Genomic DNA, 57671 nt, shown 5'->3' with positions numbered 1-57671 from the left:
ACAGAGATCGACGCACTCATCACAGATGAATACCGAAGGCCCGGCAATCAGTTTGCGTACTTCGTGCTGGCTTTTGCCACAAAAAGAGCAATACAGCAATTTGCCGCTGTCATGATCGCCTCTTTTATCTTTGCTCATCGGAACCTCTATCCTGTACCACTTTCTCATGGCACGCTATTTTTGATCGTAAGGGACTATGTGGGTGTCCCTCCGGGAGTTTTCAAGCTGTATTATTGTAATTAACTTGCCCAGTGACAAGAAGACTACGTTTTACACGGCTATTTTACGCTTCCTTAGCTGAAAAACACCTGTCCAAACACGAAAACAGCCTGACAAAGCAGGCTGTTTTTAGATGAATGGTGCAAATTCAGGGAAAAATCATCACGAACGGACAGTCAACACCTCGTCAATCAGCCCGTAAGCTTGTGCCGCTTGCGCATCCATGAAGTTATCACGGTCGGTGTCTTGATCAATACGCTCAATCGGTTGCCCGGTGTGCATCGCCAATACCGCATTCAGTTCCGCCCGCATTTTGAGGATTTCCCGCGCATGGATTTCAATGTCAGAAGCCTGCCCACGGAAACCACCCAACGGTTGGTGGATCATGACGCGCGAATGCGACAGGGCAAAACGTTTGCCCTTAGCACCGCCTGCCAACAACACCGCGCCCATGCTCGCCGCCTGACCAATACACAAGGTACTGACCTGCGGCTTGATGAATTGCATGGTGTCATAAATCGCCATGCCCGCCGTAATCACCCCACCCGGAGAATTGATATACAAGTGAATATCTTTTTCAGGGTTTTCGGATTCGAGGAACAGCAACTGCGCCACGATCAGGTTAGCCATGTAATCTTCGACTTCACCCACGCAGAAAATGACCCGTTCCCGCAACAGACGGGAATAGATGTCAAAGGCGCGTTCGCCACGTGAAGATTGCTCGATGACCATCGGCACACCAACTGCACGTGGTTCAATCGGGTTTTTTCCAAACATTACAACCTACCTTTCCCTATGGGGTTTTAAGGCTTACGCCTGCTTGTTCGGGTTCATGACGCTATCAAAGTCGCGTGCTTCTTCAGCGACAGTCGCCAACCCTAACGTCCATTCAACGATCATTTCTTCCATCACTGCCGCTTCGATGGTTTGCATCGCTTGGCGGTTGCTGCGGTAGTAATCTTTCAGCGCTTGTGGCTCTTCGTAAGTGGAAGCCAGCGTTTCCAGCATCGCGTCAACACGCGCAGGGTCACGTTGCAGGCCGTGCTGACGGATAATTTCGCCAACCAGCAAACCCAGTTTCACGCGGCGTTCTGCTTGCGGGGCAAACAACTCGTCCGGCATATTATCGGCAGAAGTGCTGGTGTTTTGCGAAAACTCTTCACGAATGTAACGGATTTCGTCGCTGACCAGTGACTTAGGGATGTCAACTTCGTGCAGTGCTGCCAAGCCATCCATAACTTGTTGCTTGAGCTGCGACTTGAGCGCGTTATCCAGTTCGCGCTGCATGTTCTTTCTGACTTCCGCGTGGAAAGTTTCAACAGAACCGTCTTCTACGCCAAATTTCTTGATGAAATCAGCATCGACTTCAGGCAGTACGGATTCACGCACGCGCTTCATGCTCAGTTTGAACTGGGCAGTTTGGCCTTTGAGGTTTTCAGCATGGTAAGTTTCTGGGAAAGCCACGTCGATGGTTTTTTCTTCGCCTGCTTTCATGCCGACCAGACCTTCTTCAAAGTCTTTCAACATCCGGCCTGCGCCCAACTCCACCGAGTAATCTTGTGCCGCACCGCCGTCAAACGCTTCACCATTGATTGTGCCGTCGAAATCGACATTCACTGTGTCACCAACTTGGGCTGCACGGTCAACTTCTTGCCATTCTTGGTTTTGCTTGCGGATAACGCCAACCATTTTTTCGAGGTCAGCATCGGTCACTTCCGCTACCGGACGGGTAATCGTCAGGGTTTCAACGCCCGCGATGGTGATGTCAGGGTAAACTTGGAAGCTTGCGGTGAATTCAAGGTCTTTGCCTTCTTCCATCGCTTTCAGGTCGATTTCTGGCAAACCCGCAACGCGCAGTTGCTCTTGGTTAGCGGCTTGTTGGAAGGTTGTACCCAGCAGCTTTTCAACCACTTCATAGCGCACAGAGTCAGCGTAACGCTGTTTTACCACGGAGAAAGGCACTTTGCCGGGGCGGAAACCATCAATACGCACACGACCAGACATGGATTTCAGGCGTTTTTCGACTTCTTGGTCAATTTGCGCGGCAGGAATTGCCACCGTCATTTTACGGTCGATGTTACCGATTGTTTCGACAGAAACTTGCATGTGAAAACCTCGTTACGGGCCTGCTCTCCACGGATACAGGGCAAATCATCATTAAAATCAAGGGGTAAGGTGGTGCGAAAAGAGAGACTCGAACTCTCACGCCTTGCGGCGCTGGTACCTAAAACCAGTGCGTCTACCAATTCCGCCATTCTCGCACGTATCTTAAAATGTGGATTCCTGACAGCCAAGCAGCTAACCAAGAATCACGAAGGAGGCGATTATACACAGCCACTAGGCTCTTGTATAACATTTGAAATAAGGAAAAGTGGGGTGACTGATGGGACTCGAACCCACGACAACCGGAATCACAATCCGGTGCTCTACCAACTGAACTACAGCCACCACTGAAACTTGCTTCTGTCGGGCATCAATGGCGCGCCCGGCAGGGCTCGAACCTGCAACCTACGGCTTAGAAGGCCGTTGCTCTATCCGTTGAGCTACGGGCGCAAGTAGGAGATGAAAAGTGGAATGGTCGGAGTAGAGGGATTTGAACCCCCGACCACCTGTACCCAAAACAGGTGCGCTACCAGGCTGCGCTATACTCCGACAAGATCAGAAAGAATGTAACACGGTTTGCTTGCATTCCTCAATCAAGAGCGCGAACTATACGTAGCAACGAAACCAACGTCAAGCCCCTAAACCGACATTTTTTACTGCTCTGATGGCAATATTTTCTGGGCTTAAGGACAGCCATTAACTGATGTATTTCAAGTTTTCATGCCTTTGGTCAAGTCAACGGCAAATTCACGCCCCCTTTTCACCCTTTGCACAGCCACGCCCCCTGCTCTTCTTATATAATTCACCCCGCATCTTCATGCACATCCATGAGGGTGCGCTTTCTGCCCCGAACAGGCGGAATCCATCAAATGAATAAAACGATTACGGTTAACGATGGTGAATTACATGAAGAAATGGATATATTCCTACCATGAAGGTAACGGAAAAGATAAACAATTACTCGGCGGCAAGGGCGCTAACCTCTGCGAAATCACCCAAATCGGCCTCAACGTCCCCCCCGGCTTTGTCATCACCACAGATGCTTGCCTGAGTTACCTCAACGACCCCGAACGGCAACTGCCCGATGGCGTGATGGCACAAGTCCACGACCAGATGGGTATGTTGGAACACGCCACCAGCAAACGTTTTGGCGATGCGAATGACCCGCTGCTGGTATCGGTACGTTCCGGTTCCGCCATGTCGATGCCCGGCATGATGGATACCATCCTCAATCTCGGCCTCAACGCGCAAACCTTGGTCGGGCTGATTGCCCACACCGGCAACGAACGTTTCGGTTACGACTCTTACCGCCGCTTCATCCAGTTGTTCGGCAAAGTCGCGCTGGGCGTACCGGATGAGCTATTCGACGAACAATTTGAAGCGGTAAAGAAAAAAGCCGGGGTCGCGGTCGACATCGCCCTGCAAGCCAGCGATCTGCAAGAAATCAGCGAACGCTTCCTCGCCGTAGTACAGCACCACACCGGCAAGCCGTTCCCGGCTGACCCTTACGAGCAATTGGAAATCGCCATCAAGGCCGTGTTCAATAGCTGGATGGGCAAACGCGCAGTCGATTACCGCCGCGAATTCAACATTACCACCGAGATGGCGAACGGCACTGCCGTCAATATCGTCACGATGGTATTCGGCAATATGGGCACGGACTCCGCCACCGGCGTAGGCTTTACCCGCAACCCCGGCACAGGCGAAAACGTGCTGTACGGCGAATACTTGGTCAATGCCCAAGGCGAAGACGTGGTAGCCGGTATCCGCACCCCCAAACCGTTGCAGGACATGGCAGAAGAAATGCCTGTGCTTTTCCCGCAACTGATGGATTTGCGCAACCGTCTGGAAACCCATTACCACGAAGTGCAGGATTTCGAGTTCACCATTGAAAAAGGTGTGCTGTATTGCCTGCAAACCCGCAACGGCAAGATGAATGCCAGCGCGATGGTGCGCACCTCCGTGGAAATGGCGCGTGAAGGCTTGATCACCGAACAGGAAGCCCTGTTGCGCATCAACCCGCAACATCTGGAGCAGATGCTTTACCCACGGCTTGACCCGAAATTCAAAGGCACGGCGATTGCCACTGGCCTGCCCGCTTCCCCCGGTGCTGCCAGCGGGCAAGCAGTATTCGATGCTGACCGTGCTGAAACCTTGGGCAAACAGGGCATCAAAGTCATCCTGATCCGCGAAGAAACCAAACCGGAAGACATCCACGGTTTCTTTGCTGCGCAAGGCATCCTCACCAGCCGGGGCGGTAAAACCTCGCACGCGGCTGTGGTGGCGCGTGGCATGGGCAAACCGTGCGTCGCTGGGGCAGAAGGTATCCACGTTGATGTGCAACTGCGCAAGGCGTTTGCAGGCAATGCCATTATCAAGGAAGGCGATGTCCTCACCCTAGACGGCACAAGCGGCAATATCTACCTCGGCGCAGTACCGACCGTGGAAACTGGCTTTTCCACCGAACTCACCACCCTGCTGGAATGGGCTGACAAAGCCGCTCGCCTCAAGGTCATGGCGAATGCCGACACGCCGCACGACGCTGCCCGCGCCCTGCAATACGGTGCGCAAGGCATTGGCCTGTGCCGTACCGAACGCATGTTCAACGCCTCCGAACGCTTGCCAATTGTGATCGACATGATCGTGGCGGACACCACCGAACAGCGCCAAGCTGCGCTCGACCGCTTGCTGCCCATCCAACGGGCGGATTTCCGCGACGTGCTGAAAATCATGTCGCCGCGTCCAGTCACGGTGCGCTTGCTTGACCCACCGATTCACGAATTCCTGCCCAACGAACAGCAACTGCTGAACGAACTGGAGCAATTGCACCACCTGCGCCTGTCAATGCAGGGCATGGAAGTCTTGGTGGAAACTGTCAAGTTACTGGCGGGCAGCCACGGTGAAGCCTTACCCGCGACCGTCCATGAATTGGGTGACACCCGCATGGTGGATAGCGTCATCAGCCGCAAAGAGCAAATCCTCCAGAAAGTGCGGACGCTGCACGAAGTCAACCCGATGCTGGGGCATCGCGGGGTACGTCTGGGGATTACCTTCCCGGAAATTTACACCATGCAAATCCGCGCAGTGCTGGAAGCCGCCGCTGAATGCACCAAAGAAGGCGTGCCGGTGTTCCCCGAAATCATGGTTCCGCAAGTCTGTACTGTCGAGGAACTCAAGTACGTCAAACGCTTGGTGGAAACCGTCCATCAGCAAGTCGAGGCCGACTTCGGGGTCAAAGTCCACTACGAGTTCGGCAGCATGATGGAAGTGGTGCGGGCATGTATGCGGGCAGAAAGTCTGGCGGAAGAAGCGCAATTCTTCTCCTTCGGCACGAACGACCTGACCCAAGCCTCGTTCTCCTTCTCACGGGAAGATGCCGAGAACAAGTTCCTGCCGATGTACAACGATTGCGGCATCTTGCAAGACAACCCTTTTGAGGTGCTGGACGTGAAAGGTGTCGGCAAACTGATGGGCTTGGCAGTCGGTTGGGGACGTAGCGCCCGCCCCGGTATCAAAGTCGGCATCTGCGGAGAACACGGTGGGCATCCGGCTTCCATCCGTTTCTGCGATGAAATTGGGCTGGATTACGTGTCCTGTTCCGCGCCGCGTGTCCCGATTGCACGGCTGGCAGCGGCACATGCACGGTTGTTGCTGGATCAAGGCCAAAGCGTGATCGGCAAGTAAGCCTACAGCGGTGGGCGGGTGCAATGCCCGCTCACCTTTTATACAGCGCATCCCCGATTTTTGCTGGATTTTCCCCGCTTATCTCAAGCAAACCTGATTTCTTTCGCCCATAAACCAAGCCGATTTGCTATCTTTAACGACAGACAAACCAGCGGGGCTAAGCAAATGTCAGAACGCGAGCGCATCCAGCAAACCCTTGAAAGCCTAAAGCAGAACTGGCAACTCCTGAGTGCCAAACGCGAGGCTGTCGAGAAGCAATTTCTGTTGGAAACCGATGCTGCCAGAAGATTCCAGCAAAAAGCCACGCTGGATGAGACAGTGGCGGAACTCACAACACTGGAAACTAAAATTGCCGCGACCGAACAGGAACTGGCAACAGAAACCAACGCCGACCAGACCAAACAACTGCGTGATGAACTCGCCACCCTGCGCCGCAACAAGGTTTACCCACAAGAGCTGCTGCAAATTGCCCTGCAACTCCAAGCACTCATCCCTCATGACCCCAAAATCAATCAAGAAGTCAGCGAATTGCAGCAACGGGTGGAACAAGGCAACCTCGCACGCCAAGTCTTCGCCCGCCTGACTGCCCATTTCGCCGCCCTTGCCCCTATTATCACCCTGCTATCGCAAGTGCTTGACCCGCGCAACCAGCACGAACAAATGACCACCATTGCCACCATTGCGCAAAACTTTCTGGATGGGCACATGCAAGCACCAGACTTCATCCAGATATTCCAAAGCCTGCTTAGCTCCGCTGCCGTTAATGCCCGCAGCAACAATACCCACCAATACGCCAAAGTCGCGGAAAGCATCAGCAAAGGGCGCACGGTACTGTTCCTCGGTTCTGCCATCCCGCACCTGTACGCAGGCAGCAACGACGATGAACAAGTGCTGGTCAGCAAACTGGCGGAAGAAATCCAGTACCAGAGCTTTTCCGGTAGCCTTTCCTCCATCGCCGAGTATTATCAACTGACCCCCGGCTTTGGGCGCAGAAGCTTGCTGGAAAATCTGCAAAAATCCCTGCCGCAAGACATGCCCGCGCTGAGCCTGTACGCATCGCTGGCGCATATCCCCACGCATTTGGTGATCATTTCGGCGGCTTACGATACCTTGCTGGAAAATGCTTTCCGCGCGGCGGGCAAGCCGTTTGTGGAAATCGCCTCCATCATCATCCCCACTGACGATTACAAACTCGGCTATCTGGTGCTGAAATATTCCGACCGGGCGGGTGAGGAACGCTACACACAGGAACAGCTCTCCCAGCTTGAATTGCTCAAGCAGTATTCCATCCTCTACAAGATTCGCGGTACGTGCGGTGAGGGTTATACCGACAACAACACCGCGTGGCGTGACGCGCTCACCCTGTCGGAAAGCAACTATTTCACCTTTGCCGAAAATGCCGGGAAAATCATCCCCGACTACATCACCCGCCAGTTCCGTGACCGCGAATTCCTGTTCATCGGTTTTAGCCCAGCGCGTTGGGAAGACCGCCTGCTGGCGCGTGCCTTGCTGCTGAAACGGCACAATTACCCGGAACCGTGTTACACCATCGGCAAAACCGATGACCCGCTGCAAAAAGCCTTCTGGGAGAACCAGAACGTGCGCCAGTATGAAATGGATTTCGCCGAACTCGACAAGCATTTGCAGGAGGCCAACCCATGAGCGGCATCCCCGACACCACACCCGCCAATGCCCCCTACCCCGGTTTGCGTCCCTACCGCGAAGACGAGCAAAACAACTTTTTCGGGCGCGACGCTGACTGCAAAATCCTCATCGACAAGATTCTGGTTAACCGTTTGACCTTGCTGTTCGCCGCCACTGGGGTGGGCAAAAGCTCGCTGTTGCAAGCTGCGGTGTTGCCACAACTGAAATCACCGCTGGGGGAAAATCTGGATGTGGTGTATTACATCGACTGGGTATCCGAGCCGCTGAATGGGTTGAAACAGGCGGTGCAACAAGCCCTGCAAACCAGTGGTTCGTGGCGACCTGAAATCGTGTACGCCCCCAAGGATGATGAAAAGCTGGTGGATTTTCTTGGTTTCTGCACCCTGTTTACCCGCCAGCCTCTGATTGTGGTGCTGGATCAGTTTGAGGAATTTTTCCGTTACCAAGCGGGGCGGTCGGCCTTCCAGCCATTCCTTGAGCAACTGACCGGGGTATTCACCAACGCTAACCTACCCGTGCATTTGGTGTTCTCGATGCGGGAAGATTTCGCGCTGGAACTGGATGCGTTCAAGAAATACGTGCCGCTGTCGGTATTCAACAACCTCTACCGCCTCGACAAACTGGGGCGCGAAGCAGCACGGGAAGCGATTCTCAAACCTTTGCTGCCAACTGACTTCCAGTATGAGCCGGAATTGCTGGAACAACTGCTGAAAGACTTGCTCAAACGCGAACTGCGCCGCACCACCACCAGCCCGCTGGAAGACACCACCGAAGCAGTCGACCCGCCTTACCTGCAAATCGTCTGTTCGCAACTGTGGGATCGGGAAAGCAGCAACCCCGCCAAAACCTTGCGGATGCAAACTTACCGGGCAGCGGGTGGCGCGGCGGGCTTGCTGGAAAACTACATCCAGCACACCTTGCAGGGGTTCAGCGAACACGAAAAAGTGCTGACATCACGCTCATTCGACCACCTCATCAGCCGTCACGGGGCAAAGATGCCCTATACGCCGGAAGACCTTGCCTCCGCCATTGATGCCAAACTGGACGAACTCAAGGCGGTGCTGGAAAAACTCACTAAGACACGGATTTTGCGCAGCCAGAAACGTGAGGACAAAATCTGGTATGAGCTTTACCACGATATGTTTTCGGGCAGTATCGAGGGGTGGAATACCAAGCAGAAGGAGAAGATGCGCAATAAACGGCTGCTGATGATTGGCAGTTCGGCAGCCGCAGCTATTTTGGTGATGACACTGGGTACGATCTGGGGCATGAACCACTTTAATCACCACTTACGATTGGCAAAACTAGAAGGAAGTCGGGTAGAAGTTTATGGCGGCAAAGAAGGCTGGTCTGACCTGTTCAATCAGCAACAATATGCCTATGAAACCTCTTTGCCGAGTCAGGATATGGAGCCGGACAAGCGCTTTCAGGAACGGGGCATTCTGGACTACAAGGATTTGAATAACGAACTGACGGGCTACCGCCCGTTTGCTGAGCGTATTCATGGCTACATTGAACAGGGCAATTTCAGCAAAGCCTTAGAACTCAAAGAAAAGGCTTTTTCTGGTGGTAGCCCGGAAATTTCGCGTGATGTCATCCGGGGTTTGTTTGGCCTGAAAACACAAACAGGCTTTGCGCTGATAAAGCAACCCGCTGTAGCAGACAAGCAGGATACCCTGAACGATACGGCACTCACTTTGCTGCAAGCCAACACTTTATCTTATTCGATCGACAATCTATCCCCGTTTCAGTTTTTCTATAGTCAGCTCAAACAAAGATTGTCCCCCCAATCCGCAATAATAACTGACCCGCGCCTGACAGACAAACTCATCAACTATTTAGCAGACAAAAGTGAAAATGTGCATCTTTCCGCCGCTGAAGCCCTCGGGCGAATCGGCGATCTCCTCGCCGTCGATGCCCTCGCCAATGCCATCAAGGATGAAAATGAATCCGTGCGTTTTTCCGCCATTGATGCCATCGGGCGAATCGGCGATCCACGCGCCTTTGATGCCCTCGCCAACGCCATCAAGGATGAAAATGAAGACGTGCGTCTCAAAGCCGCTGAAGCCCTCGGACGAATCGGCGATCCCCGCACCGTCGATGCCCTCGCCAACGCCATCAAAGATGAAAATGAATATATGCGTCTTTCCGCCGCTGAAGCCCTCGGGCTAATCGGCGATCCCCGCGCCTTTGATGTCCTCATCAACGCCATCAAGGATGACAATGAATCCGTGCGTTCTTCCGCCGTTGATGCCCTCGGGCGAATCGGCGATCCCCGCGCCTTCAATGCCCTCGCCAACGCCATCAAGGATGAAAATGAAGGCGTGCGTTATTCCGCCGCTTCTGCCCTCGGGCTAATCGGCGATCCCCGTGCCGTCGATGCCCTCGCCAACGCCATCAAGGATGAAAATGAATCCGTGCGTTCTTTAGCCGCTGAAGCCCTCGGGCGAATCGGCGATCCCCGCGCCTTTGATGCCCTCGTCAACGCCATCAAGGATGACAATGAAAACGTGCGTTCTTCAGCCGCTTCTGCCCTCGGGCTAATCGGCGATCCCCGCGCCTTTGATGTCCTCATCAACGCCATCAAGGATGACAATGAATCCGTGCGTTCTTCCGCCGCTGAAGCCCTCAGGCTAATCGGCGATCCCCGCGCCGTCGATGCCCTCGTCAACGCCATCAAGGATGATAATGAACATGTGCGTCGAAACGCCGCTGAAGCCCTCGGGCTAATCGGCGATCCCCGCGCCTTCGATGCCCTCGCCAACGCCATCAAGGATGATAATGAATATGTGCGTCGAAACGCCGCTGAAGCCCTCGGGCGAATCGGCGATCCCCGCGCCGTCGATGCCCTCGTCAACGCCATCAAGGATGAAAATGAATCCGTGCGTCGAAACGCCGCTGAAGCCCTCGGGCGAATCGGCGATCCCCGCGCCGTCGATGCCCTCGTCAACGCCATCAAGGATGAAAATGAATATATGCGTCTTTCCGCCGCTGAAGCCCTCGGGCTAATCGGCAATCCCAACCAGATTCAAGTTGATGCTGTTACCCCAAAAGAAAGAAAGGGTACATTCAAATGGGCTGACTTCTTTAATTATGAAAAATTGGGTTCAATTGCAGGCTCAGTTAATGACCGCAAAGCACTGCTGCAAGCTCTTAACCTGCCTGTCTCTCCCGAACGCAACCAGCAATTGCTGGCGCTTGCCCAAAAAACAGATGCCCATCTTTCCATCCGGCAAAAAGCCATTGAAACACTTGCCGACAGCAAGGATGTCAAGCTTGTTGATCCACTCCAGCCGTTAAAATCACACGCACAACTCAACAAAACCATTACCGAACTGGAAGACAAGGTTTTACCAGCGCTGGAGATATTGCACGACACATCCCGCAAACTGCCTGCCAGAATTGCCGCCCTGCAACGCCTCCCAAAAGAAGACCCGACCACAGCCAAACAAGAAATCCTACGTATCATCCAACAACCGGAAGAAGATGCGTTCAGTAGCCTTGCCTACCGATTGTTGGGTAATTTGCAAATCACCGACAGTGAAGTAATTCCACTTCTGCAACAAAAGCTGGATGTACTGGATGAACAATACCGCGACTGGCGTAAACTGCGTGACAGCAAATCCGAAAACCCGACGGATGAAGACCTGAAACAAATCAGAGATGCAAAAGCCAAAATCAATCCGCTGGCTGCTTTTGATTCCGCCTATGCACTCTCTCGGCTTGATCCTGAGATTGGGAAAGAACTCCTTACCCACAACCTCGCTGACGTGCGTCAAGGCGCATACATGGGCTTTGCGATGAAAGCCAATATCCAGCAACTGCGGGAACTGGATCAGGCACGCGAAGTCCACCGCAACGACCCGGTTTTTCAGTATTCTGCTTTCCGCGCCATCGACATCGGCTTAAGCCGTTTGGAAATCCTTGGCAACAACCCCAGAGACGGTGAAAAGGATAAAGAGCTGAAAGAATTACGCGCATGGCAGAGTGACATTGAAGGCCGCAAAATGCCCGAAGGCGACCCCGATGATGAAGTTCTCGAACGCCTGCAATGGACGACGCTGATGATGGAACACTACAACAAGCTGGATAAGGAATTCCGCGAGAAGTACGGCAAGATGCGTGTGTGGCCTGAAGATGCGCTGCCGGTTAACCAACCTTATCCAAACGAAGAGGGCAAATCATGACCACCATCCTCCTCCTCGGCGCAAAGAGCAAACTCAAACCGCTGGAATCCGTCCCCGCTGAACTCAGCCGCATCAAGCAGCTTTTCGGTAACGCAACAAGCGCAAACTGCACGGTCGACTACGAACCCTACCTGACCCGCGCCATCCTCGGCGACCTGCTGCGCAAACACACCGATCAGGCCAACATCATCCACTTCGCAGGGCATAGCGGCGCAGAACAACTCCAGACCGATGACGAGCTAGTCTACGCCCGCCACATCGCAGGCATCCTGCAAACATGGGATCGCAAGCCCGACCTGCTGTTCCTCAACGGCTGCAACAGCGCCGGACAGGTGGAAAGTTTCCTCGCCGCTGGCATCCCCTGCGTCATCGCCACCCACAACTACATCGACGACCGCGAAGCCTCCCAGTTTGCCTACGAGTTTTACGCCAACCTGCTCGCCAAACCGGACAAAGTAACCCTTGCCAATGCCTTCACCCGTGCCGGAGCACTGGTAGTGATGGGGCAACCGCGCCAAGCCCGCAGTTTGGACATCAGCACCCTCGACAAATCCACCACCCAAGAATGGGACTGGGGTCTATTCAGTCGTGACCCGAATGTACCCAAGCACTGGACACTCACGCCCCCGCCCCCCAAACCATCCGATTTCATGCGTAAAGCCAAACTGGAACGCGCCCAAGCCCGCTGGCAACTGCTGTTTGACCGCCTCACCGCCATCGAAACCCAATACGCGCTCGAAACCCGCGCCGAAGAAAAACTGCGCATAGAACACATACTGGAGCAAAACCGTGCCGACCTAGCGAAGGTAGAGCAAGAGGTGGATAGTCTCAGCCAATAAGCTGCGATTACGCCGCTTCCTTGCGCCCATGCCGCTCATACAGGAAGCTCAGTACCGCTTTGCGGCAACGGATGTATTCCGCCGATTCCGCCATCGCCACCCGGTTACGCGGGCGCGGCAAGTTGACGTGCAAGATTTCACCGACTGTCGCTGCTGGGCCATTGCTCATCATCACGATCCGGTCAGACAGCAATACTGCCTCATCCACATCGTGGGTAATCATGATCACGGTGTTGCCCAGCTTGGCTTGGATTTCCATCATCGAGTCCTGCAAGTGCGCACGGGTCAAAGCATCCAATGCGCCAAAAGGCTCGTCCAGCAGCAGCACTTGCGGTTCCATTGCCAAGGCACGGGCAATGCCAACGCGCTGTTTCATGCCGCCGGAAATTTCATCCGGGCGCTTATCCATCGCATGATCCATGTGTACCAGCCGCAGGTTGTGTTCAATCCATTCGCGCATTTCTGCCTTGCTTTTGGTCTTCTTGAACACCTGTTTGACCGCCAGCTCGACGTTTTCATAGGCGGTCAGCCACGGCAGCAAGGAATGGTTTTGGAACACTACCGCCCGCTCTGGCCCCGGCTCATCCACTTCACGCCCATCCAAAATCACACCGCCTTCGGTAGCTTTGTACAAGCCCGCAACGATGTTCAACACGGTTGATTTGCCGCAGCCGGAATGCCCGATGATGGAAACAAACTCACCTTTTTCGATGCGCAAATTCACCTTATCGAGGGCGCGGAACGGCCCCTTTGCCGTGGGGAAATCAATCGACACCTGCGAAATCAGCAAATGGTCGGGATGTTTACTCATGTTCTGTTTTCCTTATCCGTTAACGCAGCGCGAGGCTCTTGTCCCATGACACGTGGCGTTGCAGCAGCAACATGCCGCGATCCAGCGCAAACCCGATCAGGCCGATGACGATCACCGCCACCATAATGCGCCCAAGGGAATTGGAACTGCCGTTTTGGAATTCATCCCAGACGAATTTGCCCAAACCGGGGTTTTGCGCGAGCATTTCGGCAGCAATCAGCACCATCCACGCAATCCCCAGCGACAGGCGCAAGCCAGTAAAAATCATCGGGATGGCGGAAGGCAGCACGATTTTGCGCACATGCGTCCACCAGCTCAGGCGCAGTACCTTGCTGACGTTCTGCAAATCCTTGCTGATATTCGCCACCCCGACGGTGGTATTAATGATGGTCGGCCACAAACAGCACAGCAGTACCGTCAGTGCGGACGTGATGAACGACTTTTCAAACATTGGGTTATCCGTGACATACACGGCGCTCACGATCATGGTCACAATCGGCAACCATGCCAGCGGTGACACCGGCTTGAACAACTGGATCAGCGGATTAAGCGCGGCATAAACCGTTTGGCTCAGCCCCGCGACAATCCCTAGCGGAATGGCAATCAACCCCGCCAGTACGAATCCCGTCATTACCGTTATCAAGCTGGTCAGTATCTGGTCGAAAAAACTCGCCTTACCCGTGTACGGGCGCACTTCGATCTCGGCATTCGGGTCGTCTGCCTTGGCTTTGGTGTTGCGCTCTTCTTGCCGTTGGTAGAATTCCACTTCTTTCTGGCGGGCAGCTTTGTGTTCATCAATCAGCCCGATGAATTGTTCAAACACCTGCACTGGCCCCGGAATAGCGCCGAGCGAGGTTACAATTTTGGGTGCACCGACCTGCCAGATCGCCAGAAACAGCAGGATACCGAGGAATGGCGCTCCAAGGGTCTGGAATAGTTGCGTAGGGTTCATGCAAGTCTCCTATTACCCTCACCCCCCAGCCCCTTCTCCCGCCAAGCGGGCGAGGGGGAGCAAGAGTGAAAGGCAGTATTTTTCTTAGCCCCTCGCCCGCTTGGCGGGAGAGGGGTTGGGGGTGAGGGTCTTTAAACCTTGCTGTCTTTCTTCAGCCCAATCTTGAACTGCTCGATGTACTCGTTCGGTTTCTTGCCGTCGTAACTCGTGCCGTCAATGAAATCGCTGGTTGCTGGCTTGTAACCGGATTCAGTACCGAAGTCAGGGAAGTCTTCCTTCTTCAGCTTGCCATCAGCGATCAGGGCTTCAGCCGCTGCTTTGTAGATGTCAGGGCGGTAAACTTTCTTGGCAGTTTCATCAAACCATTTGTCGTCCTTGGCTTCGCCGATTTGGCCCCAACGGCGCATTTGCGTCAGATACCACACCGCATCGGAGTAATACGGGTAAGTCGCGTTGTGGCGGAAGAACACGTTGAAATCCGGTACGTCGCGCTTGTCACCCTTTTCATACTCGAAAGTACCCGTCATGGAATTTGCCAATACCGCTTTGTCAGCACCGACGTATTCCGGCTTGGAAAGGATTTCAACGGCTTCCTTGCGGTTAGCATTGTTGTTTTCGTCCAGCCAGTAAGCGGCACGGATCAAGGCTTTGACGACGTGCGCGGTGGTGTTCGGGTTTTTCTCGACGAAGGCTTTGGTCAGGCCGAACACTTTTTCCGGGTTGTTTTTCCAGATTTCGTAGTCAGTGATAACGGGAACGCCGATACCTTTGGCAACCGCTTGTTGGTTCCACGGTTCGCCCACGCAGTAGCCGTCAATCGTGCCCGCTTCCAGCGTGGCGGGCATTTGCGGTGGCGGGGTCACGGAAATCATGACATCGCCGTCAATTTGCCCCTTGATGTCATCCTTGGCGGGTGCATAAGTGCCGGGGTTGATGCCGCCCGCTGCCAACCAATAGCGCAGCTCGTAATTGTGGGTGGAAACCGGGAACACCATGCCTAAATTGAATGGCTTGCCTTCCTTCTTGTAGTCATCGACCACGGCTTTGAGTGCGTCAGCCTTGATCGGGTGGACAGGCTTGCCGTCTTTCATTTCGACATGGGCTTTCATTTTTTCCCACACCGCGTTGGAAACGGTGATGCCGTTGCCGTTCAAGTCCATTGAGAACGGGGTAACGATCTCAGCTTTCGTGCCGAAACCGATGGTGGCGGCGAGGGGTTGGCCTGCCAGCATGTGTGCGCCATCCAATTGCCCATCGACCACGCCATCCAGCAATACTTTCCAGTTGGCTTGCGCTTCCAGCTTGACGAACAAGCCTTCGTCTTCAAAGAAACCCTTTTCGTAGGCAATCGCCAGCGGAGCCATATCGGTTAGTTTGATGAAACCGAATTTCAGGTCAGATTTTTCTGGCTTGCCAATGTCAGCGGCCTGTGCGCCAGTGCTGATCAGCAGGCCAGTGCCCATGCTCAGGGTTAATGCCAAGGCCAGCGTAGCTTTCTTGAAGAAAGTGCGGCGTCCGGTTTGTTGTGTCTTGCTCATCGTTAAAACCTTTTTCGTAGACAAAAAAAAGCCCTGACGCCTGTTGGAGGAGGAGGAACCAACAGGGGTCAGGGCAGCTTTACCCAAAATCCCGCGCTACGTCGCACGGTTAGGAGGAGGAGTTACGTTAAAGGGCAGTCGCCGTTGACTGCGCTTGAGGATAGTTATGCAAAGGGTGTGCCAAATGTCTACCCCCCTCACCCCAACCCCTCTCCCTCAAGGGGAGAGGGGCTTAAAACCTTATCTTTCTTGCTCCCCCTCGCCCCTTGAGGGAGAGGGGGTTGGGGGGTGAGGGGTAAATGGCTACATTAGAATGCACTTATAGAGTGCTTTCTGACCTCATTCGGCACGATTGTGATGCAACACCGCGTAGGTGCTGCCCATTGCAATCGGCTGACTGGCCTCACGTAATACCCACGGGGCAATGTTGCCACTCTTCGGCAAATCATTACCCAAGGGATACGGCAGGCTGAGGATGTCTGCTGCCAGCCGATAGATGTCGGTGCGGTAAACCCGCGCCAAGATTTCCGCTTCGTCTGCCAGCGTTGATGGCAATTGCCCCGCTGCTTGCATCTGCGCCAGAAAATACGCGCCGTGCGAATGCCACGGGAAATTGGCGGCATAGCGGGCAAACACATTGAAGTCGGGCAGGAAACGTTCCGGTTCACGCGGCGCATAGCGGTAATGCCCCAACAGCGGTGGACGGATCACTTCCACGGGCATATCCAAGTATTCGGGGCGAGCCAGTAATTCGGCAATGCGGGCGCGGTTATGGTGGTTTTCCAGCCACTGGGCAGCTTCCAGTAAGGCACATAGCAGGTTCACGTGGGTTTCAGGGTTGGCTTCTGCCCACGCTTGCGTAACACCCAACACTTTTTCCGGGCCATTATTCCACAGTTCGTAACTGCTGACGGCAACGTGACCAATGCCGCGCTGCACCGCAAGCTGGTTCCACGGTTCGCCTGCGCAATAGCCGTCGATTTTGCCCTCTGCCAACGAGTTGACCATTTGCGGCGGGGGAATGACTTGGATTTCCACATCGCGTTCCAAGTCCAGCCCGCCATCCTGCAACCAAGCACGTAGCAAATAATGGTGCTGCGAAAACGGGTAGACGCTGGCGAACACCAGCTTGCGCCCCGGTTGGCTGGCGAGCAGGGCTTTGAGGCCAGTGGCGCGTAAGGGGCTTGTTTGCAGGTGTTGCGGAAACAGTACCTGCATATCATCCATCAAATTGCTGGCAAGGGTGATAGCGCTGCCATTCAAACCGAGGCTGAAAGCGGCTTGCATGGGGATGCCAAGGCCGTCGATACCCAGTGTTGCCGCCAGTGGCATGGGTGCAAGCATGTGTGCCGCATCCAATTCGCCGAACGCCACGCGGTCGCGGATATTCGCCCACGACACCTCGCGTTGCAGGGTAACGTGCAGGCTGTATTTCTCGAAGAAACCGCGTTCCAATGCCGCAACCAGCACCGCGCAGTCGGTCAGTGGCAGGAAGCCGATACGCAACTTCTGTTTCATCATTTGCCCCCCAGCAGCGCCATTGCTGCGATGAAATTGCGGGCGGCTTCGCCGATTTTCATGTTGCGATCCATCGCCATTTTGCGCAGCAGTTGGTATGCCTCCTCCTCCGAAAGGTTGCGGTGTTGCATGAGGATGCCTTTGGCCTTGTCCACGTCTTTGCGGTCTTGCAGGCGCGATTTGTAGTCTTCCAGTTCTTCTTTGAGTTTCTGGTATTCCTGAAAACGGGCGATGGCGACTTCCAACACCGATTTCAGGCGCTTCCCCGGTAGGTCGTCAACGATGTAGGCACTGACCCCGGCATTGATCGCGGCACGGGTGGTTTCGTAATCGCTTTGCTCGGCGAAGAAGACGATGGGCTTGGGGGTTTCGCGGCTGACATTACGCAGTGATTCTAATGTGTCGCGGTCAGGGCTTTGCATGTCGATCAGGATGATGTCGGGCTGGTGGTTACGCACCGCATTCATCAGGTTATCGCCCGACCCAATGCGGATAATATGGGTGTAACCAGCCGCCAACAGCGCGGCTTCGAGGCTGCCGGAACGGTCGGAATCGCTGTCAACCAGCATGAGTTTGTACATGGACACCTGCGTAAACGAAAACTAATGTGACTGATATGCAAGTATTACGCCAGCAGGGACTTCAACTCCGGCGCACACGAACCGCAATTCGTGCCCGCATTCAAGCAGCGCCCGATGTCTTCCACGGTTTTTAAGCCCTGCTCGGCAATCGCCTTGCGGATGGTTTTTTCGCCCACCTTGAAACACGCGCACACGGTACGCCCCTTGTCTTCGCCTGCCACTGCCGGTTTTCCTGCCAACAGGCCGATGCGGTCAGCGGGTTGCAAGGCTTCCTGCGCAAACAGGCTGATGAGCCATTCGCGGGCGGGCAACAAAGCGGCGGAAGCACTGATGAACAGGCAGCTTTCCAATTGCCCCCCTGTGAAACGTGCAGCACGGTAAGTTTGGCGGGCTGTGTCGAGGTATTCTGTCCAGTTCACGGCACAATCGTTTTGGCAGAGCAGTTCGCGGGCGAAGGCTGCCCAGTTGTCGGAGGTTTCGCTGCCTGCCAGTTCGTAACGCCATGCATGTTCAGCTTTGATGGCAGTCCAGTAATCGGTAGCGGGATTTATCTTTCGCCGCGAAATCAAAAATCCGTGCCACTGAGTCTGATAAGGCGCAACCACCACCGTGGCGTGTTTTGCTTCTGGCTGCCCCGAAATCGGATCAACCACTGCTGGAATCAGCCGCCCTACGCCCGCTGCGCTGCTGAACTGCCTGCTCCAGTGCATCGGCACGAATAAGCTGCCGCGTTGCTGGTCACGGCTGGTTTTGACCCGCACCAGTATTTCACCCAAGGCATTGTGTATACGCGCCAGACCACCGTCCTGCAAGCCTTGGTCACGTGCATCGCAAGGGTGGATTTCTACCATTGGTTCCGCCATGTGCGCCGACAAACGCGGGGAAATGCCGGTGCGGGTCAGCGTATGCCAATGGTCACGCACCCGCCCGGTATTCATCACAAATGGGTAGTCCGGGGTACGCACGGATTGCGGCAGGCATGGCGTCACAGCAATGAATTGCGCCTTGCCGGATGCGGTGAAAAACTTGCCATCCGTAAATAAACGCGGCGTTCCCCTGCCGGATTCCAACACAGGCCATTGGGTTGGCTGCAAGTCGGCGTATGCTTGCGCAGAAATGTCACGCCACGCACCCAAGTTAAAACAGCGCCTGCCGTCATTTTCAAACGCTGACAGCGCGGCATGTTCACGGAAGATTTCATGTGCGGACTGGTAAGGGAAATGCTCGGCAAAACCCATTACCCCTGCCACTGCCGTAACGATTGCCCAATCTTGCTTGGCTTCACCGGGTGCGGGGAGGAAGGGATGCTGGCGGGAAATACAGCGTTCGGAATTCGTCACCGTGCCATCACGTTCGCCCCACGTCAGCGCAGGCAAGCGGATGTGTGCCAGATCAGCCGTGTCGGTGTTGCGCACACAATCGGAAACCACCACCAATTCGCATTTCCCCAAAGCGCGGCGTACCTGATCGGTATCTGGCAAGCTGACTGCGGGGTTGGTTGCCATAATCCATACCGCTTTGACCTTGCCCGCTTCCATCGCTTGGAACAAATCGACTGCTTTCAGTCCAGCCTGTTGCGCCATCACGGGGGATTGCCAGAAACGTTGCACCAAGTCGCGGTGCTGCGGGTTGTCGATGTCCAGATGCGCTGCCAACTGGTTGGCAAGTCCGCCGACTTCGCGCCCCCCCATCGCATTCGGTTGTCCGGTGAAAGAAAATGGCCCTGCGCCGGGTTTACCAATCCGCCCAGTCAGCAGGTGGCAATTGATCAGCGCATTGCCCTTATCCACCCCGCTGGAGGATTGGTTGATACCTTGCGAAAATACCGTGACCACTTTTTCGGTGGCGGCGAATAGGTCGAAAAACCGCTGCACGTCTTCGACTGGCAAGTTGCACTGCCCAGCGGTTGAATGCACATTCGGCGCACTGTCGGTTGCCGTGGCTAATGCGCCTTCCACCCCACTGGTAGATTCCGCGACGAACTCAGCCGCTGTGCAACCATTGCTTGCCAGATAAGCCAACAAGCCGTTGAACAGGATGGCATCTGTTCCCGGTGCAAGCCCCAAATGCAAATCGGCAAGGTCGGCGGTTTGGGTACGGCGCGGGTCGATGGTGACAACTTTCAGCGCGGGATTAGCCTTTTTCGCTTTGACCATGCGCTGGTAGAGCACGGGGTGACACCACGCGGTATTGCTGCCCACCAACACGATCAGTTCGGCTTGCTCCAGGTCTTCGTAGCTGCACGGCACGAGGTCTTCGCCGAAAGCGCGTTTGTGCGCCGCCACTGCCGACGACATACACAGGCGTGAATTGGTGTCGATATTGGCTGAGCCGATGAAACCTTTCATCAGCTTATTGGCGACGTAATAGTCTTCGGTCAGCAGTTGCCCAGAGACGTAGAAGGCCACTGCGTCCGCGCCGTGTTCCGTGATAATTTGCTGGAAACGGGTGGCGATGGTGGATGTGGCGGTTTCCCACGTTACACGCTGCCCATTGATTTCTGGGTGTAGCAGGCGCTGCGGATGGTCGAGTGTTTCCGCCAGCGCCGTGCCTTTGGAACAGAGCCTGCCGAGGTTGGCAGGGTGTTCTTGGTCGGGGCGGACTTTCACCGTACCCCTTGCATCTTGTTCGACAATGATCCCGCAGCCTACGCCGCAGTAGGGGCAGGTGGTACGGGTAGTCTTCATAGTTGCAGGTACACCTTGCCGCCTTCCACTTTCACCGCAAACACATTGCTGCACCCTTCGTCCGGTGCGAGCGCATGACCGCTGGTGAGGTCGATCTTCCAGTTGTGCAGCGGGCAAGTCACGGTTGTGCCGTGCATGATGCCTTGCGATAAGGGGCCACCTTTGTGCGGGCAAGCGTCACGGATGGCGTACACCTGATCATCACTGCCGCGAAATACCGCGATATTTTGCTCACGGGTTTTAACCAAGCGCGAACCCAGCACTGGAATTTTGTCCAGTTCAACCACTTCAATCCATTGGCTCATTGTTGTTGCTCCTTATTGTGCGAGGGTAATCGGGGTGAATTCGAGGGCTTCCGCACCGTTGGCTCGCGCTTTCCACGGGTCAATCTGGGCGGGTTGTTGGGAAATCAGGAAACGTGCGTGCAAGGCTTGGCGTTGTGCTGCATCATCTACTACCGCTGCCTTGATTTTTGCAAGGCCGACTCGCTCGACCCACGGAGCAGTGCGTTCCAGATAATGCGCATCTTCGCGGTAAAATTGGCAGAACGCGCCGGTGTATTCCAGCACTTCTGCTTCGGTAGCGACTTTACACAGCAGGTCGGTGACACGCACTTTGATACCGCCATTGCCGCCGATGTGCAATTCGTAGCCGGAATCGACGCACACCACGCCGATGTCCTTGATGGTCGCTTCCGCACAGTTGCGCGGGCAACCGGAAACTGCCAGCTTGAACTTGTGTGGCATCCACGAACCCCACGTGAGTTCTTCCAGCTTCACACCCAGCCCGGTGGAATCTTGCGTACCGAAACGGCACCATTCGCTGCCCACACAGGTTTTCACCGTGCGCATGGCTTTGCCGTAAGCATGACCGGAAACGAAACCCGCAGTGGAAAGGTCTTTCCACATCGCAGGCAATTGCTCTTTCTGGATGCCGAACATATCAATACGCTGCCCGCCCGTGACCTTCATGGTGGGCACTTGGTATTTGTCGGCAACGTCGGCAATGGCGCGTAATTGGTCGGAAGTACACATGCCGCCGAACATGCGCGGCACAACCGAATACGTGCCATCTTTCTGGATGTTACCGTGGGCGCGTTCGTTGATGTAACGCGATTGCGGGTCATCCTGATACTCGGTCGGGTAGGCGCACAGCAGGTAGTAATTGAGCGCATTGCGGCAAGCGGGGCAACCATCCGGGGTTTTCCAGTCGAAGAACTCGCGTACCGCAGGCATAGTTTTCAGGCTGTGTTGCAGGATGCCAGCGCGGATGTCGTCGTGGGTATGCTCGGTGCATTTGCACAGCGGCTTGGTTTTGGGTGTGGCGGAATAATCCCCACCGACCGTGTGCGCCAACAGCGATTCGACCAGCCCGGTACATGAGCCGCACGACGCGGAAGCCTTGGTGTGGGCGCGGACTTCATCCAGCGTGAACAGTTTCTTTTCGGTGATGGCTTTTACGATGTCGCCTTTGCACACCCCGTTACAGCCGCAAATTTCGGCAGAATCGGGCAAGCTGGCGACGCGGGTTTCAGGGTTATGCCCAGAATCACCCAGATGGTGTTGCCCAAACAACAGGCTGTCACGGAAGGCGGAAACGTCCGTGCCGTCTTTCATCATCTGGAAATACCAGCTTCCATCCACGGTGTCGCCGTACAGCACCGCGCCTTTGATCTGGTTGCCTTCCAACACGATCTTCTTGTACGTGCCGGAAGCCGCATCCTTAAACACGATGTCTTCGGTCTTGTCATTACCGATGAAATCACCTGCGGAAAATAACTCAATCCCCGTTACTTTCAGCTTGGTGGAAGTCACCGTGCCTTGGTAGCGGGCGATACCGTATTTTGCCAAATGGTTGGCAGCAACTTTGGCTTGCTCGAACAGCGGCGCAACCAAACCGTAAGCCGTGCCCCGGTGTTGCACACATTCGCCGATAGCGTAGATTTTCGGGTCGGTAATGGTTTGCATCGTGTCATTGACCACAATGCCGCGTTCGCAATACAGGCCAGCCGCTTTACCCAACGCAATATTGGGTTTGATGCCAACCGCCATCACCACAAGGTCGGCTTCAACCACCGAACCATCTTTGAAACGCACCCCCGTGACGCGCCCATCACCCAACAGTTCGGCAGTGCTGGCTTGCATCAGGAATTTCATGCCGCGCGCTTCGAGCGATTTTTGCAACATCTGCGCGGCGGGTTTGTCGAGCTGGCGTTCCATCAAGGTATCGAGCAAGTGCACAACGCTGACTTGCATCCCCTGTTTCATCAAGCCATTCGCCGCTTCCAGACCGAGTAAGCCACCGCCGATGACCACTGCGTGTTTGTATTTGCTGGACGCTTCCAACATCGTATCCACGTCTTTGATGTCGCGGAAACCGATCACCCCCGCTTTATCCACCCCCGGAATCGGCAGCATGAATGGCACAGAACCCGTGGCAATAATCAAACGGTCGTAATGGGCAACCGTGCCATCACTGGCGATCACTTCGCGGCGGGCGCGGTTGATTTCCTCAACCTTTTTGCCTTTGTGCAGGGTAATGCCATTGTCGGTGTACCACGACTCATCGTTGAGCATGATTTGCTCGATGGTCTTTTCGCTGGCAAGCACTGGCGAAAGCATGATGCGGTTGTAGTTGCCGTAAGGCTCTTCGCCGAACACCGTGATGTTGTATTGGTCGGGCGCAAGTTTGAGCAATTCTTCGAGGGTGCGCACCCCCGCCATGCCGTTGCCGATCAGTACCAGATTTTCTTTAAGCACAATGCTTTCTCCTAAAAACAAAAAAGCCCTGAACCTCAAGGCCGGAATAGACCAGAAGGTTCAGGGCTTCGTTACCCAAATAAGTTGTCGTCACGCAACGGTGCGTGGGTACTGCGGTACGGTCGCCGTTGACCGTGGAGCAGCGTTTGGGGAATTTAATGCAAGGCTTGTGCCAAGGGCGGCTGCGCCGTTAACCCCCATCCCCAGCCCTTCCCTCGCAAGGGGTGAAGGGAGCAAGAGGAAGAGAAGCGTGCATTAGGGTGCGCTTATTTAGGGAGTAGGCAGGAGCACTTGCACTGGAATGGGGCGTAGATCACGCCCCCCACACATCCACTTGCAACTCAGCATCGTGGCGCACCTGATGCCAGATTTTCTCCTCCCAACTGACTTCCGGGTTGCGGTTGAAAATCACCAGATGCACTTCCGTCGCCCCGCAGTGGCGGGCATAGCTACTGGCTTGGACAGTGCCATCGGCAATGGTCTTGTCGAGGTTGGCGTAAAGGATTTTTAGTTCCAGCACCACGCGCTGCACTTCGCCGTAAAAGCCTTTGACCTCATCCAGCGGCCATTCGAGGTACAAGTCGGTGTACTTGCGCCCCAAAGCATATTCGCGGTGGATGCGCCCGCCGCCATTGACGATGCGCTGCAAAAACGCTTGCAGGATCAGGTGGGGGCCAGCTTCTTTATAGGGCAAGCCTTGCAACCACACGTCCGAGTTTTCGCGGAAAAATTGCTGGAAAGCGGTTAACAGTTTCACCATATCCAAGCGGCGTTCTGGGGTTAGATACCACGCTTGCTGGTGGGTAATGGTCGCTTGCCATTGCCAGGTGATTTCACGCGGGATGATTTCCTGATAAATGCGGTTGCTGATGGCGATTTGTGGGCGTGTCCTGATCAGCCCCAAGTCTTCCACGTATTGCAGGTCATCATCCTGCAAGTTGGCAATCCGGCTTTCACCTGCCAACAGCGCGGCAATCACAGCATAGACGCGACGCTCTTTGAGTTGGTTTGTCAGTTGGTCAAGGTGGGTGGCGCGGGAACGGATCAGGCGTTCGCGGGCAGCTTGGTAACGCTCCCTCGTGATGGGGGTGCTGCGGTCACGGGCGCTTTTATCTTTCCACGTCATTTCATGCCCCAAAGCATTTACCAACCACGGCTGGCCTTGGGTGTCTTCCCACAATGCAGGAAACACATCCTCCTCAAATACCTGCCCTGTAGCAGCGGTATGTTGTTGATAAAGCGTCCTAACCTCCTCAAGGCTGAAATTGCCCATGCGCAGGGATTCGGCTTTGATATTGAAGGCACTGCCGCCAGTAATGGTTTCCTTGTGTGCGTTCTGCATACGGTAATCACGCACGTCACGTACCCCGCAGAGGATGATGCTTTGCGGAAAGGCGCGGGGGCGTTGCGCATAACCTGCACGGATTTGCCGCAACAGGGAAATCAGGGTGTCACCGATCAGGGTATCCACCTCATCCAGCATCAGCACGATAGGCTTGGGGCTGATTTGCGCCCACTGTGCCAGCAGTTCAGTAACGGCAGTTCCCGGATTGGTGTGCGCCAAAATGGATTGTGCTAAGGCTGGCAAGGTGGGTTCGATACCGTAATCACGCGCCCGTGCCGCAATGGTCTGGCAGACGGTGGTCATCCCTTTGTCCGCGTCTTCCCTCGCCGTTTGCGCTCCTTCGATATTGACGTACAGGGTGTTGTATTCGCCGCTTTTATTCAGCACCTCCATCATAGCCAGTAAAGTGCTGGTCTTGCCCGTCTGGCGCGGGGCGTGCAACACGAAGTATTTTTCTGCGTCAATCAGGTAGCGGATTTCTTCCCAATCGAGACGTAGCATCGGGTCAATGCAGTAATGCTTACTGGGGACAACGGGGCCGGAGGTGGTGAAATGTTTGTTCATGGTTGCCACGGAAATCAATCGAGTGTGCTAAGTTTAGCATGTTTCACTAGACACGAGCCTAGACCATGACCGACCTCAACGCCCAACTGGTTTCCATCCTCAGCCGCGTGCGATGAAACCAACCGGGAACGCTTGCTGGGCTTACGTTTTGGCGGTTGATTCTGCCCAAAATACGCGCATGTCGGCGTTATCCACGCGCTCGTAAATCGCTTCGACCGCGACCGTTAAGCCGATGGATTCCAGCGTGACGGTTGAGCCGGGGTAGTAATAGGTAGAACGCCATGCCTCGCTGCGCCGTTGTACCACCACTTCGGCAATGTCTTGCTCGATCAGCACGTATTCCAACAAGCTGGGCAAGGCGAGGTATTCGGCGCGTTTTTCGGTTTTATCCTTGCGGTGGGTGCTGCCAGATACGGTTATGATTGGCGCTTGCCCCCGCCATTGCATACGCTTTCCCATCGACGTATTCGTATTTCTGTTCGCTCTCGCGTTCGCCTGCAAGGTAATCTTCAACACTGAGGTAATCGCGTGGGTGTGCTGGTGGCATTAGGCTTTCTCCTAAACGAGTTCTTCGTTTGAGGTTAGCACACGCACCAAAATGGCGGTATTTTGCTGCGGATGTGTGCTTCATTCGTGGGTATTTTTCGTCAGCTTATGGTAAAGTTTCAGGCAATTCGTCAACCGCTGACGACCAACCCAATACTCGCCATACCAATCATAAAAACACGCGCCTGACCCTATGCCGGTCGGCTTCGACGTGGCAGGGCGGTAGCGTGTCAGCCATACCCCATTCGTATGGCAACGGTGATGGTAAACAGTAAGGGGCACGGGAAACAGCGGCGACAATCCCAGAATATGCGGAACGCTCGGCGAACTGTATATCCAGCGTCTGAACATTTGTTGAGCGGAGGCTGTATATCCTGTTATACATAGCTTCCGTCTAACAAACTGTTATGCCCTGATCCGAAATAGGCAATTTAATATATGAAAAAGCTTGTACTTCCAAAAGAAAATACTACTGAGGAGATAGAAACTTCTCAGAGCCTACTGTTAATCGGCGCGAATGGCTCGGGTAAAACTCGGCTAGGTACATGGATAGAAATAACCTCACCGCAGAAGAATAGTGTACACCGCATATCGGCTCAAAAATCCTTGGCTTTGCCAGATTCAACAACACCTCAGTCGATAGAGCAGGCTGAAAAAGACTTGCTGTTCGGCAACCCTAAATGGTCATACCAACACAAATCCAGCAAGTTTAATGATAAACCGGCGACTCAACCTCTAAACGATTATCAAAAACTTATGGTTTACCTGTTTTCTGATGAAACAGAGGAAAACGCTAAATTCAAGAGGGAATGTAAAGCGAGTGATGATCGCGTTGAGCCTCCCGTAACGAAGATTGATCGCGTAAAAGAATTGTGGGAAGAAATTCTACCTCACCGGGAATTAATCATCGGCGGCTTAAGAATACAAACACGCGTTAAAGGCCATGAAGAAAAGCTTTATAACTCATCCGAGATGTCAGATGGTGAGAGAGTAATATTTTATTTAATAGGTCAGTGTTTAGCAGCGCCCCGAGATGGAATTATTGTAATCGATGAGCCCGAGTTACACCTGCATAAATCAATACAAGCACCTTTATGGGATGCCATTGAAAAACAGCGTGAAGACTGCTTATTTGTCTATCTTACCCATGATGTGGATTTCGCAGCAGCTAAAGCTGCTGCAAAAATGGTGTGGCTAAAGTCTTTCGATGGCTCCAAATGGGATTGGGAGCAGATAAATCAAGATGAGGACCTCCCCGACGACCTTCTGATTGAGATTTTAGGCAGCAGGAAACCCGTAGTTTTCGTTGAAGGTGAAAATGGAAGTTATGATGTTTCTCTCTATCGAGAGCTTCTGGCTAATTTCCTTGTAATACCTCGCGGAAGCTGTACTCAGGTTATCCAATCTGTGAAAGCCTTGAAAGCAAACCCACAGATTCACCACTTAGAGGTGTACGGTGTTATTGATCGTGACAGGCGAGTACCAGCAGAAATTGCAAAGCTTGAGCAAGACTCAATCTATGTACTGGAAGTGGCTGAAGTAGAAAACCTTTTCTGCACGCAAGAAGTCCTTGAAATAATTAGCGGGAGGCTAGCCCGCGATCCTGTGACAGATTTTCAGACTGTATCTACTACGATATTTAGCCGGTTGCAAAACGAGCTAGATGGGCAGGTATCGTTGCGGGTTTCAAGCGAGGTCAAGTTTCAATTGAATATGTTTGACGCCAGCCAAAAGGGAGCTGCTGCAATAGATTCTGCATTGCAAAATCTAGTCGCAAACATTGACGTCAACCAGATTTATTCAGATACTCACACACTCTACAGTAATGTCATTCAAAACAGCGATTACAGACAATTGCTGGCGATATTCAATAGAAAATCACTTTCATCCCAAGTCAGCAACTCTTTAGGATTGGCCAACGGGACGTTACCAGAGACTGTCGTCAGGCTTGCAAAAAGTGACTGTAAAGAATTGATAGTCAATGCACTCAAACCATATTTTGGAAATTTTCAGCAGCATATGGCATAACAAGTAAATCCAGGTGACGCCTTCGGCGCACCTGATTTAGGCGTTGGCGTAGGGCAAAACAAAAAGCATCTCCAGATTCAAAGACCGAGAAAAGAGATGATTTTATCATGCAATAGCATACAGATAAAATCAAAATAAATCACATATTAAACAAAAAATTAAACCTAAATAAACAATGAGATTCATTAAGGTTTTCACTATTTCATTTTTAATAATGCTTATTGCTGAGATCAGCAGTTTCATTATTGCCTCTCAGTTTAAAAATAATGATATAAATGAGATTTTTATTAGAGTCGATGTTCAAATTATTACTATGATGATCCTGATTTTATATTCATTGATGTTTTCCATACTCGACAAGATTAACCCAATCAAAATTCACGTCATCACAACATTAAATATAATCGCCTTATCATATACAATAGTACACTCCTATTTATTTTATTCAATGAGAATTGATTGGCTTTCTATAAATGATGGACTAAAAGAATTAACACCATATCAATCCATTGTTAGAAGTGATTTTGTTGCTTTTGGAGGTTTTATATCTTCCCTTATAGCCTGTTTAGTCTTGGGATTTTTTGATAAATATAAAGATTTAAATATGCCGCGATGATTCGTGATAGAGCGTGTCAGCCTGGTAAATGAAGATGGCGAGAGTATCCCATTTACAAAAGAGCTTTGATTTGTTGATGATTTCAATTAATGCGCCAACAAGTTATTCGACGACGGACGCGGTGACAGCACACGACTCCGATCAATTTACTCCCCGCCGCGCCCATCAATTCGGACGTTGATGCTGTAGAATAATCCTAAAATTGAAGTTTTAATTTTTTAAAATCAAGTAGTTAAGAAATTCATGCCTGAAGCTTCCTACACTCTCGTTAGCCCGACACGTAATTCACGATATTATAACAAGCATAACAACATGAACTTAACATTAGATAAGAAGCGAGCAATTCAATTTTGCTATCCAGAAATTGAGCCGAACTGGGAGGAATTACCAGAAGAGATTTTGATTGAACTCGTTTTGGACTATGATAACGAGCAATCATGCGCCACATCAGCACTGTATGAACTCAGCAGCAAAAATAGTCCAAAAGCAGTTGAGCTTGCCGAGTGGTTATTAACAGAAAAAAATGCTGATGAATGGCTAAAAAAATCAGCCACGTCAATTATTGGTCGCAGGGAAAATTAACATGAAAATAATTAAGCATAGAATCACTAACAAGTGAAAATCCCTAATAAAGCCTTTCCGTACAGTACACTGTATCCTGCGCCAATATGCTATCCTCAACTTTTAGCCACCAGAGGGAGACACACAATGATACGAAAATTTGCCACCCCATTATTTGCCGCTTTCATCACTGTCCTGCTGACGGCTGGCGCATGTCACGCGGCTGAAAACTATGTAGCTGAAAACAATTACAAAATCACCGTTGGCACGGGTGTCCGGGTACGCGCAGCCCCTTCCACCAGTGCCACCGAAGTCGGCAAGCTCACGTTGGGTACGGATTTCGCATCCAGCCAACGTACCGCCGAAAGTGTCAAAATCGGCAACCAATCGGCCTATTGGTATCAAGTGGACGCCCCGCTTAAAGGTTGGATTTTCGGGGGCTTTTTGCGCAGTTTCGACCCCGCCCAAGCCGACAATGCCCGCCTGACCCTGATACGGGACAAAATCGGCGCTGCGGATAAGTTATACGACGGTTACGACAACAAATCGCCGCTGTCATTTTCGGACGCGGTGGAAACCAGCCAATTTGCCCACACTGCCGCCGCTGCCAGCAAGGACGCGGAAGCACGGGGCGAACTGGAATTGGCCTACTGGCGGGCAGTGCAACTTTCGCTTTTCCCCATCACCTCAGCGGACAGCGCCAAGCCCCCGTATGCCGCGTGGCTCAAGCAACTGGGGGATAACGCCTTCCACTCCGAACCCAGCGACTCCTATCTGGTGAAGCCGGAAAACTTCTGGACATTGGCTGACCTCCACGCAAAAGATGCCATCGGTGACGCGATTGCATGGCAAGCCGCCAATGCCTTTGTCGGCGGGGAGTGCGAAGGCTCTATCGGCTGCATGTCCGCCCGCAGCCTGATGATGGAAGGCGAATACCTCAAGCGTTTCCCCCACGGCAAACACGCTGAAGATGCCCTAAAAGCTGCCGCCGCCACGCTGGATTTCATCAAGCAAGACTGGAAAAACCAGCCGGACGAAGGCAAAGACGTTGACCTAAAGGCATGGCAAGCCATCCTCGCGCCCTTAACCGACTCAGCCGCCACCAAAGCAGCACGTAAAACCTTGCAGGACATACAGGCACTGAATCACTGAGCCATCCGCCCGCATTGAATTCAAACGCCGCTCGCGTTCTCGCTGAAACCCGCTTTCGGCTGCGAGTGGCGTTGTTAGTTCCCAATCCTATTTTTTATGGTTCTTTACACCATAAAACTTCAATGTCACAATATCCCCATGCCAGCTACAAAACTACTGCACACCAAGGAAGAATATGCTCAAGGTTTCGTGGAAATCCTGATCTGGCGCGTTCCCAAGCCTGTACCGCCCTCGGAGCATCCATTCAAGTATCGGCTGGTCTACATCGTTGATGGTGAGCGGGTAGTCGGCTACGACAATGAACGCGGCAAAGGCGACCACAAGCATATTCAAGGCGTTGAACTGTCCTATGAATTTCAAAGCCCAGCCCGTCTGGTAGCGGATTTTATGCAAGATATTGAAGGGGTAAACACATGAGCGGACGCATTCTGACCATAAAAGTAAGCTCTGGCATCCAATCTTCATTGGCACTCGCCCAACAGATGATGGAACGGTTGGACATCGGCGAAGAACCCGCCCCTTATTTCGGCGTAGGCTTCAAAAACGTCAGCCAAATGCTCAGTGTTTTCACCCCAAAACGCTGGGATTTACTGGCAGCATTACGCGAACACGGCGCGATGAGCATCGCCGAACTTGCCCGCACCCTGCAACGTGATTACAAAAACGTCCACAACGATGTGGAACGCCTAATGGAATGGCTTGCCATCGAACGCGACGCTAACGGCAAAGTGTTTACGCCCTACTCAGAAATCGTGGTAGACGTGCATTTGCCCCAGCAGAAAGCCGCGTGAGCAAATAGACATCAACTCAATACAAAAACCCAAACAACCACAGCGGAATCTTCCCCTCCACCCCAATTTCCAGCCCATCCGCCACCACCCACGCCGCCGTTTCATCCTTAATCTGCTTCTTCGATTTGGCTTTGCCACCGACTTCAAAGATGTACTGCCCATCGACCAGAAAATCACCGCTTTTGGGGTAATTCAATGTGTGGTGGTAAGACAGCATGGAGGCAAAAAACGTCTCGCGTAGCGTTCCCGCTTTAGGCTGGTTGCAAAACACGGCAAACAGGTTGGTGTTATCCAGATACAGTTTTTCCGGCTTGGAAATAATACTGACCCCGCTGGATTTCGCCCCCAACAAGCGCAACAAACCCGCCGCCTGCAATAAACCCAAATATTTGTAGAGGGTTTTCTGGTTCAGCTCCACCGCGCCGCACAGCTTCGACACATTAATATCGTAAGGCTCGCTTTGGCACAACATCACCATTAGCTTTTTCAGCGCATTCACTTTGTCGTAGTCAATCGGGTAAAGCGCGGGGATGTCCGTCTCGATCACCTGCATCGACACATTCAGCAAGCGCGGCAAATGGGTTGACCCTGCCTCACAGTAAAACGGGTAAGCACCGTGTTCCAGATACGCGGGCAAATACGCCAAGGGTTTGATCCGACTGACAGTTTCCAACGCCAATTGCGGATGGTGTTGGAGCAGGGCATCCAGCGTCACGGCTTCAAAGGTTTCGCCCGTTTCCAACTCCAGAAATTCGCGGAATGACAACACGGGCAAACGGTACAACATGGCGCGACGGCTCAAGTCCGCCTTGGCATTGTCAATTGCGGTTGCTGACGAACCCGTGAAAATGACCTTGAGATTGAAATAGCTGTCGAAAATCAGCTTCAGGTCGCGCTCGAAATGTTGGCATTTGTGGATTTCGTCGATGATGAGCAATTCACCGCCAATTTTCTGGAATTCATCGGCAATGGTAAACAGCCCGTGCTGCCCGACCAAAGGGTGCTCAGCAATGACATACAGCACCTTGGTTTCCCGCGCCACGGATTTGAGGTATTGCAGCAGCAGGGTGGTTTTACCCGCCCCGCGTGCGCCCATGATGCCAATCAAGCGTTGCGAAAAGTCGATTTGCCGGAACAGGAAACGCTGGTAATCCGGCAGCTTTTGCGTCCTGATTTGATTGGAAAGGTGCTGTAGCGGCTCAATCATCTTACTGCAATACCTGCTTTCAAGTAGTTTTTTAGCATTATAATACTAAAAATTACCAATGTCTTGAGCCTGACAGATAACCGCCCTATTGCAGCTTCAGCTTTGCCTTAACCCCATCCACCAAGCCTTTGACCTTGGCGTAATCCGGCCCCGCAACAATCACCGTGCCGCCGCTGGCATAAGGTTCTGCTGGTTCATCGCAGCCACCTTCCGAACTCACGCAATACAGCACGACTTTGTAATCCCCTTTAAAACCCACCACCTCATTGCGCGGATTAGTGGAGCTTTTTTCGGTAACGCCTAACGCGCTGAAGGCTTTTTTGCCTTGAGCACGGCATTCGCCCAACGGCATACTGGCATCGAAAAAGCCGGTGGCATGTTCAATGAAAGGCGCATCCGCCGATGCTGCTGCACTTAGGCAGAACAAGGATGCAGCAAACCAAGGTGTTATTTTCATGATGGGTTCCTCGCAGTAGTTAACGCCCCCATCATCGCAGTTTCTTGTCAGCCCGTCACTAGCCAGCCCAGCACCCAATAGCGCCCGCCCTTGGCTAAAGCCACGATCAGGACGAACGGTAGCAACGGCATCCGCATCACCCCCGCCATCACCGTCAGCGGATCACCCACCACTGGCAACCAACTCAACAGCAACGACCACCAGCCATAACGTTGGAATTGCTGCTGCGCCCGCTCCAACGTCGCCGCTTTCACCGGAAACCAGCGTTTGTCGCGGAAGTGCTCCAGATAGCGCCCCAACCACCAATTAATCACCGACCCCAGCGTATTACCGCAAGTAGCGACGGCAATCAGCAGCCAAAACGTACCCTGCCCATTGAGCATCAAGCTCAGGAGTAAAGCTTCCGATTGGGCGGGAATCACAGTGGCAGCAAGCAGTGCCGAGAAAAAAAGCAGAAGGTAAGACATAAGAAAGGAGCTTACTCCCATCACCGACAGAAATAAGCCCTTCTTGCACCCCTCCTTTGCAAAAGGAGGGGCGGGGGGAGGATTTAGCTACGCGCTGTCAGCCACTCACCAATTGCAGGTGGGATGGTCTTTTGCGCTTTGCCGCTGACATAAATACCGATGTGACCGCCTTTGAAAGACAGCTCGGTGTAATCCGACGTACCAGTCGCGCCTTTGAGCGCACGGGAAGCGTCCGGCGGAACCAGATGGTCTTGCTCAGCAAACACGTTCAGGATTGGCATGGTGACGTTTTGCAGGTCAACCGTGTATTCGCCGATCTGTACTTCGCCTTTCAGCAGTTTGTTTTGCTGGAAGAAATCCTTGATGAACTGGCGGAAAGTTTCGCCAGCCTGATCCGGGCTGTCGAAAATCCATTTTTCCATGCGCATGAAGTTTTTCAGGGTCTGGGCATCGCCCATCACGTCAACCATGCCGAGGTATTTCTGCCCCATCAACTGGTAAGGTTTCAGGTTGAGGAATGTCCAGTTGAGCATAGTGCCGGGAACGTTGCCGATGGTATCAACCAGCAGGTCGATGTCGACGTTTTGTACCCAGTAGCTGAGCATGTTGTCAGGGGTCTTGAAATCCACTGGCGTGACCATTGTCACCAGATTCTTGACCTTATCCGGGTGCATGGAGCTGTAGCACAGGCTGAATGCGCCACCTTGGCAGATACCCAAGAGGTTGATGGCATCGACATTGTGACGTGCACGGATTTCATCCACGCAACGGTCGAGATAGCCATTGAGGTAGTCATCAATCGTCAGGTAACGGTCGGAAGCATCCGGGTAGCCCCAGTCGATCAGGTACACATCTTGCCCTGAATCCAACAAGCCCTTGATGGTAGAGCGGTTTTCTTGGATGTCAGTCATGTAAGGGCGGTTAACCAGCGCGTACACGATCAGCATCGGCACTTTGTTGCTAGGTTCTTGCGTACCCTGATAACGGATCAGCTTGAGTTTGTCTTCCTGATACACCACCTCGAACGGGGTAACGCCAGTGGAAATCTCACCGACTTCCATCATGTTGGTCATACCCTGCGCGAGCTTCTCATTGAACGCTTTAACTTCGCTCAGGATGGCATCTGGACGTATTTGAAACGGCATATTCGTGCTCCTTGAATTCGGGGTGATCAGGCTTTCTTGCTACGTGCGCGGGGTGCTTTCGGCTTAGCTTCGGCTTCTGCCACTGCTTCAACCGGAGCCGCTGCTACTTCCACGTCTACCACTTCTGCTGGCGCAACGTCTGCCGGTGCTGCGGCTTCTTCAACCGGGGCAGCAACAACGGGAGCGGGGGCAGCGGGAGTCGCTTGTGCAGCAGTCAGCGCATCAACCTTGCGGGAAAGTTCCTGCAATTGCTGGCGCAGGGCGCGGTTTTCACGGCGTGCTTCCTGCTGTTTTTGGAAAGCCATGTTCAAATCTTTGCGGGTCGGCAGGTTTGCAGACTCGTAAACGGTATCCAGTTCAGCGTTAATGCCCTTTTTCAAGGCCATCAGGCTGTTAACCATATCGCCGTACACAACCTGATATTCATCAGTCATGGCGAATTTGCCGTAAACGTCTTCGTTGACATCTACCCACAGGTCATACAGTTCGCGCAGGGTATTGATGGTTTTGCCTTCATTACGCAGCGTTTTGACACGTTCACGCAATGCACCAACCGACTTGAGACCCTGTTTAGCAAAGGCTTTCAGGTAATCATCGGTCGCTTCTTGGTAGTTAGCACCCAACAGCGCCAATTCCTGCAAGCGTTCCTGTGATTCGCGGTTGTAACCAACAGCAGGCGTACCCAGTACCTTGCTCAGTTGTTCCTGCCAGTTTTCTGACATCGGCATGTGGAAACCACCTGCACCCACTTGTTGGAAGGCTTGCATACCCATGCCTTTCAACACACGCTGCCAGCTTTCCAGTGCGGCTTGACCAACGCCAAAACCGTGGGCGCTGAATTTGCCCGCTTCAAGCTGGTTGCAGCACGCAACGAAACCGGATTCCATCGAATCCATCCATGCGTCCATCGCTTCTACACCTGTTGTACCAGCCTGTTGTGCTTTGAAAGCATTTTCAGCAAGGTTCATGTAGGTTTTGCCCATATCCACCACGCGATGGAAAGCATCCGTAGACGCGCCGGGCACAGCGTATGGGCTAACAGCCTTCCACCATTGCTCCAAACCTTGCGTCCAAGCCGGGATTGCAGGTTGAGCCTGCGCACCAGCCTGCCCCATTTTCGCTAAATCTGACCAAGCGTCCCAATAACGCTTTTGAGCATCAGACCAGTTTTTCATCATATCGTCAGACCAAGCTGGTATCATTATCCATTCCTCCTACGAAAAAATCGTTGCATTTTACTAGCTTAACATGGTATTTTGTGCGCCGCAACAATGTTAACACTTTGCCGCCCGGTGGCTTGCATCCAGGATTATTTTTTACGGTATTGTTGGCAGCACCCACCCGCATTCAAAGCTTAAATATAACTGTTCCCTAGGAGAAACTTCATGCGCGAAGATATTGTTATCGTAGCCGCAGGCAGAACCGCACTCGGCACATTTGGTGGCGCTCTGTCCGCCATCCCCGCATCTGAACTGGGTGCAACCGTCATCAAAGGTTTGCTGGAACGTTCCGGCCTGAAACCTGACCAAATCAACGAAGTCATTCTGGGGCAAGTATTGACCGCTGGTGTAGGCCAAAACCCTGCACGCCAAGCTGTCCTGTCTGCTGGCCTGCCGGTTGAAGTTCCGGCGATGACCATCAACAAAGTTTGCGGCAGCGGCTTGAAAGCAGTTCATCTGGCGTACCAAGCAGTAGCTTGTGGCGATGCTGACATCGTTATCGCGGGCGGTCAGGAAACCATGAGTGCTTCCGCACACGTCCTGCCGGGCTCACGCAACGGTCAGAAAATGGGCGACTGGAAAATGGTCGACACCATGATTAAAGATGGCCTGTGGTGCGCTACCAATGATTACCACATGGGCATGACCGCTGAAAACATCGCAGCCAAATACGGTTTCAGCCGTGAAGCGCAAGACGAGTTCGCGGCCGGTTCCCAACAGAAAACTGAAGCGGCTCAAAAAGCTGGCGTATTCAACGACGAAATCATCCCAGTCGTCATTCCACAGCGTAAAGGCGATCCGGTTGTATTCAACACCGACGAATTCCCACGCGCTGGCACAACCGCTGCTTCCCTTGGCAAACTGCGCCCTGCTTTCAAGAAAGATGGCTCAGTAACTGCGGGCAACGCTTCCGGCATCAACGACGGTGCTGCGGCAGTAATCGTGATGACAGCATCCAAAGCGGCTGAACTGGGCTTAACCCCAATGGCCCGCATTGTAGCTTTCTCTAGCGCAGGCGTTGATCCGGCAATCATGGGCACTGGCCCTATCCCGGCGACGACCAAGTGCTTGGAAAAAGCAGGCTGGAGCGTTGCTGACCTCGATATGATCGAAGCCAACGAAGCATTTGCAGCACAAGCCATGTCTGTCAACGAAAGCCTCGGCTTTGACCTGAGCAAGGTTAACGTCAGCGGCGGCGCGATTGCACTGGGCCATCCGATTGGTGCTTCCGGCGCACGTGTTCTGGTAACACTGTTGCACGGCATGAAGCGCACTGGCGCGAAAAAAGGTCTGGCAACACTGTGTATCGGTGGTGGTCAAGGCGTTGCGTTGGCTGTTGAAGCGGTTTAATTAAAACATTTTGAGGAGCATTGATTATGAGTAAAGTTGCACTGGTAACTGGTGGTACTGGCGGTATTGGTAACGCGATTTGCAAGCAGTTCGCTGCTGATGGCTACAAAGTTGTTACAACTTATTTCGAGCCAGAAGAGCAAGCCAAAGCATGGCAAGCCAAGCAAGATTATGAAGTAGCGATCTACCCTTGCGACGTTAGCAACTATGATGACTGCGCCAAACTGAAAGAAGCGGTTATTGCTGATTTCGGTCAAGTTGACATTATCGTTAACTGCGCGGGCATCACCCGTGACGCAACCTTCAAGAAAATTACCCCAGCACATTGGGCTGCGGTCATGAAAACCAACCTCGACAGCGTATTCAACGTCACTCACCAGTTCGTTAACGAAATGGCTGAGCGTGGTTTTGGTCGCGTGATCAACATTTCTTCCATCAATGGCCAAAAAGGTCAGTTCGGTCAAACCAACTACAGCGCTGCCAAAGCAGGCGTACACGGTTTCAGCATGGCACTGGCGCAAGAAGTTGCACGCAAAGGCGTGACCATCAACACCTTGTCACCGGGCTACATTGCGACTGAAATGGTTATGGCAATCGCGGAAGACGTGCGTAACAAAATCATCGCGCAAATCCCAGTAGGCCGTTTGGGTACTCCAGAAGAAATGGCTGCAATCGTTTCTTTCTTGGCATCCGACAAAGCGGGCTTCATCACAGGTGCGAACATTTCCGCTAACGGCGGTCAGTTCATCCACTAAGATGGCACGTTAGGGGCGTAAAATATTGCGCCCCTATACCCCCTCCCCCCACTATTCACCGCTATTGAGCAGGTGCGTATTGTTTTTGTGTGCATAACAAAACGTTAACCTATAAAATCATAGATAGAAGCTGCACAAAAACCGCAGCCAGTTGACCGTTTTGTTTCATCACAGCAGTAGCCCAACGTAAAAATCCTATGGCAGAAGAACGCATTATCAAGAAGTACCCTAACCGGCGCTTGTACGACACAGCCCAGAGCTGTTACATCACCCTGAATGATGTACGCGATTTGGTGCTGGCAGAAACCTCCTTCAAAGTTATTGACCGCCAATCAGGCGATGACATCACCCGTAGCATCTTGCTGCAAATCATCATGGAACAGGAATCCGGCGGACAGCCACTGTTCAGCGCTGAAGTTCTGGAACAATTCATCCGTAACTACAGTGACACCACCCGTAAGGGCTTTACCGAATACATGCGGCAAAGTGTCGACCTTTTTACCAGCCAACAAAACACTATGCGCGAACAGATGCATAAAGTGCTGGCAGGTACACCCTTGGATGCCTGGATGAAGATTGGCGAACAAAACATTCAGGTATGGCAGAAAATGCAAGAAAGTATTTTGCAAGGGTTACAGCCAAAAGACGGCAAATAACCCGATCAGTTTCTATACTTAGTCCCATAGTCAGACGGGGGTGATTGCTAAGGGCTATTGGTATGGGCTTTGTTCTATCCCTTATTTTTTTGCTGGGCGTGACAGTAGGGTATTGGCTTGGGCGCTCGTCTGGCTATAGCGACGGTTTTGACCAAGGAAAAAAAGACGGCAAGAAAGCCGGTATCGACGAAGGCAAAGTCGAGGGGATCAAAGATTACCTGCGCAAGGAATTGCTTGAATCCAAAGCGATGAGCAAAACTTACGAAGTCGATGCCGCAACCAAAGCCCGCGACGCACTCGAAGCTGACATTAAGCCCAAACCCAAACCTTCCGCTCCTGACGAAATCAATTGGTTAGCCTTGACAGCCACAGTGCTCATCATCGCTTGGGTATGGTTCACATTGCACCAATAAGGAAACGCCCCATGCAAGACACCACCATCCAGTGCCATAACTGCGGCACAACCATTGCCGTCTCCGACGTATTGCGCGGGCAATTGCGCCAAGAACTCGACGCCGAACAGCAACAAGCCATCCATAACGCTGCCGAACGCGCCCGCCAGCAAGCGCAAGCCGACCTGCAACAACAACTGCAAATCATGCAGCAGCAAGTCAGCGACCAGCAAAGCCAAGCCGCGCAAGAAATCACCCTACTCCAATCCCAACTGAGCAGCAGCCGCCAAAAAGTCGAGGCCGCGCAACAAGCCGAACTTGCCCTACGCCAGCAAAAAGCTGAACTGGAAGACCGCGCCCGCGATATGGAACTGGAAATCCAACGCCGTTTAGACACCGAACGTCACCGCGTCGAAGCCATCTTGCGCCAACAAATCGGCGAAGAACAAAACCTCAAGCTCAAGGAAAAAGAAAAGCAGATCGACGACCTGCGCAAATCGCTAGAAGACGCCAAACGCCGCAGCGAACTCGGCTCACAAGAATTGCAAGGCGAGGTGCTGGAACAGGACATGCAAGCCAGCCTGCAACAACGTTTTCCCCATGACCGCATCCAACCCGTGCCCAAAGGGATGCGCGGCGCGGACATTATCCAAACCATCATCAACACCCAATTACAGGAATGCGGCACGATCATTTGGGAGTCGAAAAACACCAAAGCGTGGAGTCCGGCGTGGATCGACAAACTCAAGGAAGACCAACGCCACACCGGAGCAGCGATTGCCGTGTTGGTTTCCGCCGTATTGCCGGAACACATCCGGGGTTTCGGGCGTGTTGATAGTGTCTGGGTTGCCGACCTGAAAAGCTGGGTGGCGCTCGCTGCCGTGTTACGCGAACAGTTGGTGCAAGTGCATTTTGCCCGCGCTGCCAGCCAAGGTTTGGATGCCAAAATGGAATTACTGTACCGCTACCTTTCCGGCGACGAATTCCGCCAGCAAGTCGAGAGCATTATCGAGGCGTTCGATACCATGCAGGGGCAAATCCAAAAAGAACGGCGAGCGATGGAAAAGCATTGGGCAGAACGTGAAAAGCATTTGCAGCGCGTCATGATTGGCACAAGTGGCATGTACGGTGCATTGCGCGGGTTGATTGGGCAAGCCATGCCGACGGTGGCAGCACTGGAAATGGATGATGGTTTCTCGCTGGAACATCAGCCATAAAAAAAAACCGCCCACAAGGAGGTGTGGGCGGTTATAGTCCGTTGGGTCGGGCTAGAGAGAGGAGAGGAGGAGGAGTTGCGCTCCCGACCCAACTATCAACTTAAACTGTGATTAAGCAGCTTTAGCTTTGCTAGCAACTTTCTTGCTGGCTTCAACAGCTTTGTCAGCCGCTTCTTTAGTCATTTCAACAACTTCTGCTGCTGCTTTTTCAACTGCTTCAGTTGTTTTTTCTACTGCTTCAGTAGCAGCTTTCTTGCCAGCTTCAACAGCTTGTTCTGCGCCAGACTGGGTGTATTTAGCAGCTTCTTCCATGATGGCAGTCAGTTCGTCACGAACAGAAGTCAGCATTTCAGTTGCTTCACGCATGTTAGCAACCCATTTTTCGCCGCAAGAGCGGGTAGCTTCTTGTTGCAGAGCAGACAGTTCAGTAACGTCTTTCACTTTAGTGACAGCTTCAGCGTTCTTAGTGCCCATTTCAACACAAGACTTAACCAGTTCAGCTTGCTTGCTAGCCAGTGTTTCAAACGTTTTCATGTTCAGGTCGCCGATTTTTTTGGCAGAAGCCAGAGCGCTTTCACTGAACTGTTTTACGATGTTCATCATTTCGTTTTGCATGGTAATCTCCTAGAAGGTCAATATTTAAGGTTTCAAGTTTTGTTGCTTTGCAGCATTTGATGCTGTGCACAATAACGCAACCAAAAAATACTGTCAACACTTTTTTGCTGCACTGCACACAAGAATGTTTTATGGCATTGCAGCATAGGGGGCATTTTGTCAGGATGACGAATTCCAGCATAATGACGGCCTGCTTCTTGCATGATTTTCATGCAGTTACTTCAGGAGAGGAAAGGGTATGAGCTTGACACCGCAAACATCAGAAAAGCCGTTCGATGTCACCAAACTACAGGAAAAAGTCCGCCAGTTTGGTGATCTGCTGGGCGAAATCATCAAGGAACAGGAAGGCGAGGCGGTCTACCAAGCCGTCGAAAAACTGCGCCGGGGTTACATCCGCTTACGTAAGCATGACGATGCCGCAACCCGCGCCGAGCTGATGGATTTGATCGACGGGTTGGACGTGAAAATGCTGGAACAAGTCATCCGCGCATTCAACACCTTCTACCTCATCACCAATATTGTCGAAGAAGACTTCCAGCACCGCGAACGCCGCCGCGAAGTACAGCAAGCCAGCACCAACTTGTGGAAAGGTTCTGCCCGCCACACCGTGTTTGAACTCCAGCAGGGTGGTTTGACTGCAAACGAACTGCAATTCCTGCTCGACCAGATGCGTTACATTCCGGTATTCACTGCGCACCCGACCGAAGCCCGCCGCCGTACCATGATGGACATCCAGCGCCGCATCTTTTTGGTGATCGACCAGATGGATTCGCCACTGATGGGGGAAGACGAACGCCATTCGCTGTTACGCCAGCTCAAGGCACAAATTCAGCTCCTGTGGCGTACCAACGAAGTGCGCACCCGCAAACCCACGGTCGAGGACGAAATCCGTTACGGCTTGTATTACTTCCGCGAAAGCCTGTTCGACGCCATTCCTTTGCTATACCGCTACTTTGAACGCGCGGTGCGCATGGCCTATGGCGCGGGTAACGTCACTGTCCCCAGCTTTTTACGTTTCGGCTCGTGGATCGGCGGCGACCGCGACGGCAACCCGTTCGTGACCCCTGCCCTGACCCGCAAAGCCATCCGTATGCAAATGCAGGTCGCACTGGAAGAATACATCAAGCGGGTTAGCGCCTTGCGCACCATCCTCTCGCATTCGTTGGAGTTCATCACCCCCACTGCTGAATTTACCGCACATCTGGCACGGGAAAATGCCCGCTGGGCTGACCGCGTATTCGCCGATGCCCCCGTTACCTTCAATCAGGAACCCTACCGCCGCCTGCTCAGCCTAATGCGTTACAAATTACGCCAAACCCTGCTGACCGTGGAAGCCCGCCTGCAACGCGAAAATACCCCGCTGCCTGCCACTGCTTATACTGACGCCAGCGAATTCTTGTATGAATTGAACCTGATCAACGCTTCCTTACGCAGCCACAATGACCACGTGATTGCCGGGCGCGAACTCAAAGACCTGATACGGCTGGTGGAAACCTGTGGCTTTGGCCTGTACAAGCTCGACATCCGCCAAGAATCCACCATCCACAGCGAAACGGTCGCCGAAGTCCTGCACCACAATGGCCTGTGCCACAACTATCTGGAACTGAGCGAAACCGAACGCATGGAACTGCTGGGTGAATTGGTATTACGCCCACGCATCCCCATGCCGCACCGCCCCAAACTCAGCGAAAGGACTGCCGAAACGCTGGAAATTTTCGACAGCATGGTGGAAATGCGCATCGAAGCGGGCGCGGGCATTTTCGGCACTTACGTCATCTCCATGACCCACAACGCCAGCCATGTGATGGAAGTGATGCTGCTGGCACGCATGGCGGAGCTGATCGGCTACGATGCCCAGCGCCAATTGTTCTGCAATATTCTGGTTTCGCCACTGTTTGAAACCATTGAAGACCTCAAACACATCAGCAGCGTGCTCACCAGTTTGTTGGAAAACAAAACCTACCGCACCCTGCTGGAAGCTTCAGGCAATCTGCAAGAAGTGATGCTGGGTTACTCCGACTCGTGCAAAGACGGCGGCATCCTCGCTTCCAACTGGAACTTGTACAACGCGCAGAAGGAAGTCATTGCCCTCACCGATGCTTACGGCGTTACTTGCCGCCTGTTCCACGGGCGGGGCGGCACGGTTGGGCGTGGTGGCGGCCCTACCCACGATGCGATTTTGGCGCAACCACCCGGTACGGTTTACGGGCAAATCAAATTCACCGAACAAGGTGAAGTGCTCGCCACCAAATACAGCAATGTCGAAACCGCCGCGTATGAACTCAGCATGGGTGCAACGGGATTATTGAAAGCCAGTGTTGCCGGTCTGCTGCAAAAGCAGCATTCCGATCCTGAGGAATTCCATACCGCCATGCAAGCCATTGCAGCGGCAGGCGAACAGAGTTACCGCCAATTGACCGACTGGACACCGGGTTTGATGGATTATTTCTACGAAGCCACCCCTGTGCAGGAAATCGCGCTGCTCAACATTGGCTCACGCCCCTCACACCGCAAGAAAACCGTGCGCGACAAAGGCTCAATCCGCGCCATTCCTTGGGTATTCGGCTGGGCGCAATCCCGTCACACCTTACCCGCGTGGTACGGCATCGGCACAGCACTCGCAGCTTTCCGCGCTGCCCACCCAGACAATGGCAAGCTACTGGAACGCATGTATGACGAATGGCCCGCCTTCCGCTCCTTGCTGGGTAATGTGCAAATGGCGATGTATAAAGCAGAAATGGATACCGCCCGCGAATACGCCGAACTCGCGGCTGACCAAGACAATGCGCAGAAAATCTTTGCTGACATCCGCGCCGAATACGTGCTGACGACTGTCGAAGTGCTGCAAGTGGCACGGCTCAATGCGCTGATGGATGAAACACCGCTGCTGCAATATTCCTTACAGCACCGCGACCCTTATCTTGACCCGTTAAACCATATCCAGATCACACTGATCCGGCGGCATCGTCAGCACGCGCAAGAAACGGGGGATACAGATTCACCGTGGTTGCCGGTGCTGTTGCGCACCATTAATGCCATTGCGGCAGGGATGCGCAACACAGGGTAAAAACCATAAAAAAAGCCGCTTACGCGGCTTTTTTTATAAGCGAGAGAGTATTACGCGCTGAACGAAGAACCACAACCGCAAGTCGTAGTCGCGTTCGGATTACGGATCACGAACTGTGCGCCTTCCAAACCTTCGGTATAGTCGATTTCCGCGCCAACCATATACTGGAAGCTCATCGGGTCAATCAACAGGGTAACGCCACCTTTCTCCACAGCGGTGTCATCGTCATTCATGTTTTCGTCGAAAGTGAAGCCGTACTGGAAGCCGGAACAACCACCACCCTGCACGAACACACGCAATTTCAGCGCACTGTTGCCTTCATCTTCAATCAGTGCCTTAACCTTGGCTGCCGCTGCATCGGTAAAAATCAACGGGGAAGGGGTTGCTGTTTCAACCGTCATGTCATGTCTCCTGATCTGTCTAGTTACTGCCGGGTACGTTACCATCCTTGTGGCAACAGGGCAATAAAGCCACTATTCAGTAGTAGATGCTTTCGGGGCGGCAAAGCTTGCTGACTCTGGCTTTTGGCGTACCAGCTTACCATTGACTTCCGCACCGACTGCCATTTCCAGCAGGTTGTAGTAAACATCGCCACAGATACGGGCTTTCTCAAACAGTTCAACCTTGCCACTGGCAAAGACATCACCGTCAATCATGCCATTCAGCACCATGCTAGGAACGCGCACTTCACCTTGGATATGACCGTGTTCGCTCAAAATCAGGGTTGCGTCGTCACCATCTGCCGCCAGATTGCCTTTGATGACGCCTTCCACATGCAAACCACCGGAGAAACGTAGGTCGCCGTCGATGGTTGTGCCTTTACCAATCAAGGTATCAACCCGTGCGCTACGGATTTTCTGGTCGTTGTTCCCATTATTGCTGGAACTGTTAGACGCTTTGGCGGTTTTTCCGAACATGCTTGCTTACTCCTTATTGGTTGATGCTTCTGCATCACTAATGGGTTTACTGACAGTGGCCCAATCATAAGTCTTGGTCAGCCGATCAGGTGCTTCACCAGCGGATGGGCTAACTTTCAGTTTTACAGATTCAGGCGTGAAGTCTTTGGGGAACAGGATGTCGCCTTCCAGACTTTGATAATGTTTAACGGAAAATGCGCTGGTCGCCTTTTCACCTTCCGGCGTCACATCACTTTGCGTTACCGTGGCACTTTTACCACCTTGCTTGCCCGTGATGGTAATGCTGTACTTGCCATCTACTGTACTGTCGCCACCTTTGGTGATGTTGGACAATACCAGATGGTAATGGTGAAGCTTATCGGTCTTTTTGCCATCCTTGTCGATCATGCTCGGCTTGATACCGAAGGACTGGATATGCAAACCCTGCTCTAAGGCGGAAGGTGTCATAATGCCTTCATACAGCACCATTTTTTCACGCTCGGCAGCTAGATCAGCAGAGGCAGTCGCGTACTTTTTGCTGAGTTCGTCATTCGCTGCAACTTGCACTTGCTGCTCACGTTTCGCGGTGGTCAGTTGGTCTTCCAACGCTTTGATGTCAGCCGCCTGCTTCTCAAGCAGACTTTCCTGCTCAGCCATTTTTCCGCGCAGGGTAACTGCGTGTGCGCCATTTGAGTCAACGGGCGTCAGGTAGCCACTGAGAAATAGCCATGCACCGCCAACCACTGATAAGGTCAGCACTGCTGCCAGCATATACCAGCAAGGGCTGCGCTTATCACTGCCGGTAGGACGGACTTGCGTTACGCCGCGATTTTCAAATTTGTATTCTAGGGTCATACGTGTGTGTTGCCTCTTTATTCCCTCAATTCAAGGCAGCAGGCCCGGATGCCGTAATGCAGTATCCTCTGCAAACCCCAGCATCAGGTTCATGTTTTGTACGGCCTGCCCTGCCGCTCCCTTCACCAGATTGTCGATGACAGAGAGTACCACAACCCGTTGCCCATTACCGGGGCGATGCACTGCCATCCGGCAGAAATTCGCACCGCGCACCGAACGGGTTTCTGGGTGTGAGCCAGCAGGTAGTACATCCACGAATGGCTCGCTGACATAACGTGACTCATAAAGCTGCTGTAAATCAGCCTCTGCCGTCAGCATGGCGTACAGTGTAGCGTGAATACCCCGAATCATGGGTAGTAAATGGGGAACAAAAGTAGGGTTTATCGGATGACCTGCAAGTTTTGATAGGGTTTGCGCAATTTCCGGCTGATGGCGATGCCCAGCAACCGCATACGCTTTGAAACTATCACCCGCTTCGCACAGCAAGGTATGGACTTCGGCTTTACGCCCTGCGCCACTCGCACCCGACTTGGTATCAGCGATGATGCCTTGCAAATCAATCAGGCCATTTTCCACCAACGGCAACAAGCCAAGGGTCACGGCGGTCGGGTAGCAGCCGGGGTTGGCAACCAAACGTGCACCACTGACCTGCGCCCGGTTCAACTCCGGCAGGCCATACACTGCCTCTTCCACCAGTTGCGGACTGGCGTGCTGCATTCCGTACCACTTTTCCCATACACCAATGTCCTTGATGCGGAAATCGGCAGCCAAGTCGATGACTTTCACACCTGCATCTAGTAACACTTGCGCACTTTTCATCGCCACCCCGTTAGGAGTCGCAAAGAACACCAGATCACATTCGCTTAATTGCTCGTTGGATGGGGCAGAAAAGGCCAGATCAATGTAACCGCGCAAGTTGGGGAACATCGCGTCCACCCGTGAACCTGCATGTTCGCGCGAGGTTACATAAGTAATCTCGACACCGGGATGGTTAACCAGCAGGCGTAGCAATTCCACACCCGTGTAGCCTGTCGCCCCAACGATACCAATCTTCTTTTTCACAACAACCCTTTATTCTATCGGCGTAAAAAATCCTGAGTATAATACGCCTTCCTTACCGATTCACAACCTGTAGCAAGTGACACATTATGAAACTCGATATGAAAGGACTGGCGATTCTGGCGCTCATCGCAGGCGTGCTGGCATTTTTCCTGCTGATGCCTAGCCAAGGGCTAAAAGGCATTCCGTCAGCGCTGAACGTACAAACCATTGATGGGGAAAGCCTGAACCTAGACACACTAAAAGGCAAGCCCTACATGCTAGTTTTCTGGTCAACCACCTGCCCCGGTTGCGTAGGTGAAATCCCTGCCTTGCAAGCACTCGACAAAAAAATGCAGGGCACGGGCTTCCGCATCATTGCTGTTGCCATGCCATATGACGAAGCACCTGAAGTCAAAGCGATGCGGACACAAAAAGGCATCACCTATACCGTGGCACACGACCAAAGCGGCGACTTGGCGAAACAGTTTGATGTACGGGTAACACCCACCTCGTTCCTCGTCGACGCCAACGGCACTATTGCCGTGCAAAAACTGGGCGAATGGAACCCTACGGAACTGGAACAGAAAGTGCTCGCACTGCTGAAAGGATAAGCCATGTACATCTGGATCAAAGCCCTCCATATCATCTTCATGGTGACATGGTTTGCCGGGCTATTTTACTTGCCGCGCTTGTATGTTTACCACGCCATGCCGGAAAACCGGGGCAGTTTTGAACTATTCAAGGTGATGGAACGACGGCTGTTTGCCCTGATGACGATGGGCGCGGTGATTACACTGCTATTGGGCTTAGCCCTGCTGACGATAAACTGGCAATACTTGCTGGTAGCCACCCACTGGTTCCACCTTAAGCTATTGCTGGTGACGGCATTGGCGGCGTATCACTACGCTTGTTACAAGCTCATGGTGACGTTTAGGCACGATGCAAATACCCGTGGGCACACATGGTATCGCTGGTTTAACGAAGCACCCAGCGTGCTGCTGATCGTGATTGTGCTATTGGCTGCGGTGAAGCCTTTTTAGGCTCCACCACCCAACAAGGAGGCGAGTTCATCAAGCGCACGGCGGTAAACCCGGCGTTTGAAGAACACCACTTGATTGGCGGGCATCCAGTAGTCTACCCATTCCCAGTAATCAAATTCTGGCTTTGCGGTTGCCTGCAAATTAACCTCATGGTCATTGCCTAACATACGCAACAAAAACCAGCGCTGTTTTTGTCCAATGCACAACGGCCTTGCGCGACGGCGGATCATGTAGTGGGGGATGCGGTAACGCAGCCAACCACGGGTTTGCCCGATCACTTCGACCTGTTCCTTCAGTAAGCCGAGTTCCTCATATAGCTCGCGGAACATGGCTTCTGTTGGTGTCTCTCCCCGATCAATTCCTCCCTGCGGAAACTGCCAGGAATCTTGTCCCAAGCGCTTTCCCCAAAACACTTTGCCGTCGCAATTGCAGAGGATGATGCCGACATTGGCCCTGAATCCTTCCTCATCAATCACGAATTCTACTCCAAAGCTGAACCTGCCCTGATTTTTCCACAACCGTCACCATTCGGCAATTTCATACCGACAGAAACCGGGTACAATCGCTCATTTTTCTTTGCAGGAGCCGACAACCCATGACTTTAGCGCTTTTTGACCTCGATAATACCTTGCTCAGCGGCGACAGCGACTATGAATGGGGACGTTTCCTCGTGCGCAAAAAGCTGGTCGATGAAACTAGCTACGAAGCAGAAAACCAGCGCTTTTTCGGACAATATCAGGCAGGCACGTTAGACATCCTCGAATATTCCGCATTTTCCTTCGGCCCCCTGAGTGAACGCAGTATGGAAGAGCTTGCCGAATTACACAGCGAATTCATGGCAAGCGTCATCCAGCCATTGATGTCAGACGCCGCCCTGCAACTGGTGGAAAAACACCGCAGCCAAGGGCACACGCTGGTGATCATTACTGCCACCAACAGCTTCATCACCCGCCCAATTGCTGACGCATTCGGCATCCCACATTTATTGGCCACGGAACCGAAAGTTGTGGACGGGCGTTACACCCGCGAAGTGGAGGGCATTCCTTGCTTCCAGCACGGCAAAGTTACGCGCCTGCAACAATGGCTGGAAAACCGCCATGAAACACTGGCTGGCAGCCATTTTTACAGCGACTCGCGCAATGACCTACCCTTGCTGGAAATGGTGGAAAATCCGGTGGTGGTTAACCCGGACAATACCTTGCAAGCGGTGGCGCAGGAGCGGGGGTGGCCGGTTATTTCCTTGCGTTGAGCATCTGCCCAAACACGCCTTGGGCTATCGTAATGAAAGCGTCGGCTTGCGTTTCCAGCGGATTTTCATGGCGGTAAAGCAGGCGGTATTCGGGCTTTTCGCTCTCGCCCGCGAAACTGCCGCTGCCCTCCCAAGTACTCATGGCCTTGGCGACATCCGGCACGGTTTGCTCCATCAGGTTGAGCGCAGTTTTAGGGAAGAACGGTAGCGGTTCCTGCAAACCCTGCCAATACCACGCCAGCAATTGTTCCAGTTGTTCACGGGCATCGCTGACAGGCTGCAACTGGTAGTTTTTTTCTGGCGAGAAAATAAACGTGTGGGGCGGGTAAGTGCTTTCCTCCAGCGTATTCAGCGCCAGATGGTGCAACCAAATATCGAGCCACTGCCAGTAACTCAGCTTGCCCAGCGAGTAGACCTTGCGCCCGTCGCTATCCAGTTGCCCAACCAGACCACTGAGGGTGAATTCACCCAATGACAAGCTGAATGCCTCGCGGTGCAATTCTGTCAAGGGCTGGATACTGTCAAAAAACGCCTGCGTGACCTTGGTTTCACGAGCAAACAGCAGGTCGCCGGGTTTGCCGTGCGGCAATAGCCCTTGTGCCCGCAGCAACGGCAAGGCATTAGTAGCAGGCAAGGCTTGCTCTAATTGCTGGAAAACGCAGGCGCGGATGTCGCCAGCGCTGTAGCCTTCTAGTGTGAATGGTTCGCGGGTCGGTAATTCGTCGTCGCGCTCACCCAAGCGTAGGCCGAAACACTCGCGCAGGAATTGGCGAGCCGGGTGCTGGAAGAAGCGGATTAGGTCGGAGAGGGTGAGTTGGCGGTAATGGGGATCGGGAGGAAGAAACCCCTCCCAGCCTCCCCTTATCAGGGGAGGAGAGAATCCACCTCCCTCCCCTGATAAGGGGAGGGTTGGGGAGGGGTTTTCCCACCCCTGCAAGCGGTGTTTTGTTACCAGCGTTTCACGGCTTGCCCCGCAGCGTTCCAGATAATCCAACAATTCGCTGACCAACACCGACGGAGGCAGTTCGCTATTATCCTGCTGGCTTTGCCCCACGTAACTGATGTACAGCCATTCCCGCGCCGACAAAATGCTTTCGAGGAACAGGTAACGGTCTTCGTCGCGCTTGAGGCGATCACCCCTGCGTATGCTATTACCCATGCGGTCGAAACTGGCGCGGGTATCGCGGCGCGGGAACACCCCATCATTCATACCGATCAGCCCCACGAAACGGAACGGCACGGTACGCATCGGCATCAGCGCACAAAACGTAATCCCGCGCCCCAAAAAGCCTTCCGATTCACTGCGCTTGTCGAGTTGTTCCGCCAACGCACTTTTGAAAATCGCCCACGCTAAAGGTTGGGTGAAATCGGCTTGCACCAAAGTACGTTTGAGGTTGTCGAGCGCCTGCCAGATGGCTTGCAAAGGCGCATCTTCGCCCACCACGGCTTTCAAAAGCTGGCGGAAACGCCGATCCCATTCCACCAATTCCTGCTGCTGCCCATCCCACTGCGCTAGCGCGAACACCGCCTCCAGCATCTGCTGCAAACCGGCAAGCATTTCTGCTTGGCTACCCTCGATTTCATTCCAAGGCAATACGGCGGCGAACAACTCCTGCCCCGGCATAGCGTAACCCAGCAGCAGGCGATCAAGGCCATAGCGCCACGTATGTTCCGGCGTACCTGCGCCGCCCTGCCCTGCCCGTATTTGCGCATCTGCCCCCCAACGGATATTGACGGCACGTATCCACTCGCGGCACTGCATCACCTGCGCCTCATCCAACCCCAAATGGCTGCGGACTTCCTCAAACTCCAGCAAAGCCAACACACTTTCGGTATCGCAACGGCTTTGCGGCACAGCCAACAATTGCTGGCAGAGATTGAGGATGCCTTGGGCAAAACGTGGGCTACTGTCGGCAATACTGAACGGCAACGGGTATTCGGCGGTGGAAAATACTGCATCCAAATATGGCGCGTAGGTATCAATGTCAGGGGTCATGACCACCACTTCCGCTGGGGTGAGATCAGGATTGGCCTCAAACAGCGCGAGAAGCTGTTCGTAAAGGACTTCGGCTTCGCGCATAGGGGAATGGCAGGCGTGGAGGGAAATGGATTGATCGGTGGAAGCGCCTAATTCGGGCATCTGCAAGTGCAAAATGTCGGACTGGACTCGTTGTAATAGCGTGGTTTCGTCGGTTTCAACAAACAGCGATGTATCTTCGGTTTCCGCATTGGATTCGATCAATTGGTCGAGGAAATCACGCCCTTGCCGCCCCCACGATGCCAACAGCGGATTACCCACGAAAATCAGCTCTTGCGCATCCGTCGCTTGCTTGCTTTTACGCTTTTCGGATTCGATGTCCCCCCAATACTCAGGGCTAGGGTTCATCAGGTAAATGTGAACGTCGGTGTATTTGGCGACTTCCACCAACAGTTGCACATAGCCCGGCGACAACACCGGGACGGAAAAAAAGCTGATGCGCGGAGGCAACGCTGATTTGTCAGCGACACTCAAAGCATGGGAGAAACGCTCCTGCAAGCGTACCCAATGCGGCAACTTTTGCTCACCCGCAACCCGCCACCACAGCCGCGCTTGCCAATCAGAGCCTGCACCTTTGCCGTGTTCCCACTCGCGTATCCACTCCGGGCGGAAAAACAGGTATTGGTCAAAAACCTTGGCGATTTGCCCCGCTAGTTGCCATGCACCTTCGTCGCCCGTACTGAGATAATGCGCCAGTTCAGGCCAACTTTCCGGCTCTTGCAGGAAAATGTCGAGCAAGCGCCAACGTAAGGTGGTAGGGGCACATGGGTCTTTTTCCGGCACATCATCCAGCACCTTACGCAGCAGCTCCCATGTCAACTCGGCGGGAAAAAGATAGCGGAGATTCGCCGCAATACCGTTGTAGCGGGCGGTTTGCAGGGAAAGCCAGCGCCCCATGCCGTTGTTTTGCACCACCACCTGCTCGATTTCCAACGGCGGCAAGGTATCCACCTGCTGAAGCGCGGCGAAATGGCGGGCAAGTTGTTCGAGGTGGTTGGAGTGGTGGAGGTGAAGCATAATGGCTATAACTGGTTGATGTCCCCGTACTATAACACGGGCAAACGCACCATAAACATTGGCTCAGCCTTGCTATAAAATAACGGGTGAGGGACAATCTGCACCGCTTATCAACATTTAGCCCTAATGCTGTACGACACGGTAGGGCGGTAGCGTGCTTACAAAAACCTAAGAAAATCCATAACACATGAAAATTGCCATCGCCGGAACAGGCTACGTCGGCCTCTCCAACGCCATGCTCTTGGCGCAACACAACGAAGTAGTCGCCGTAGACATCGTGCCTGAAAAGGTAGCCCAACTGAATGCCGGGCAATCCCCCATCGCAGACACAGAAATCGAAGCATTCTTGCAACGCAGCGACTTGCAGTTCCGCGCTACGCTCGACAAACAAGATGCTTACCGTGATGCCGAATTCGTGATCATTGCCACACCAACCGATTACGATACCCAAACCCACCACTTCAATACGTCTACGGTAGAAGCGGTCATCCGTGATGTAATGAGCATCAACCCAACGGCAGTGATGGTAATCAAGTCCACCATTCCAGTCGGTTATACGGCACGGATTCGGCAGGAAATGGGCAGCGATAACGTCCTCTTTTCGCCGGAATTTCTGCGCGAAGGCAAAGCACTGTACGATAACCTTTACCCCTCACGCATTGTAGTGGGCGAATGTTCGCCACGGGCAGAAACGTTTGCCAATCTGCTCAAGCAAGGGGCTATCAAACAGGACATTCCTACCCTGTTTACTGACTCGACCGAAGCTGAAGCCATCAAACTGTTTGCCAACACCTATCTGGCCATGCGGGTGGCGTACTTTAATGAGCTGGACACTTACGCAGCGACGCACGGGCTGAACACACGGCAGATTATTGATGGTGTCAGCCTCGACCCGCGTATCGGCAGCCATTACAACAACCCGTCATTTGGCTACGGCGGCTATTGCCTGCCTAAAGACACCAAGCAATTGCTGGCGAACTACAATGAAGTACCGCAAACGCTGATCCGTGCGATTGTGGACTCCAACAGCACCCGCAAGGATTTCATTGCCGACAGCATTATCAGTCGCAAGCCGCGAGTGGTGGGTATTTATCGGCTGATTATGAAAAGTGGATCGGATAATTTCCGTGCATCCAGCATTCAGGGCATTATGAAACGCATTAAGGCCAAGGGGATTGATGTGGTGGTGTATGAACCAGTGCTGGAGGAAGAGACATTTTTCCGCTCGGCGGTGATCCGTAACTTGGATGCATTTAAGCAGATGAGTGATGTGATTGTGGCGAACCGGATGGTGGATGAGCTGGGGGATGTGACAGGGAAGGTTTATACGCGGGATTTGTTTGGGAGTGATTAAGGACATGATAGCAGGGAACATGACAACTATGAGCAATGATCATAAGACTTTAATTATTGAAGCCGGACGTACTGAGCGGCATTACTGGAAAGACTTGTGGCATTATCGTGAGTTGTTTTATTTCCTTGCATGGAGGGACATCCTTGTTCGTTATAAACAAACCACCATTGGTTTTGCCTGGGCACTGATACGCCCCTTGCTTACAATGATCGTATTTACGTTAGTTTTCAGCAAGCTAGCAAAATTACCATCAGATGTTCCTTACCCAGTTTTAGTATTTGCAGCATTGCTCCCATGGCAGTTTTTTGCTAACGCATTTACAGATGCTGGTGCTAGTTTGATAAGTAATTCAAGTATGATTTCCAAAGTTTACTTTCCACGATTGGTGATACCTACAAGTGCCGTGATAGTAAGTTTTGTGGACTTTCTGATTTCAGGAATTATTTTGGCTGGCTTAATGATTTGGTATGGGTTTACCCCTGATTGGCGAATTATTACCCTGCCATTGTTTATTTTTATTGCTTTTTCCGCTGCAATGGGAGCGGGGTTATGGATTGCAGCATTGAATGTCAAATACCGCGATTTTCGCTATATAATTCCATTTGTGGTACAGTTTGGCCTTTATCTTTCGCCAGTCGGGTTTAACAGCAATATCGTTCCTGAACAATGGCGATTATTATATTCTCTCAATCCAATGGTTGGCGTAATTGATGGTTTTCGCTGGGCAATCTTGGGGGGTAATACACAAATTTATTGGCCTGGCTTTTTACTATCATTAGGGCTGGTTAGCCTACTCTTAATTACAGGTATTCTTTATTTCCGCAAGACGGAAAAAAGCTTTGCGGACGTTATATAAATAATGCAACCAATCATCAGCGTAGAAAATCTTTCCAAACAATATATTATTGGGCATCAGAAGCAAGAGCGGCATACATCATTGCGTGATGAATTGTCAAATGGTGTCAAACGTACCCTAGGAAAATTACTTAGTCCTTTTTCAAACCAAGAAGCCAATGAAAAATCCGAACAGTTTTGGGCATTAAAAGACATTTCTTTTGATATTCAGCAGGGCGATCGTGTCGGAATTATTGGACGCAATGGCGCAGGAAAATCTACGCTTTTAAAGATATTATCACGCATTACAGAACCAACTTCCGGGAGAGTTAAAATTAGTGGGCGAGTAGCCAGTTTACTTGAAGTTGGCACTGGCTTTCATCCTGAGCTTACTGGGCGAGAAAACATTTATCTTAATGGTGCAATTCTTGGGATGAGCAAAGCAGAAATTAAGAGAAAGTTTGATGAAATCGTTGATTTTGCTGAAGTGGAAAAATTTCTTGACACACCTGTTAAACGATATTCAAGTGGCATGTATGTTCGTCTTGCGTTTGCAGTAGCTGCTAATTTAGAACCCGAAATACTTATCGTTGATGAAGTACTTGCCGTTGGTGATGTTCAATTCCAAAAAAAATGTTTGGGAAAAATGAATGAAGTTTCTAATAGCGGTAAAACTATTTTATTAGTGTCACACAACATACAAACCATCCTTAGCCTTAGTAACAAAGTGTTACTACTTGCCGAAGGTAAAGTAATTGAATATGGTTATGCTCAGCAGGTAGTAACGACCTTTCAAAACAGTTTTTATAGTAATACTCTTGGTCAAACAGATATAACCTCAGCAGAGCATTATGGAACTGGTCAAGCCAGATTTAGATCAATTTTCATTCAGCCGGTTGATGGATCAGGCAAGAGAATCCCTTTACCCCTAACCGGGTGCAACATATTACTTTCTATTGACATAGAAACATTTCAAGATTTACGTGATATTACTGTAGCCATTACTATTTATGATGACCTAGGAAATAGATTAATTGATGCCAATACCCTTATTAAAGGAGATTCGGTGAATTTGAGTTTTGGCAAACTAACTAATGTAACGTTTACACTCGAAAACATACGCCTAAAACCTGATACCTATACAGTAGGGCTATGGATGGGAATTATCAATCAATCTGATATTGATGGAGTACGTTATGCGACTTCTTTCAGAATGAATGCTCGGCATGAAGACATCCTGTACACGAGTCCGTTTCCGGGTGTTTACGCATGTAAATTCCAGCATGAAATCACACAACACTAGGAATAAATATGATAAAAAAATTGGCGCAGCGAATATTAAATCGCGTAAAAAGATTTTTACTCTCAGATATACATTCTCGCATTAACACTCTGGAATATAGATCTTTTAATCGCAGATTTTACGCAATAGAGCAATGTGCGGAATACCTCATTGGTGCCAAGCTAGAAGGTGACTATCTCGAATTTGGAGTTTATCAAGGAACTACTTTTAGTCATGCTTACCATTGGATGTCACCTCATTTCGAGAATATGAGATTTTTAGCTTTCGATTCATTCGAAGGCTTACCAAAGCCGCAAGGAATTGATATTGTTGATGGCTATAGCAGCCACTTCCATGAAAAACAATTTTCTTGTTCACAGGAAGAATTCATACAAAACATTGTTTCAAAAGGCGTCAGTCTCGATAAGCTACAAATCATTCAAGGATGGTTCGACAAGACTTTATCACATGAAAAAGCACAGGAATATAACTTAAAAAAAATTTCCGTCGCATGGATTGATTGCGATTATTACGAATCCACCATTCCAGTTTTAAATTTTATTACTCCATACATTGAAATCGGAAGTGTGATTATTTTTGACGATTGGCGATGTTATAGAAACCACCCTGACTTTGGAGAGCAGCGAGCTTGCAGAGAATGGTTGGAATCTAACAAGCAAATCAAATTATCAGAACTTTTTTCATTCGGCTGGAATGGAATTGCTTTTACCGTAATATCCACTTGAATTAGCCTCATGAAAAGCAGGCAAATAGCACCGAGCTTTCACATACTTATTTGAATAAGAAACAGCAGCAATTCCCACCGATCTTAAAATGACTGTATAATCATGCCCTTGTAAAATGAGTCACTGTGCAACAGAATGCCCGCCAAGCTACCTTCCCTCCCGCCGCATGATAGCCTGAAGCTACGCAAGACCCTCTCAGCCCCCGGATTGCTGGAACGGGTGCGGGGCTGCTTCAGCGAAGTCACTGACCACCGCAAAACCAAGCCCGACTATCCTTTAGTGGATGTGCTGATGTCAGGATTGGCGCTATTTTCGCTGAAAGACGGTTCGCTGTTGCAGTTTGACAAGCAGCGGGGGGACAAGGCACGGCGGCACAACCTGAAAACCCTGTTTGGCATCCCCGATGCCCCCTGTGACAGCCAAATGCGCACGGTATTGGATGGGGTGAAACCGCAGCACCTGCGCCCAGTGTTCCGCAGCATCCATCAGGAACTGCAACGGCAAGGCATACTGGAAGGCTACCGTTTTCTGGGGAAATACTTGGTCAGTGCTGATGGCACAGGTATTTTCAGTTCCGGGGCGGTTTGTTGCCCGGACTGTTGCACCAAGACACACAAAGACGGGCGGGAGGAGTATTACCACCAGATGTTGGGGGCTGTGCTGGTTCACCCCGACAAGAACACCGTACTGCCCTTTTTCCCAGAGGCCATCACCAAGCAGGATGGCAGTATGAAAAATGATTGCGAACACAATGCCTCCAAACGGCTCATCCCCCAGTTGCGCCAAGACTTCCCGCGCATGGGGATGATCCTGCTGCAAGATGCCCTTTCCTGCAATGCGCCGCATATCCGCCTACTGAAATCCAATGGTTATAGCTTCATCATTACAGCCAAAGCCCGTCGTGACAGCCTATTGCTGAAAACCGTACTGGAAGGGTTAGCCAATGGCAGCACCCAAGAATTGGCAGGCACGACGGGTAAAAAATTACCGTGTGGCTACCGTTATGCCAACGGCATCCCGCTCAACCATGCCAACCAAGACGTGCGGGTCAACTATATCGACTACTGGGAGGAACGCCCCGACGGTACAACCTTTATCTATGACTGCGTGACCGACATCCCCCTCACCGCCGACAATGTGGCGGATGTGGTACGCGCAGGCCGTTCCCGCTGGAAGGTGGAGAACGAAACCTTTAACACCCTTAAAAACCTCGGTTACAACCTCGAACATAATTACGGGCATGGCAAGCAACACCTATCCACGGTATTCGCCACCCTGATGATGTTGGCCTTCCTGATCGACCAGATACAGGAAGCCTGCTGCCAGTACTTCCAAGCCGCACGCGCCCGTTTCCATAGCCGTACTGCGCTCTGGGAGAAGATGCGCGGGATGTTCCGTGAGCATCTGATTGGCGATTGGGAGTCCTTCTATGCCGCCATCATTTGGGGTTACGAACGTGCTAACCTGACACCCAAAGGATACCGCAGCGGATGAAAATTAGGGAGCCTCTAAAAACCCGGCGTATCGCAGCGGTGCGCACTGACTGTCCGGCATTTTGTTAAAAAATCTTGTGCCCGCTAGTTTTTAGGCACATTACATCCGTTTTCTGGCGATTTTTCCGCATT

Annotated in this window: 51 protein-coding genes and 4 tRNA genes (1 of these 55 running past the window's edge); 24 read left to right on the top strand and 31 right to left on the bottom strand. The window is 52.4% G+C overall.

From position 1 onward, the window contains the following. From clpX to PHE17_RS13780, 7 genes are all read right to left on the bottom strand, one after another. Positions 1-138, bottom strand: partial view of an ATP-dependent Clp protease ATP-binding subunit ClpX gene (gene clpX / locus PHE17_RS13810; RefSeq protein ID WP_301016473.1) — the beginning only. The gene continues 1149 nt to the left of window position 1, outside the view; the window shows 138 of its 1287 coding nt (coding positions 1-138); its start codon is at positions 136-138; its stop codon lies beyond the left edge, outside the window. 243 nt (positions 139-381) lie between these two features. Further along, positions 382-996: an ATP-dependent Clp endopeptidase proteolytic subunit ClpP gene (gene clpP / locus PHE17_RS13805; protein WP_301016472.1), complete on the bottom strand. Its 615-nt coding sequence runs from the start codon at positions 994-996 to the stop codon at positions 382-384. Between the two features lie 33 nt (positions 997-1029). Further along, positions 1030-2325, bottom strand: coding sequence for a trigger factor (gene tig, locus PHE17_RS13800; RefSeq protein WP_301016471.1), 1296 nt, complete (start codon positions 2323-2325; stop codon positions 1030-1032). 70 nt (positions 2326-2395) lie between these two features. Next, a tRNA-Leu gene (locus tag PHE17_RS13795) sits at positions 2396-2480 on the bottom strand. Positions 2481-2591: 111 nt separating this feature from the next. After that, a tRNA-His gene (locus PHE17_RS13790) sits at positions 2592-2667 on the bottom strand. 29 nt (positions 2668-2696) lie between these two features. Beyond that, positions 2697-2772, bottom strand: a tRNA-Arg gene (locus PHE17_RS13785). Between the two features lie 22 nt (positions 2773-2794). Beyond that, a tRNA-Pro gene (locus tag PHE17_RS13780) sits at positions 2795-2871 on the bottom strand. 357 nt (positions 2872-3228) lie between these two features. Here PHE17_RS13780 and ppdK point away from each other — a divergent pair. The 4 genes from ppdK to PHE17_RS13760 all read left to right on the top strand — a co-directional run bounded on the left by ppdK (position 3229) and on the right by PHE17_RS13760 (position 12697). After that, the gene (gene ppdK / locus PHE17_RS13775) at positions 3229-6006 is read left to right on the top strand and encodes a pyruvate, phosphate dikinase (RefSeq protein ID WP_301016470.1); all 2778 of its coding nucleotides are present in this window, start codon (positions 3229-3231) and stop codon (positions 6004-6006) included. Between the two features lie 165 nt (positions 6007-6171). After that, on the top strand, positions 6172-7668 hold the full coding sequence (locus PHE17_RS13770; RefSeq protein WP_301016469.1) for an SIR2 family protein: 1497 nt from the start codon (positions 6172-6174) through the stop codon (positions 7666-7668). Further along, positions 7665-11858 carry a HEAT repeat domain-containing protein gene (locus PHE17_RS13765; RefSeq protein ID WP_301016468.1) on the top strand — a complete coding sequence of 1398 codons (4194 nt, stop codon included), beginning with the start codon at positions 7665-7667 and terminating at the stop codon, positions 11856-11858. The genes PHE17_RS13770 and PHE17_RS13765 overlap by 4 nt, the downstream gene beginning before the upstream one ends. Then, a complete protein-coding gene (locus PHE17_RS13760; RefSeq protein ID WP_301016467.1) occupies positions 11855-12697 on the top strand; it encodes a CHAT domain-containing protein in 843 nt (280 codons plus the stop codon). Before PHE17_RS13765 ends, PHE17_RS13760 begins: the two co-directional genes overlap by 4 nt. A gap of 7 nt (positions 12698-12704) precedes the next feature. Here the strand turns inward: PHE17_RS13760 and PHE17_RS13755 are convergent, their stop codons facing one another. The 11 genes from PHE17_RS13755 to PHE17_RS21715 form a co-directional block, all read right to left on the bottom strand. Beyond that, positions 12705-13508, bottom strand: coding sequence for an ABC transporter ATP-binding protein (locus tag PHE17_RS13755; RefSeq protein WP_301016466.1), 804 nt, complete (start codon positions 13506-13508; stop codon positions 12705-12707). 19 nt (positions 13509-13527) lie between these two features. After that, positions 13528-14460, bottom strand: a complete 933-nt coding sequence (locus PHE17_RS13750) for an ABC transporter permease (RefSeq protein ID WP_301016465.1) — start codon at positions 14458-14460, stop codon at positions 13528-13530. Between the two features lie 131 nt (positions 14461-14591). Further along, on the bottom strand, positions 14592-15998 hold the full coding sequence (locus PHE17_RS13745; RefSeq protein WP_301016464.1) for a CmpA/NrtA family ABC transporter substrate-binding protein: 1407 nt from the start codon (positions 15996-15998) through the stop codon (positions 14592-14594). Between the two features lie 339 nt (positions 15999-16337). After that, a complete protein-coding gene (locus PHE17_RS13740; protein WP_301016463.1) occupies positions 16338-17519 on the bottom strand; it encodes a CmpA/NrtA family ABC transporter substrate-binding protein in 1182 nt (393 codons plus the stop codon). Further along, positions 17516-18097 (bottom strand): ANTAR domain-containing protein, encoded by a 582-nt coding sequence (locus PHE17_RS13735; RefSeq protein ID WP_301016462.1) that lies wholly within the window; start codon positions 18095-18097, stop codon positions 17516-17518. Before PHE17_RS13735 ends, PHE17_RS13740 begins: the two co-directional genes overlap by 4 nt. A gap of 44 nt (positions 18098-18141) precedes the next feature. Then, a complete protein-coding gene (locus tag PHE17_RS13730; RefSeq protein WP_301016461.1) occupies positions 18142-20784 on the bottom strand; it encodes a nitrate reductase in 2643 nt (880 codons plus the stop codon). Continuing rightward, a complete protein-coding gene (nirD, locus tag PHE17_RS13725) occupies positions 20781-21089 on the bottom strand; it encodes a nitrite reductase small subunit NirD (RefSeq protein WP_301016460.1) in 309 nt (102 codons plus the stop codon). The genes PHE17_RS13730 and nirD overlap by 4 nt, the downstream gene beginning before the upstream one ends. Positions 21090-21101: 12 nt before the next feature. Then, positions 21102-23543 (bottom strand): nitrite reductase large subunit NirB, encoded by a 2442-nt coding sequence (gene nirB, locus PHE17_RS13720; RefSeq protein ID WP_301016459.1) that lies wholly within the window; start codon positions 23541-23543, stop codon positions 21102-21104. 313 nt (positions 23544-23856) lie between these two features. Next, positions 23857-25452 (bottom strand): AAA-like domain-containing protein, encoded by a 1596-nt coding sequence (locus PHE17_RS13715; protein WP_301016458.1) that lies wholly within the window; start codon positions 25450-25452, stop codon positions 23857-23859. 141 nt (positions 25453-25593) lie between these two features. After that, positions 25594-25899 carry a Uma2 family endonuclease gene (locus PHE17_RS13710; RefSeq protein WP_363320119.1) on the bottom strand — a complete coding sequence of 102 codons (306 nt, stop codon included), beginning with the start codon at positions 25897-25899 and terminating at the stop codon, positions 25594-25596. Then, positions 25838-25999, bottom strand: a complete 162-nt coding sequence (locus PHE17_RS21715) for a hypothetical protein (protein ID WP_363320118.1) — start codon at positions 25997-25999, stop codon at positions 25838-25840. Before PHE17_RS21715 ends, PHE17_RS13710 begins: the two co-directional genes overlap by 62 nt. A gap of 437 nt (positions 26000-26436) precedes the next feature. Between PHE17_RS21715 and PHE17_RS13705 the strand changes: the two genes are divergently transcribed. From PHE17_RS13705 to PHE17_RS13685, 5 genes are all read left to right on the top strand, one after another. Further along, complete coding sequence (locus PHE17_RS13705; RefSeq protein ID WP_301016457.1) at positions 26437-28026, top strand: DUF4435 domain-containing protein; 1590 nt, start codon at positions 26437-26439, stop codon at positions 28024-28026. Between the two features lie 928 nt (positions 28027-28954). Continuing rightward, positions 28955-29224, top strand: a complete 270-nt coding sequence (locus tag PHE17_RS13700) for a hypothetical protein (RefSeq protein ID WP_301016455.1) — start codon at positions 28955-28957, stop codon at positions 29222-29224. Positions 29225-29350: 126 nt separating this feature from the next. Further along, entirely contained in the window at positions 29351-30355 is a 1005-nt protein-coding gene (locus tag PHE17_RS13695) for an SH3 domain-containing protein (RefSeq protein ID WP_301016454.1), read from the top strand. Positions 30356-30493: 138 nt separating this feature from the next. After that, a complete protein-coding gene (locus PHE17_RS13690; protein ID WP_301016453.1) occupies positions 30494-30772 on the top strand; it encodes a DUF6516 family protein in 279 nt (92 codons plus the stop codon). Continuing rightward, positions 30769-31146, top strand: a complete 378-nt coding sequence (locus tag PHE17_RS13685) for a hypothetical protein (protein WP_301016452.1) — start codon at positions 30769-30771, stop codon at positions 31144-31146. The genes PHE17_RS13690 and PHE17_RS13685 overlap by 4 nt, the downstream gene beginning before the upstream one ends. 16 nt (positions 31147-31162) lie before the next feature. Here the strand turns inward: PHE17_RS13685 and PHE17_RS13680 are convergent, their stop codons facing one another. From PHE17_RS13680 to phaE, 5 genes are all read right to left on the bottom strand, one after another. Further along, positions 31163-32353, bottom strand: a complete 1191-nt coding sequence (locus PHE17_RS13680) for an AAA family ATPase (RefSeq protein ID WP_301016451.1) — start codon at positions 32351-32353, stop codon at positions 31163-31165. A gap of 85 nt (positions 32354-32438) precedes the next feature. Next, a complete protein-coding gene (locus PHE17_RS13675; protein ID WP_301016450.1) occupies positions 32439-32810 on the bottom strand; it encodes a hypothetical protein in 372 nt (123 codons plus the stop codon). A gap of 47 nt (positions 32811-32857) precedes the next feature. Further along, on the bottom strand, positions 32858-33277 hold the full coding sequence (locus PHE17_RS13670) for a YqaA family protein (RefSeq protein ID WP_301016448.1): 420 nt from the start codon (positions 33275-33277) through the stop codon (positions 32858-32860). Between the two features lie 83 nt (positions 33278-33360). Beyond that, the gene (locus tag PHE17_RS13665) at positions 33361-34422 is read right to left on the bottom strand and encodes a class III poly(R)-hydroxyalkanoic acid synthase subunit PhaC (RefSeq protein WP_301016447.1); all 1062 of its coding nucleotides are present in this window, start codon (positions 34420-34422) and stop codon (positions 33361-33363) included. Between the two features lie 26 nt (positions 34423-34448). Beyond that, on the bottom strand, positions 34449-35624 hold the full coding sequence (gene phaE / locus PHE17_RS13660; RefSeq protein WP_301016445.1) for a class III poly(R)-hydroxyalkanoic acid synthase subunit PhaE: 1176 nt from the start codon (positions 35622-35624) through the stop codon (positions 34449-34451). A 183-nt stretch (positions 35625-35807) separates the two neighbouring features. On the opposite strand from phaE, the gene PHE17_RS13655 reads away from it, so the two are divergent. The 5 genes from PHE17_RS13655 to PHE17_RS13635 all read left to right on the top strand — a co-directional run bounded on the left by PHE17_RS13655 (position 35808) and on the right by PHE17_RS13635 (position 40012). Further along, positions 35808-36992, top strand: coding sequence for an acetyl-CoA C-acetyltransferase (locus PHE17_RS13655; RefSeq protein ID WP_301016444.1), 1185 nt, complete (start codon positions 35808-35810; stop codon positions 36990-36992). Between the two features lie 26 nt (positions 36993-37018). Beyond that, positions 37019-37747: an acetoacetyl-CoA reductase gene (phbB, locus tag PHE17_RS13650; RefSeq protein WP_301016443.1), complete on the top strand. Its 729-nt coding sequence runs from the start codon at positions 37019-37021 to the stop codon at positions 37745-37747. A gap of 197 nt (positions 37748-37944) precedes the next feature. Beyond that, on the top strand, positions 37945-38403 hold the full coding sequence (phaR, locus tag PHE17_RS13645; protein ID WP_301016442.1) for a polyhydroxyalkanoate synthesis repressor PhaR: 459 nt from the start codon (positions 37945-37947) through the stop codon (positions 38401-38403). A 62-nt stretch (positions 38404-38465) separates the two neighbouring features. Next, positions 38466-38816 (top strand): hypothetical protein, encoded by a 351-nt coding sequence (locus tag PHE17_RS13640; RefSeq protein ID WP_301016441.1) that lies wholly within the window; start codon positions 38466-38468, stop codon positions 38814-38816. 11 nt (positions 38817-38827) lie between these two features. Then, a complete protein-coding gene (locus PHE17_RS13635) occupies positions 38828-40012 on the top strand; it encodes a DUF2130 domain-containing protein (protein ID WP_301016439.1) in 1185 nt (394 codons plus the stop codon). A 111-nt stretch (positions 40013-40123) separates the two neighbouring features. Here PHE17_RS13635 and PHE17_RS13630 read toward each other — a convergent pair whose 3' ends face one another. Both PHE17_RS13630 and PHE17_RS13625 read right to left on the bottom strand, forming a co-directional pair. Beyond that, positions 40124-40627, bottom strand: coding sequence for a phasin family protein (locus PHE17_RS13630; protein ID WP_301016438.1), 504 nt, complete (start codon positions 40625-40627; stop codon positions 40124-40126). Positions 40628-40659: 32 nt separating this feature from the next. Beyond that, positions 40660-40839: a hypothetical protein gene (locus tag PHE17_RS13625; RefSeq protein ID WP_301016436.1), complete on the bottom strand. Its 180-nt coding sequence runs from the start codon at positions 40837-40839 to the stop codon at positions 40660-40662. Positions 40840-40865: 26 nt separating this feature from the next. Here PHE17_RS13625 and ppc point away from each other — a divergent pair, with 26 nt between their 5' ends. Then, on the top strand, positions 40866-43694 hold the full coding sequence (ppc, locus tag PHE17_RS13620) for a phosphoenolpyruvate carboxylase (protein ID WP_301016435.1): 2829 nt from the start codon (positions 40866-40868) through the stop codon (positions 43692-43694). Between the two features lie 50 nt (positions 43695-43744). Here the strand turns inward: ppc and erpA are convergent, their stop codons facing one another. The 4 genes from erpA to argC all read right to left on the bottom strand — a co-directional run bounded on the left by erpA (position 43745) and on the right by argC (position 46507). Then, a complete protein-coding gene (gene erpA, locus PHE17_RS13615; RefSeq protein WP_301016434.1) occupies positions 43745-44095 on the bottom strand; it encodes an iron-sulfur cluster insertion protein ErpA in 351 nt (116 codons plus the stop codon). A gap of 72 nt (positions 44096-44167) precedes the next feature. Beyond that, complete coding sequence (locus tag PHE17_RS13610; protein ID WP_301016433.1) at positions 44168-44611, bottom strand: polymer-forming cytoskeletal protein; 444 nt, start codon at positions 44609-44611, stop codon at positions 44168-44170. Between the two features lie 6 nt (positions 44612-44617). Then, a complete protein-coding gene (locus PHE17_RS13605) occupies positions 44618-45445 on the bottom strand; it encodes a DUF6776 family protein (protein ID WP_301016432.1) in 828 nt (275 codons plus the stop codon). A 30-nt stretch (positions 45446-45475) separates the two neighbouring features. Further along, positions 45476-46507: an N-acetyl-gamma-glutamyl-phosphate reductase gene (gene argC / locus PHE17_RS13600; RefSeq protein ID WP_301016430.1), complete on the bottom strand. Its 1032-nt coding sequence runs from the start codon at positions 46505-46507 to the stop codon at positions 45476-45478. An 86-nt stretch (positions 46508-46593) separates the two neighbouring features. Between argC and PHE17_RS13595 the strand changes: the two genes are divergently transcribed. Both PHE17_RS13595 and PHE17_RS13590 read left to right on the top strand, forming a co-directional pair. Beyond that, positions 46594-47097, top strand: coding sequence for a TlpA disulfide reductase family protein (locus PHE17_RS13595; RefSeq protein ID WP_301016429.1), 504 nt, complete (start codon positions 46594-46596; stop codon positions 47095-47097). Positions 47098-47100: 3 nt separating this feature from the next. Further along, complete coding sequence (locus tag PHE17_RS13590; RefSeq protein ID WP_301016428.1) at positions 47101-47526, top strand: CopD family protein; 426 nt, start codon at positions 47101-47103, stop codon at positions 47524-47526. Here PHE17_RS13590 and PHE17_RS13585 read toward each other — a convergent pair. Beyond that, positions 47523-48002, bottom strand: coding sequence for an RNA pyrophosphohydrolase (locus PHE17_RS13585; protein ID WP_301016424.1), 480 nt, complete (start codon positions 48000-48002; stop codon positions 47523-47525). The two genes, PHE17_RS13590 and PHE17_RS13585, sit on opposite strands and share 4 nt — an antisense overlap. On the opposite strand from PHE17_RS13585, the gene PHE17_RS13580 reads away from it, so the two are divergent. Both PHE17_RS13580 and PHE17_RS13575 read left to right on the top strand, forming a co-directional pair. Continuing rightward, complete coding sequence (locus PHE17_RS13580; RefSeq protein WP_301016513.1) at positions 47913-48125, top strand: hypothetical protein; 213 nt, start codon at positions 47913-47915, stop codon at positions 48123-48125. The genes PHE17_RS13585 and PHE17_RS13580 overlap by 90 nt on opposite strands. Continuing rightward, positions 48122-48775: an HAD family hydrolase gene (locus PHE17_RS13575; protein ID WP_301016423.1), complete on the top strand. Its 654-nt coding sequence runs from the start codon at positions 48122-48124 to the stop codon at positions 48773-48775. The genes PHE17_RS13580 and PHE17_RS13575 overlap by 4 nt, the downstream gene beginning before the upstream one ends. Here the strand turns inward: PHE17_RS13575 and recC are convergent. Further along, a complete protein-coding gene (recC, locus tag PHE17_RS13570; protein ID WP_301016422.1) occupies positions 48759-51830 on the bottom strand; it encodes an exodeoxyribonuclease V subunit gamma in 3072 nt (1023 codons plus the stop codon). The two genes, PHE17_RS13575 and recC, sit on opposite strands and share 17 nt — an antisense overlap. A 187-nt stretch (positions 51831-52017) precedes the next feature. Here recC and PHE17_RS13565 point away from each other — a divergent pair, with 187 nt between their 5' ends. From PHE17_RS13565 to PHE17_RS13545, 5 genes are all read left to right on the top strand, one after another. Then, the gene (locus tag PHE17_RS13565; RefSeq protein ID WP_301016421.1) at positions 52018-53184 is read left to right on the top strand and encodes a nucleotide sugar dehydrogenase; all 1167 of its coding nucleotides are present in this window, start codon (positions 52018-52020) and stop codon (positions 53182-53184) included. Between the two features lie 4 nt (positions 53185-53188). Next, positions 53189-54040 (top strand): ABC transporter permease, encoded by an 852-nt coding sequence (locus PHE17_RS13560; RefSeq protein WP_301016419.1) that lies wholly within the window; start codon positions 53189-53191, stop codon positions 54038-54040. Positions 54041-54043: 3 nt separating this feature from the next. Then, positions 54044-55321 (top strand): ABC transporter ATP-binding protein, encoded by a 1278-nt coding sequence (locus PHE17_RS13555; protein WP_301016418.1) that lies wholly within the window; start codon positions 54044-54046, stop codon positions 55319-55321. Between the two features lie 8 nt (positions 55322-55329). Continuing rightward, the gene (locus PHE17_RS13550; RefSeq protein ID WP_301016417.1) at positions 55330-56046 is read left to right on the top strand and encodes a TylF/MycF/NovP-related O-methyltransferase; all 717 of its coding nucleotides are present in this window, start codon (positions 55330-55332) and stop codon (positions 56044-56046) included. Between the two features lie 135 nt (positions 56047-56181). Further along, the gene (locus PHE17_RS13545; RefSeq protein ID WP_301016415.1) at positions 56182-57540 is read left to right on the top strand and encodes a hypothetical protein; all 1359 of its coding nucleotides are present in this window, start codon (positions 56182-56184) and stop codon (positions 57538-57540) included. Positions 57541-57671 lie beyond the last annotated feature (131 nt).

This window comes from Thiothrix sp. (assembly GCF_028714775.1).
In the GTDB taxonomy this organism is placed as follows: Bacteria; Pseudomonadota; Gammaproteobacteria; order Thiotrichales; family Thiotrichaceae; genus Thiothrix.
The sequence above is the reverse complement of the archived record's forward strand: the minus strand, read 5'-3'. Positions and strand labels throughout refer to the sequence as shown.

What these genes read in the sequence shown, in the direction of transcription:
- PHE17_RS13635 (WP_301016439.1), top strand. Translation starts at nt 38,828, where the DNA reads ATGCAAGACACCACCATCCAGTGCCATAACTGCGGCACAACCATTGCC.
- clpP (WP_301016472.1), bottom strand. Translation starts at nt 996, where the DNA reads ATGTTTGGAAAAAACCCGATTGAACCACGTGCAGTTGGTGTGCCGATG.
- PHE17_RS13605 (WP_301016432.1), bottom strand. Translation starts at nt 45,445, where the DNA reads ATGACCCTAGAATACAAATTTGAAAATCGCGGCGTAACGCAAGTCCGT.
- PHE17_RS13695 (WP_301016454.1), top strand. Translation starts at nt 29,351, where the DNA reads ATGATACGAAAATTTGCCACCCCATTATTTGCCGCTTTCATCACTGTC.
- PHE17_RS13665 (WP_301016447.1), bottom strand. Translation starts at nt 34,422, where the DNA reads ATGCCGTTTCAAATACGTCCAGATGCCATCCTGAGCGAAGTTAAAGCG.
- PHE17_RS13685 (WP_301016452.1), top strand. Translation starts at nt 30,769, where the DNA reads ATGAGCGGACGCATTCTGACCATAAAAGTAAGCTCTGGCATCCAATCT.
- PHE17_RS13555 (WP_301016418.1), top strand. Translation starts at nt 54,044, where the DNA reads ATGCAACCAATCATCAGCGTAGAAAATCTTTCCAAACAATATATTATT.
- PHE17_RS13765 (WP_301016468.1), top strand. Translation starts at nt 7,665, where the DNA reads ATGAGCGGCATCCCCGACACCACACCCGCCAATGCCCCCTACCCCGGT.
- PHE17_RS13680 (WP_301016451.1), bottom strand. Translation starts at nt 32,353, where the DNA reads ATGATTGAGCCGCTACAGCACCTTTCCAATCAAATCAGGACGCAAAAG.
- PHE17_RS13625 (WP_301016436.1), bottom strand. Translation starts at nt 40,839, where the DNA reads ATGAAAATCATGCAAGAAGCAGGCCGTCATTATGCTGGAATTCGTCAT.
- PHE17_RS13565 (WP_301016421.1), top strand. Translation starts at nt 52,018, where the DNA reads ATGAAAATTGCCATCGCCGGAACAGGCTACGTCGGCCTCTCCAACGCC.
- PHE17_RS13690 (WP_301016453.1), top strand. Translation starts at nt 30,494, where the DNA reads ATGCCAGCTACAAAACTACTGCACACCAAGGAAGAATATGCTCAAGGT.
- PHE17_RS13590 (WP_301016428.1), top strand. Translation starts at nt 47,101, where the DNA reads ATGTACATCTGGATCAAAGCCCTCCATATCATCTTCATGGTGACATGG.
- phbB (WP_301016443.1), top strand. Translation starts at nt 37,019, where the DNA reads ATGAGTAAAGTTGCACTGGTAACTGGTGGTACTGGCGGTATTGGTAAC.
- PHE17_RS13670 (WP_301016448.1), bottom strand. Translation starts at nt 33,277, where the DNA reads ATGTCTTACCTTCTGCTTTTTTTCTCGGCACTGCTTGCTGCCACTGTG.
- PHE17_RS13655 (WP_301016444.1), top strand. Translation starts at nt 35,808, where the DNA reads ATGCGCGAAGATATTGTTATCGTAGCCGCAGGCAGAACCGCACTCGGC.
- recC (WP_301016422.1), bottom strand. Translation starts at nt 51,830, where the DNA reads ATGCTTCACCTCCACCACTCCAACCACCTCGAACAACTTGCCCGCCAT.
- PHE17_RS13715 (WP_301016458.1), bottom strand. Translation starts at nt 25,452, where the DNA reads ATGAACAAACATTTCACCACCTCCGGCCCCGTTGTCCCCAGTAAGCAT.
- phaR (WP_301016442.1), top strand. Translation starts at nt 37,945, where the DNA reads ATGGCAGAAGAACGCATTATCAAGAAGTACCCTAACCGGCGCTTGTAC.
- nirD (WP_301016460.1), bottom strand. Translation starts at nt 21,089, where the DNA reads ATGAGCCAATGGATTGAAGTGGTTGAACTGGACAAAATTCCAGTGCTG.
- phaE (WP_301016445.1), bottom strand. Translation starts at nt 35,624, where the DNA reads ATGATACCAGCTTGGTCTGACGATATGATGAAAAACTGGTCTGATGCT.
- PHE17_RS13550 (WP_301016417.1), top strand. Translation starts at nt 55,330, where the DNA reads ATGATAAAAAAATTGGCGCAGCGAATATTAAATCGCGTAAAAAGATTT.
- PHE17_RS13560 (WP_301016419.1), top strand. Translation starts at nt 53,189, where the DNA reads ATGATAGCAGGGAACATGACAACTATGAGCAATGATCATAAGACTTTA.
- PHE17_RS13705 (WP_301016457.1), top strand. Translation starts at nt 26,437, where the DNA reads ATGAAAAAGCTTGTACTTCCAAAAGAAAATACTACTGAGGAGATAGAA.
- PHE17_RS13770 (WP_301016469.1), top strand. Translation starts at nt 6,172, where the DNA reads ATGTCAGAACGCGAGCGCATCCAGCAAACCCTTGAAAGCCTAAAGCAG.
- PHE17_RS13745 (WP_301016464.1), bottom strand. Translation starts at nt 15,998, where the DNA reads ATGAGCAAGACACAACAAACCGGACGCCGCACTTTCTTCAAGAAAGCT.
- PHE17_RS13735 (WP_301016462.1), bottom strand. Translation starts at nt 18,097, where the DNA reads ATGTACAAACTCATGCTGGTTGACAGCGATTCCGACCGTTCCGGCAGC.
- PHE17_RS13730 (WP_301016461.1), bottom strand. Translation starts at nt 20,784, where the DNA reads ATGAAGACTACCCGTACCACCTGCCCCTACTGCGGCGTAGGCTGCGGG.
- tig (WP_301016471.1), bottom strand. Translation starts at nt 2,325, where the DNA reads ATGCAAGTTTCTGTCGAAACAATCGGTAACATCGACCGTAAAATGACG.
- ppc (WP_301016435.1), top strand. Translation starts at nt 40,866, where the DNA reads ATGAGCTTGACACCGCAAACATCAGAAAAGCCGTTCGATGTCACCAAA.
- PHE17_RS13700 (WP_301016455.1), top strand. Translation starts at nt 28,955, where the DNA reads ATGAACTTAACATTAGATAAGAAGCGAGCAATTCAATTTTGCTATCCA.
- PHE17_RS13740 (WP_301016463.1), bottom strand. Translation starts at nt 17,519, where the DNA reads ATGATGAAACAGAAGTTGCGTATCGGCTTCCTGCCACTGACCGACTGC.
- erpA (WP_301016434.1), bottom strand. Translation starts at nt 44,095, where the DNA reads ATGACGGTTGAAACAGCAACCCCTTCCCCGTTGATTTTTACCGATGCA.
- PHE17_RS13575 (WP_301016423.1), top strand. Translation starts at nt 48,122, where the DNA reads ATGACTTTAGCGCTTTTTGACCTCGATAATACCTTGCTCAGCGGCGAC.
- ppdK (WP_301016470.1), top strand. Translation starts at nt 3,229, where the DNA reads ATGAAGAAATGGATATATTCCTACCATGAAGGTAACGGAAAAGATAAA.
- PHE17_RS13750 (WP_301016465.1), bottom strand. Translation starts at nt 14,460, where the DNA reads ATGAACCCTACGCAACTATTCCAGACCCTTGGAGCGCCATTCCTCGGT.
- PHE17_RS13710 (WP_363320119.1), bottom strand. Translation starts at nt 25,899, where the DNA reads ATGCAATGGCGGGGGCAAGCGCCAATCATAACCGTATCTGGCAGCACC.
- PHE17_RS21715 (WP_363320118.1), bottom strand. Translation starts at nt 25,999, where the DNA reads ATGCCACCAGCACACCCACGCGATTACCTCAGTGTTGAAGATTACCTT.
- PHE17_RS13760 (WP_301016467.1), top strand. Translation starts at nt 11,855, where the DNA reads ATGACCACCATCCTCCTCCTCGGCGCAAAGAGCAAACTCAAACCGCTG.
- PHE17_RS13630 (WP_301016438.1), bottom strand. Translation starts at nt 40,627, where the DNA reads ATGCAAAACGAAATGATGAACATCGTAAAACAGTTCAGTGAAAGCGCT.
- PHE17_RS13640 (WP_301016441.1), top strand. Translation starts at nt 38,466, where the DNA reads ATGGGCTTTGTTCTATCCCTTATTTTTTTGCTGGGCGTGACAGTAGGG.
- PHE17_RS13545 (WP_301016415.1), top strand. Translation starts at nt 56,182, where the DNA reads ATGCCCGCCAAGCTACCTTCCCTCCCGCCGCATGATAGCCTGAAGCTA.
- PHE17_RS13675 (WP_301016450.1), bottom strand. Translation starts at nt 32,810, where the DNA reads ATGAAAATAACACCTTGGTTTGCTGCATCCTTGTTCTGCCTAAGTGCA.
- PHE17_RS13595 (WP_301016429.1), top strand. Translation starts at nt 46,594, where the DNA reads ATGAAACTCGATATGAAAGGACTGGCGATTCTGGCGCTCATCGCAGGC.
- PHE17_RS13610 (WP_301016433.1), bottom strand. Translation starts at nt 44,611, where the DNA reads ATGTTCGGAAAAACCGCCAAAGCGTCTAACAGTTCCAGCAATAATGGG.
- PHE17_RS13755 (WP_301016466.1), bottom strand. Translation starts at nt 13,508, where the DNA reads ATGAGTAAACATCCCGACCATTTGCTGATTTCGCAGGTGTCGATTGAT.